Origin of the sequence: Herbidospora daliensis (genome assembly GCF_001570585.1) — a bacterium.
GTDB classification, from domain to species: Bacteria; Actinomycetota; Actinomycetes; order Streptosporangiales; family Streptosporangiaceae; genus Herbidospora; species Herbidospora daliensis.
Map to the genome: position 1 here is coordinate 147,901 of NZ_BBXF01000003.1, position 55,612 is coordinate 203,512.

Below are 55,612 nucleotides of genomic sequence, written 5' to 3' on the forward strand. Positions count from 1 at the left end.
GAAGCCGGTCCCCGTCGTGGTGGAGTAGACGTTGGTCCAGTTCGTGGCGTCGTTGGAGGTCTGGATGTTGAACGACCGCGCGAACGCCGGGTCCCACTGCAGGACCACCCTGCGGATCTGGGCCACCGCGCCGAGGTCGACGTAGATCCAGCCCGGGTCGACCCAGCCCGTGGTCGAGCTCGTCGCCCAGCGGCTGGCCGGGTCGAGGTCGAAGGCGCGGGCCGGCGTGCACTCGTAGCAGTTCCCGTCGCTCTGCGACGTCGAGGCGACGGCGGGCTTGTTGTACGACAGCAGCCGTTCCCCACCCGGGTCAGGTGACGGGGAGGGAGAGGGGCTGGGACTCGGCGACGGGGACGGGGACGGCGACGGGCTCGTCGTGGTGGTTCCGGTGCGCACCTGGATCTCGAAGAGGCTGACGCCGAACGGCAGCGCCCGGTTGCTCATCACGATCCGCAGGTAACGGCCCGACCCGGTGGCGGTGATGTTCTCGGTGCCGCCGGCGCCCGTGGTCGTCGCGTAGATCTGGGTGAACGTGGTGTTGTTCGGCGAGACCTGGACCTGGTACGTCCGCGCGAAGGCGGCCTCCCACACCAGCGTCAGGCCACAGATCGACGTGGTGGCACCGAGGTCGATCGTCACCGACTGGGGCTCGCCGTAGGCGCTGGCCCACCGCGTGCCGGCGACGCCGTCGACGGCGTTGGCCGCGACGAACGTCCCCTCGGTGGAGGTCGCGGTGATCGGCTTGCCGAGCGCGGCGTTGCCGCCGCACGTGCCGGTCGGGCCGGTCGATCCGTACACCTGGAACTCCCACAGGGAGTACCCCCAGGCGGTGCCCCGCTGGGTGCCGTACATGCGGACATAACGCCCGGTGCCGGTCACGTTGAGGGTCTGGACGCCGCCCGTTCCGGCGGTGGTGGTGTGGACGGTCGTCCAGGTGGAGCCGTTGGCGGAGGTCTGGATCTGGAACGCCCGCCCGTAGGCGGCCTCCCAGTTGAGCACGACCTGGCTGATGGTCGCCGAGGCGCCCAGGTCGACCTGGATCCACTGGGGATCGGCGAAGGCGCTGGCCCACCGGGTGCCGGTGCTGCCGTCGACGGCGGCGGACGCCGTGAAGGCCCCCTCGACCGAGGAGGCGGTGGCGGTCTTCCCCTGCGAGAGCAGGGCGTCGGCGGCCTGGGCCGGCTGGATGGCGACGTAGGAGGCGAGCAGCGCCAGCGCTGCCGCGATGAGCACGCCCAGGCGTAACCGGCCCGGACTGCGCGATGAACTCAACGTGTCTCCTCGGGAGGGCGGGGGGTGAAGTTCGGGGAGCGCTCCCTGGGCCCTGAGGTTCTCCTTTTGTTCCGATATCTGTCAAGTATCAAATTAACTCTGACGTAACGAAGGCGAAAGGGTTAACCGGATCGGAGAGCGCTCTCCTGAAGCGATCATGGGGCTGACGAGTGGCGTTTGAGCTTTGAATATCCGATGGAACGCTTCCCGCCGATGTCAGGGGGCGTTTTGCTGACAAGCCCCGGTGTGAGCCATTGACGAGCGCAGCCAGTGCGGGTCACCCTGATGAGGGAACGTTCTCTTCATGATCGTTTAAGTGATGGCCGTGAATCCGTGGACGAGCTCGTACGTCCACTAGACCTATAACGCTTCGATAACACACCGGGTTTCGCCGGTCGCGGTGCGTAATGTCGGAGGCATGCCGCCCACGACCGAGCACGAGATGTGGCTGGACCTGTTCGCCAACAACCCCCGCCTGGCCCCCGACCTTCTGATCGAGACCTTCGGCGTCCACGTGCCCTCCTACGAGGAAGCGCGCATCGAGACCCCGGTGACGAACGAGGCCAAACCCGTCGAACTGCGGGCCGACTCCGTGATCGTGCTCCGCAACAGGGGACGGCCGGTCCTCGCCTGCGTCGTCGAGATGCAGCGCGACCACGATCCGCACAAAGTGTGGACGTGGCCGAAGTACGTCACGGCCGTCCGGGCCCGCCACAAGTGCCAGACCATCCTGCTCGTGATGTGGCCCCGCGCCGACGGCGCGGAACGCGTGTCCGCGCCGATCGTCCTGGGGCCGTCGTCCATCGTGACGCCCTATGTGATCGGCTTGTCCGCCCTCCCCTTGGTGACCGACCCGGCGCAGGCCATCGCCAATCCCGAGCTGGCGACGCTCTCCGCCCTGGCACACGCCGAAGGTCCGCACCGTGAATCGGTGCTCGCGGCGACCAGCGCGGGCGTCCTGGCATTCGGGAAAAAGGACGCCAAAGAAGCCAGAACGTACACTGACTATCTCTCGGAGGCGTTGAGCGAAGCCGCCTCCCAGCTGTGGAGGACACTGATGGGTGTGGCATCCAGGGAGTACCGCAGCGAGTGGGCCCGCGGATTCGTCGCGGAGGGCAGGGCCGAGGGCAAGGCCGAAGCCGTGCTGGCGATCCTCCGCCACCGCCGGCTCCCCGTGACCGAGGAACTCCGCGACCGAATCCTGGCCTGCGTTGATCCCGAGGTGACGGAGACGTGGCTGGAACGCGTCTTCCACGTCGACAGCGCAGAAGAGCTCCTGTCGCACGATTAAGCGCAAAGGCCGCACGCACACCGCGTTCGCGGGTCAGCGGCGACGCCTTTGCCGAGGTATAACGGCCGCCATCGCGCCGACGACCGACAGTAGGCCGAGCGTGGTCGGTGGTGATGACGCGCTTGCTGCCGTTGGTCTTCTTGTTCGCGTCGTATCCGCGCGGATCGTGGCCGACAGTGTCATCACGCTCTTGGAATCGGTGATCCCCGCCGAGGGCCCGATTCCGATCCGCTTCCGCCGCCACAGCGCCGCGAGAATTTTCGGCGGGCGAAGCGTCAGCACGCGGTCTGGCAGGGCGGGAGTTGCCTTCGGGTGCAGACCGCCTACACGATCGCGCCCCCGACCCCGGCCGGCGCCCGCTGCGTGTTGGCGGGTCGGAGGGATTACGGCGTTCTCGGACCATGCCGCACGGCCCTTGTCGGCGAGATCGCCACTTCTTCAACAGGCACCACGCGGTCATCGCCGGCAATCCGACTGCCGATAAGGCGGCAACGACTCCTACGCCCGCCATGCCCCGATCGCCACAAGGCCCTGGGTGCCATTGCCATTCCACCTCGCAATTGGGATCGGGCACGTGCGGCATGGCTCAGGGCTGGCTGAGGGCTTTTGGCCTGCTCGATTGACGGGTCCGCCCTCCGCGCCAAGATGATCACTGTTCATCTGCTCCGGCGGTTTTGTGAAAATGCATTATTGCCGCGCGGGTGTGATCTCTGGCTTTAGCCAATCGATGCATGGCCCCTTGAATTTCTCTGATTCGCTTATCGGCCGGCCATTCCTGCCGAACGGCCGGGCGAGCAAGCACGCGTCTGCTGGTGGCCGGGCTCGTGCTCGACGTGCGGCAGGGGCCTGTCCTCCCTTGCGGCCGGCGGCGTAACCATTCGCCCGCGGATTCGACATTCTCGAATGAATCGTGGGAAGTCCGCGAATCCAAGCCCTTGACAAGGTGTGTCGCATTTATCAAGGCTGTGATAGGTAGAAAATCGAAGAGGATTCGAGTTATTCGAATGGTGATGACAGGAATGCCGAAGCGAGGTCGGCGTCCGTGAGAGGCCGGTGCCGGCTCGTCGACGTCACCATGACCGAGAAGCCCACGATCGATGACCCCGATCGGCCCATGGAGTCACCGCGCGCGGACGCGACGGGGCCGGACGGACGCCTTGCTCAACGGAAAAGGAAACAATGAGAGCAGCAACTCGCAATCGCAGACGTCGCTCGGCCGCGGCGGCCCTGAGCGTGGTCACCCTGGGGGCGTCCCTGCTTTACGCCCCCACGTCGGCCGCCGCTGACGGGGCCGTCGCCTCGATCACGTTGGGCGAGGTCAACCAGGAGAGCGGGCTCCGGCAGATCGAGCAGGGTGACGGCACGACCGCGCCCGTGACGGTCGGCGGGCGGAACGCGCGCAGGACCGTGCAGACCTCGGCGCCGGCGCAGCACATGTACTTCCAGGTCGACGACACGATCGCCTTCAACGGCGCCTACGTCGCGTGCCTGATGGTCGACTACTTCGACGAGGGCGGTGCCACCTTCCGCGTCCAGTACGACTCGACCACCAGCGCGTACGCCGGGACGGGTTCGGTGAACCGCACCGGGTCGAACACGTGGAAGACGGCGGGCTTCGAGCTGATGGACGCCCGGTTCTCCAACCGCGAGAACGGCGGCGCCGACTTCCGCGTCGAGGCGGGCACGACCGGGGTGACCTTCAGCAGCGTGAAGCTGACGATCGTCCAGGACGACGGCGTGACCCCGCCGTGCGCGGCGGCCGATCCCGATCCGGAGCCCACCCCGATCCGCTGGCGGCTCAAGTACGACGAGCCGTTCAACAAGAAGATCCGCACCGAGGCCAGCCCGTGGGTGCTCGACGACTACAGCGACCCGGTCGACGACTACAACGACGACAACGGCGACCTCTACCGTCTGCAGCTCGGCCCCGAGTTCGACGCGTCGATGGCGACCATGCGGACGTACCGGCAGGAGACCGAGTTCGGCAAGGACGGCTGGCTCACGGCGTCCCTCTCCACGCGTGAGAGCGGCGGGCGGGTCGACGACAGCTACACCGACACGGCCGAACGTCCGTCGATCTCGACGGAGAAGCTCGACACGGTGGGCGCCGTCGCCAACATCACGGTGCCTCACTACACGGGCGGCGCGATCATCCGCAACACCGAGCCGCTGCCGAAGTACTACCGCATCGAGTACGAGCTCAAGACGCTCGACTTCGGCGGCCTGCGCAACGGCTCGCTGTTCTACGACGGCAAGTACAACGGGTACAAGCTCGGGGAGTGCAAGACCTTCTACCCGTGGGTCAGCAACCCCAACGACATCGACCCGGCCGACCCCTGCGCCACCCGCTCGGTGCGTGAGGACAGCAACGAGGCGTACAACGCCTTCCACTTCATGTCGATCCTCGACTTCCCGGCGATGCCCCGGAACCTGGCGATGTACCACTGGCACCGCAAGGTGCTGATGGACCAGTTCAGCCCGGCCCCGTCGCGGAACACCAACGGCTACGACGTCTGCAACCCGCAGACCGGGGTGAAGTACCCCTGGGACCAGAGCAACAAGACCACGGTGAACATGCTCTACTTCACCGGTTCGCTCGGCCAGTCGCAGACGTTCGTGACGAGCTGCGACCGGCGGCCGGTCTCCGGCGTGCAGAAGTCGGCCGTGGAGCTGCAGCCCGAACTGATGCCCCACAAGGACTACGCGTTCGCCATCGAGCGCACCCCGGAGGGGTACACGCTCGAGGTCAGCGGCGTCTTCAAGAACGTCCCCGGCAAGCAGACCTACCGGTACACCCGGGGCTTCATCGACGACGACGCCGGCGTGATCGGCGCGAACGTGCCGATCTTCCACTACAACGTGGACGCCGAGGAGTACAACGGCCAGTTCAACACCTCGCACCGCGCGTCGGGCGCTTTCGGCTCGAAGACGTGGGACAACCAGTGGCCGGCCGGCTCGGCCTACCCCGACTACTTCGTCATCGGCGAGCCGTACACGAACGTCGGCGAGGGCCAGGCCCGCATCGACAACATCCGGCTCTACGTGCCGAAGGACTAGCAGATCCAGCCGCGCCCCCGGGACCTCAGACGGACCCGGGGGCGCGGTCCGCGTTCCTCCGGCATGGCCGATGGGCCCCTCACCGGTGGGCCGAGGTCACCGCCGGGTCGCCGGTCCTCAGGTAGCGTTCAGCGCCTGGCGGGCCAGTTCGGCCGCGCCGGTCACCCCCGACAGGTTGCCCAGCCCCGGCGCGAAGACCAGGGTGTCGAGCGGGTAGCCGCCGGCCAGGTCGGCCGCGCGGGCCCGCACCAGGTCGAGCAGGCCCGGCCGGCCGCCGACCCCGCCGCCGATGACCACGGCCTGGGGGGAGAGGGTCGAGGCCAGGTTGTGTACGGCCTTCGCCAGATAGTCGGCCTCCAGCTCCCACGGCTCCCCGTCGCCCAGTTCCTGCGCCGGGCGGCCCCAGCGGGCCCGCATCGACGTCCCGGACGCCAGCCCTTCGAGGCAGTCGCCGTGGAAGGGGCAGACCCCCGGGAACGGGTCGCGCGCGGTGTCGTGGGGGACCAGCATGTGGCCCGCCTCGGGGTGGGTGCGCCCGTGCAGGGGCCGGCCGTCGACGACGACGCCGACCCCGATGCCGGTCCCGACCGTCATGTACGCCAGCGTGTGCAGCCCCCGCCCCGCCCCGTAGCGCCACTCGCCGATCGCCGCGCCGTTGACGTCGGTGTCGAGCCCGACCGGCACGCCCAGCCCCTCACGGAACGGCGTCACCACGTCGGCCCCCGACCAGCCCGGCTTGGGCGTGGCGGTGATGTGCCCGGTCGACAGGTCGACCGGGCCGAACGTGGCGACGCCGACCGCCGCTGGGGCGGGATGACGCCGGAAGAAGTCGACGGCGGCCGGGATGGTCTCGTCGGGGGTCGTCGTCGGGACCACCTCGGTGGCCACGATCTTTCCGTCGGTGTCGGCGAGCGCGCACACCCATTTCGTACCGCCCGCTTCGACGGCTCCGTACCTGATCACCCGCACAGTCTGCCGTTACAGCTCCGGCTGCTGCCAGCCGGACTGGGGGATGTCGCCCCGATAGGGCGGCAGGACGATCGGCGGCACGAACGTTTCCTTGATCGTCCGGGCGTTGACCCAGCGGATCAGGTTGAGGATCGAGCCGGCCTTGTCGTTGGTGCCCGAGGCCCGCGCGCCGCCGAACGGCTGCTGGCCGACGACCGCGCCGGTCGGCTTGTCGTTCACGTAGAAGTTGCCGGCGGCGTACCGGAGCTTCTCCGAGGCCGCCGCGATGGCGTAGCGGTCGCGGGCGATCAGCGCGCCGGTCAGCGCGTACGGCGTGGCCGACTCCAGCTGGGTGAGCGTGGCGTCGAAGTCGTCGTAGACGTGGACGGCGAGGATCGGGCCGAAGTACTCGGTCGTGAAGATCTCGTCGGTCGGGTCGCCGCACTCCAGGATCGCCGGCTTCACGAAGTAGCCCGTGGAGTCGTCGTAGGAGCCCGTCAGGACCGCGATGTTGTCGGCGGCCCGCGCCCGGTCGATCGCGGTCTTGTGCTTGGCGAACGCGCGGGCGTCGATCACGGCGCCCATGAACGTCGACAGGTCGGCCGCCACGTCGCCCACGGTCAGCGACTCGGCCAGGGCGACGAAGTCGTCCTTCATCGTGTTCCACATCGCGCGCGGCACGTAGGCCCGCGACGCCGCCGAGCACTTCTGGCCCTGGTATTCGAACGCGCCCCTGATCAGCGCCGTGGTCAGCGCGGCCGGGTCGGCCGAGGGGTGGGCCAGCACGAAGTCCTTGCCGCCGGTCTCGCCGACCAGGCGCGGGTAGGCGTGGTAACGGCCGATGTTGGCCCCGACGGTCGCCCACAGGTGCTGGAAGGTCGACGTCGAGCCGGTGAAGTGCACGCCGGCCAGCGCCGGGTGGGTCATCGCCGCCTCCGACACCGCCGAGCCGTTGCCGGTCACCAGGTTGATCACACCCGGGGGCAGGCCGGCCTCCTCCAGCAGCGCCATCGTGAAGTGGGCGGCGAACTGCTGGGTGGGCGACGGCTTCCAGACGACGACGTTGCCCATCAGCGCGACCGCGGCGGGCAGGTTCGCGGCGATGGCGGTGAAGTTGAACGGTGTGATCGCCAGGACGAAGCCCTCAAGCGGGCGGTACTCCATCCGGTTCCACACGCCGGGGGAGGAGACCGGCTGCTCGGTGAGGAGCTGCCGGGCGAACGCCACGTTGAAGCGCAGGAAGTCGATCAGCTCGCAGGCGGCGTCGATCTCGGCCTGCTGGGCCGACTTCGACTGGCCGAGGATGGTCGCCGCGTTCAGGGTGGCCCGCCACGGCCCGGCGAGCAGCTCGGCGGCGCGCAGGAAGATCGCTGCCCGCTCGTCGAAGCTCAGCGCCCGCCACGCCGGGGCCGCCGCCAGCGCGGTCGAGATCGCCGCCTGGACGTCGGCGGGGGTGGCGTCGTTGGTGGTGCCGAGGACCGAGGCGTGGTTGTGCGGCTGCACCACCGGGATGGGGGCGCCGCCCGCCATGCGGCGTTCGCCGCCGATCGTCATCGGCAGCTCGATGCTGGTGGCGGCCAGCTCCTTCAGCCGCCCCTCCAGCATGGCGCGGTCGGCGCTGCCGGGGCCGTAGGACCGGACCGGCTCGTTGACCGGCACCGGGACCGTGGAGACGGCGTCCATCACTTACCCCCAAGGGAACGCAGGAAGAAGGCCACGTTGGCCGGTCGTTCGGCCAGGCGGCGCATGAAGTAGCCGTACCAGTCGTCGCCGTAGGGCACGTACACGCGGACCAGCGCGCCCGAGTTGGCGAGCGCCTGCTGCTTGTCGGTGCGGATGCCGTAGAGCATCTGGTACTCGTAGGTGTCGCGGGCCCGGTCGTGCCGGTCGGCGAGCAGTTCGGCGATCGAGATCAGCCGGTCGTCGTGGGTGGCGACCATGGGGTGCCCGGCGCCCGCCATCAGCACCTTCAGGCAGCGCACGTAGGCCAGGTCGACGTCGTTCTTCTTCTGGTACGCCACCGACGCCGGCTCGCGGTAGGCGCCCTTCACCAGCCTGACCCGCGAGTCGCGCAGGTCGTGGCAGTCGGCCTCGCTGCGCATCAGGTAGGCCTGGACGGCCACGCCCACGTCGGAGAAGTCGGTCCGCAGCTCGCGCAGGATGCCCAGGGTGGAGTCGACCGTGGTGTGGTCCTCCATGTCGAGGGTGACCGTCGCCCCCGCGCCGAGCGCCGCCTCGCAGATCTCCCGGGCGTGTTCGAGGGCCATCGCGTCGTCGAGCGCCTGCCCGACGGCCGACAACTTCACCGAGACCTCGGCCCGGTGGCCCAGCCCCAGCGGGGCGAGCGCGTCGAGCAGCTCCACGTACGCCTTCGTGGTGGTGACGGCGGCGTCGGTGTCGCGCACCTCCTCGCCCAGATGGTCGATGGTGACCATGAGCCCCGACCGGGTGAGCCGTTCGACCGTGGCCACGGCGTCGGCGGTGGCCTCTCCGGCGACGAACCGGTCGACGACGCGCCGGGTTGGCGGCAGGGCCGTGACGGCCTTGCGCGCGAGCGGATTCCTCGACACGGCGAGGAGCGTGGAACCGAGCATGCACACAGCGTAATTCGCCCGGAAAGTACCCTTCCACGGACATCCGGCCAAGTCTCTTCAGACAAATGCACAATAATGTTCGCATGCAAGACCTGGTGGACGAGATCGCCCGCCTGCTCGACGCCTCGGTCACCGTCGAAGACCGCGCCTTCGAGCTGGTGGCCTACGGCGTGCAGAGCGGCGTGGTCGACGAGGTCCGCCAGGAGTCCATCCTCCGCCGTCGCGCCACCGCCGCGACCAAGGCCCACTTCGAGGCGTACGGCATCGCCACCGCCGACCACCCGGTCCGCATCCCCGAGGCCCCCGGCTTCCTGGCCCGCGTCTGCGTGCCGTTGCGGCACCGGGGCGTCACCTACGGCTACCTGTGGCTGCTCGACAGCGGCCGCCTGTCCGACGCCCTGCTCGACCGGGCCGGCCCCCTGTTCGCCCGCCTGGCCGCCGCCCTCGCCCACGAGGCGCAGATCCGGCGGGCCCCCCTCGACGACCTGTTCTCCCCGAACCCGCAGGCCCGCGCCGAGGCCGCCCGGGGCGTCGAGGGCCCCCTGGTCGCCCTGGCGGTCGCGGCCGGCCCGGCCGAGGTGCCCATCTCCTGGTCGCTCCCGCGCGACGTGCTGACCGGCCAGGCGGGAGCCCATCCGGCGTTCCTGGCCCCACCGGTCCGCGCCCGCGAGGCGGCCGCCCGCCTGACCGAGATGTACGGCGTCCCGGTCGGCGCGGGCGACCCCCGCCAGGACCCGGAGGACGCGTGGGAGAGCTGGCGGGAGGCCCTGAACGCCCTGCGGGTGGCCGAGAAGACAGGGAGGCCCGTCGCCCACTGGTCGGAACTGGGCGTCTACCGCTACCTGGTCAGGCTGCCCCACCACGAACTCGCGGAACTGGCGGCCGAGACCGCCGCCCTCCCGGAGGAGCTCGCCACCACGCTGGAGACCTACCTCGACCGGGCAGGCCACGTGCAGAAGACGGCGGCGGCGCTGGGCATCCACCGCCAGACCCTCTACTACCGCCTGGGCCGCGCCGCGGAGTTCACCGGCAAGGACCTGTCGGACGGCCAGGACCGCCTGCTCCTGCACCTGTCGCTGAAGGCGCGAAGGTTGTAAGCCCGTCGAGGCGCCAATGGGGCGTTCGTCGCCAAGGCCGCCGAAGCGGCCGGTCGGCGCCGGTTGCGGTGCCCGCCGCCGACGGCGGGTGGCGCCGGCCAGGCGGAGCCGTAACGGAAAAGCGAAATAAACGGGCCGAGCGCCCGCGATGGCCGGAGCATCGCGGGCGCTCGGTTCTTTCCCTCAGGGGAGAGGTTCTCAGGCGCAGGCGCTTTCGTAGACGCGGAGGAGTTCCTGGCTGACGCGCTCCAGCGAGTAGCGGGAGCGGGCGCGGTCGGCGCCGGCGTAGCCGAGGGCCGAGCGCAGGGTGCGGTCGCCGAGGAGGTCGCGGATGCGGGCCGTCACCTCGGCGGGGCGGCGGACCAGGAAGCCGGTCACGCCGTCGACGACCGAGTCGAGGTGGGCGCCGGACGCGGAGGCGATGACCGGGACGCCGCAGGCCATGATCTCCAGGGCGGCGGTGCCGGCCGGCACGGTCGGCTGGAGCGACAGGGCGACGTCGACGCTGCGGATCAGCTTCGGCATGGCGTTGTGGGGGACCTGGCCGAGCAGGGTCAGCCGGTCTTCGACGCCGCGGGAGCGGGCCAGCATGCGCAGCCGCTCCAGGACCGGGTCGTCGCCGCCGGCCACGACCAGCTCGGCGTCGGGGATCGAGGTCAGCGAGTTGACCACGGCGCCCGCGCCGGTGGCGCCCACGTGGAGCAGGCGCGGACGGCCGTCGCGGGGGAAGGCCGGGCCCTGGCGCTTGAAGCGCTCGATGTCGACGCCGCCGGGCACGATCGAGATGTTCCGGCGCGGCACGCCCATCTGGATCAGCTGCGACTCCTCGCCGGCGCAGGTCGCGATGACCGCGCGGGCCCGGCGGCCGATCGCCCGCTCCAGGCGCAGCACCTGGGCGGAGGGCCGGTCGTCGTGGTGGAAGGTCTGGGTCACCGGGACGTCGAGCCCGTCGGAGCCGGCGATGGCGGCGAGGCCGCCGGTCCACGAGTGGGCGTGGATGACGTCGGGGCGCTCGGCGTGCCAGCGGCGCTTGAGGCCGTCGCTGAAGTCGGAGATGTAGGGGAGCAGGTCGCTCTCGGAGAGGTCCTTGTCGGGACCGGCGGGCACCCGCTCGACCCGGACGCCCTTGATCTGCGCGTCGTCCCGCGTGTAGACGGTGACTTCGTGGCCCCGGCCCAGTTCACGGGCGACGGCGGGGGCGGTGACGGAGAGGTTGTTCGTGGCGACGATGGCGATATGCATGGCACACCTCATGGCGATAAGCGCGATGAAAGGGGTGTGCCTGCGTCTTAGGCACGAACTGTGTTGTGGTCTTTACCGTACACCTAAGAGCTTTAAACGCAAGTTTTCAGATGAATCAGGCGTCGATGCGCAGACCCGGAGTGGTGTGCCAGCCGATCAGCCGGATGAGGTGGCCGACGTGGTCGGGCACCGGGCCCAGCACGAGTTCGCGCTGGTCACCGAGGTTCTTGGCGGTGTCGACGAGGGCCCGCAGCCCGGCCAGGTCGATGAAGGTGACCCCGTGGAGGTCGACGTGGAGATCTCCGGGAACCGCCCCGGTCACCGCGGAGAGCTGGCGGGCCAGATCGGAGGAGGAGGTCGCGTCGATCTCTCCCTCGACCTGGATGCCGTCGGGCCCGAAGGTGCGCCGGATGCGCAGCAGGGCCGTTTCGAGCAGCAGGTCGCCGCCGTCGGGCCGGTGCAGCCGGAGCAGGTCGGCCAGCACGCCGGGCGCGAACAGCCGCTTGTCGAACTGGCACACCCCGAGCGCCGCGCCGGTGTCGTAGACGCTCTGGATGCCGCTCTCGAACTCGGCCAGCCGGTCGGTGCCGACCCGCACGGCCCAGCTCATCTCGCCGGTCACCCGCAGCGCCCGATAGCCCTCTGACCTGGCCTGTTCTGCTTCGGCGGCGACTTCGGCGACCATCGTGCCCGGGTCGAACGCCTCCAGGCGGCGGATGTCGAGCCGCCCGGCGGCCACCGCGCCGTCGGTGTCGACGCCCCAGCCGCGCAGCAGCCCCGTCACGACGGCCGGATGGGTCACGTCGGTCAGGTACAGCACCTTGTCCGCGCCGGCCAGCCCTTCGGCGATGAAGGGGGCCAGCACGGGCTCCAACTCGGCCTCGTCGGAGTAGGCGACGGACCTGTGGTCACCGGGCTGCACCAGGCAAGGCTAGCGGGAACGACGGAGGGTGAGAACCGTGACCTCGTCGACGACCTCGTCGTCGCAGAAGGCGCGGTGGTCCTCCTCGATGGCCTTGACGACCGCCGCGGGGGGCTGGTTGACGCAGCGCGCGAGCACTTCGGTCAGCCGCGCCTCGCCGTAGTTCTCCCCGGCCGAGCTGCGGGTGCCGACCAGGCCGTCGGAGTAGAGCACCAGCGTCTCTCCCGAGGCCAGCGTCAGTTCCTCGGTGGCCGGCACGGCCCCTTCTTCGAAGCCGAGCGGCACCCCGCCGCCCTCGGTGAAACGCACCCCGCCGTCGGGCTGGAGCAGCGCCGCCGGGTGGTGCCCGGCGGAGGCCAGCCGGACCTTGCGGCCCCGGACGAACCCGGCGGCGGCCATCACGAACAGGCCGGTGTGCTGGGCCAGCAGGGCGTCGTTGACCTTGCGCAGGGCCTCTCCGGGGTCGCGTTCGAAGGCGCTGAGCACCCGGATGCCGTTGCGGACCAGCGAGGTCACCGAGGCGGCCTCCTCGCCGCGTCCGGCCGCGCCGCCGATGACGAAGCCCCAGCCGCCCTTCATCGGGAAGACGTCGTAGAACTCCCCGCCGATCGCCCGCATGGCCGAACCGGGGTGGTAGATCGCGGCCGTCTCGAACCCGGCCACCTCGGGCAGCGAGCGGGGGAGCACGCCGCTGCGCAGCGCGTCGGCGGCGTTGGAGCTGCGCTGGAAGCTGCGCTGGGCCCGCAGGGCCAGCCCCAGGTGCGACCCGATCTCCTCCAGCAGGCCCAGGTCGGCCAGGCTGAAGGGCGGGCGGTCGCGCAGCCGTACGAGGGTCAGCACGCCCGCGACCTCGTCGTCGGACTGGATGGGGACCGACAGCAGCGAGCCGGCCTTCATCTGGGTCAGCACGTCGGCGCCGAGCAGGCTGTCGTCGCTGAGCATCTCGTGCACGACCCCGCTGCGGGTGGCCAGCACCCGGGCGACCAGCGGCGCGCCGGCCGGGTCGAGGGACTCGATCGCGCGCTGGAGCTTGGCCACCGGCTGGGTCGAGGGGGCGATCACGGCGGCGCGGTGGAGGCCGCCGTCGCGGACCATGTCGGCGATCACCCAGTCGGCCGTCTCGGCGCCCAGCAGCCGGGCCGCGCGGATCAGCGCGACCGGCTCGCGGAGGCTCTCGTCGTCGAGCAGCAGCCGGGTGAGCTGGGCCGACAGCTCGTGGCGGCGGGCCGCTTCGAGGAACAGCGACTCGTCGGGGGTGTCCTTGCCGCTGTCGGGGCCGGTCAGCTGCACGTCGGTCGGCAGGGCGACGGCGGCGACCATCTCCTGCGGCTCGCCGGGCATGCGCAGGCGGCTCAGCACCAGCCGGACCGTGTGGGCCCGGCCCTGGTGGGCCAGCCGCGTCTCGAAGGTGGTGCTCTCCTCGCTGCGCAGCGCCTCGGCGAACCTGGCGCGGAAGGTCGCCCGCCGGGACGACTCGATGAGCAGCGGGAACGCGCGGCCGATCAGGTATCCGGCCGGGCTGCCGAGCAGCCGGGTGGTCTCGTTGTTGATCCGGCGGACGGTCCCGCCGGTGTCCATCACGACCACCGGGATCGGGAGGGTGCGGAAGATCTGCCGGAGCAGTTTCTGCTCGCGCTGGGGGCCGCCGTCGCGCCGTCGCTTCGCCTTGGACAGCTCGGCCAGGGCGTCGCGGACGAGCCCTTCGGCGGTCTCGAGCTCGTGGCTGCGGGGCAGGTCGGCGACGCGCGCCGCGAACTCGCCCAGCCGCTGCTCCAGGTCGGTCACCGGTGTGTGCTCCCTCTCGCATCCGTCATCGGATGATTAGACCCCAAACTAGGGGAATGGTCTTCCCTGTGATTCCCATTCTCGCCCGTGATCTCGCCGCCCTCGGACGGGTCACCGAGGGAACCTCCGCCGAGAGCGTGCTCCGCGGGGTTACCGAGGCCATCGCCCGGGGCGTGCCCGGCTGCGCGGGGGGCACCGCCGAGCTCTGGATGGACGACCGGGTCCTGCTGGCGTCCTCCCACAGCGAACTCATCGCCGTCAGCGACCGGGAGCGCGACCTGCGCGAAGGCCCCTCACGGGAGGCCCTGCGCAGCGGCCGGCCGATCGTGGTCGGCGACGTGATGCGCGACCAGCGCTGGCCCCGCTACGCCGCCGCGGCCGTGCGCCACGGCGTGCGCTCGATCCTCGTGCTGCCCGTCGAGGTCGACGGCGCGATCGTGGTGATCGGGCTCTACGGGGTGCGGCCGGGCGTGTTCGCCGACCACGTGCCGCTGACCGAGCTGCTGCGCGAGCAGGTCACGGTCGCCCTCGCCAACATCTGGGAGTTCGACGACGTGCTCACCGGCGCCGCCCAGATGCAGGAGGCGATGGCCGGCCGGGCCCTGATCGACCAGGCCAAGGGCATCATCATGCAGGCCAGCGGCTGCAGCCCCGAAGAGGCCTTCGACGAGCTGCGCCGGATCTCCCAGCACCACCAGGTGAAGGTCGCCGACCTGGCGAAACTGCTGGTCACCGAGCACCAGCAGAAGAACGCCAAGAACTAGACGGCGGCCACGGCCTCGTCGACGGTCTCGAACATGGGCAGCCGCTGCGCGAGGCCGGTCACCCACATCACCTTCGAGGCCGGGTATTGCACGTTCACCAGCGCGAAGTGCCCGCCGGCCGCGGTCGCCCGCTGCCAGTGATGGACGATCAACCCCAGCGCCCGCGAGTCCATGAACGTCACGCCGCCCAGATCGAGGATCATGTCGGGCCCGTGGTCGTCGGCCACCGCGTCGAGGTGGTCGGAGAACTGCTCGCGTGTGGTGGCGTCGAGGATCCCGTCGATGTGGATCACCACGAAATCCGCCACGGCACTCGATCGCATCGTCAGGGTTGCCACCGCCTCGCCTCCTTCGACGCAACCTTACTGTTCTCCAGGGAGTTGTGTAACGCCCCGATTCGGGGCATTATGGCGGAAGAGGTCCAGCAGAGGGCTTCGTCTCGTTTTCTTTGAGCGAGACGTCTGTCTGCGTGGGCCTTGCCGCGTTTTCAGGGGTCTCGCGTTTTCCCCTGAGGAGACAGCGACATGTCTGCCGACCTGATGTCCGCCGAAGTCACCGCCGAAGACCTGCTGGTCGAGCTGAACGAGCCCGGCACCACCGACGACCGCGCCGCCCGGCTGCGCGAGATCATCGTCGAGATGCACCGCCCGATGGCCCGCGACATCGCCCGGCGTTACCTCCACCGGGGCGAGCCGATGGAGGACCTCCTCCAGGCCGCCTACGTCGGGCTGATGAAGGCCATCAACGGCTTCGACCCCACCCTCGGCCACAGCTTCCGCGGCTACGCCATGGTCACCATGACCGGCGAGGTCAAGCGGCACTTCCGCGACCGCACCTGGGCCGTCCGGGTGCCCCGGATCTACCAGGAGCGCCGGTCGGAGCTGAACCGCCTGGTCGCCGACATGACCCAGGAGAACGGCCGGTTCCCGACGGTGGCCGAGCTGGCCGAGCGGATGGGGATCTCCGAGGAGGACATGCTCCTCACCCTGGACGCCTCGTCGGCGTACAGCACGCTCTCGCTCGACGCGCCGATGGGCGCCGACGACGACGCGGCCGCCCTGGGCGACGTGATCCCCGACAGCGACGACAGCCTCGCCACCCTGATCGACCGCGAGGCGGTCAAGCCGCTCATCGACGAACTGCCGGAGCGGGAGAAGAACATCCTGCTGCTACGGTTCTATGGCAACATGACGCAGGCGGAGATCGCCGCCGAGTTCGACATCTCCCAGATGCATGTGTCGCGGATTCTGCGGAAGGTTCTCGACCAGCTGCGTGCGGAGCTTGTCGCCTAATGGCGGTTTTCGACCCGATTCCCCGGGATATCGGGCAACCTGCCGTGATGACCCGGGGTATCTTTCTTCGGAGTGCCGCCACTACGGGAAGGCGTTAGCGGGTGAACGAGGACGGCGTCGCGCCGCCTCCCGCACCGGGTGCCGCGAAGGAGATCACGTTCTCCCTCGCCGATCTGCCCGACGTGCGGGAGTTCGCGGCTGCGCTGGCCCGACGCGGGGGGATGCCGGAAGACCGGGTGAACGACTTCCTGGTCGCCCTCAACGAGGTCACCACCAACGCCGTCACCCACGGCGCCACCAAGGCGCGGCTGAAGATCTCGTTCGAACCCGGTTTCCTCGTCGCCGACGTCCACGACGAGGGCCGCCACTGGCATCTGTCGTCGGAGTCGCCCCCGGGCTTCACCCCGCCGCGTGAGAACGCGACGAGCGGGATGGGCCTGTGGGTGGCCCGGCGGCTCAGCGCCGACATGCGCGTGGTGACCGGCGAGACCGGGTCGACCGTGGTGATGCGTTTCCCCCTCTGAGGCGGGGTACGGGTCTGGAATGACCCCTTCATCCAGAATTCTGGTGGTCGGCGGGGGGAACGTCGGCATGTACGTCGCCCTCCGGCTCCAGCGCAGGCTGCGCAAGGAGCTCAAGCAGGGCCGCGTCGGCATCACCATCGCCGACCTCGACTCGTACATGACCTATCAGCCGTTCCTCCCCGAGGCGGCGGCGGGCAACCTGGAGCCCCGGCATGTGGTGGTGTCGCTGCGCCGGGTGCTGCCCCGCTGCCGGATCCTCAGCGGCCGCATCTGCGACATCGACCTGGCCGGCAGGTCGGCCCGGTTCGCGCCCATGGAAGGGCCCGAGCAGGTGCTCGACTACGACTACCTGGTCTTCTGCCCCGGGTCGATCACCAAGACGCTGCCGATCCCCGGGCTGGCCGAGAACGGCATCGGCTTCAAGACCGTCGAAGAGGCCACCCACCTGCGCAACCACATCCTCGGCAAGCTCGACACGGCCGCCTCGACCGACGACCCGGACGTCCGGGCCCGCGCGCTGACCTTCGTCTTCGTCGGGGCCGGCTACGCCGGGGTGGAGGCGCTGGCCGAGCTGGAGGACATGACGGCCGACGCGTGCCGCTACTTCCACGGCATCAGCCGCGACTCGATGCGCTGGGTGCTGGTCGAGGCCAGCGACCACATCCTGCCCGAGGTGGGGCCGGAACTGGGCCTGTGGACCACCGACGAGCTGCGCAAACGCGGCATCGACGTGCGGCTGAACACCCGGGTCAAGTCGGTCGAGCACGACGTCGTCGTCCTCGACGATGGCGAGTCGATCCCGTGCGAGACGCTGGTGTGGACGGCCGGGGTGAAGGCCAACCCCTTGGTCGAGCACCTGCCGCAGGGCGACCGGGGCCGGGTGTCCGCCTCGGCCGAGCTGCTGATCGAGGGCACTGACTTCGCCTTCGCGGCCGGGGACTCCGCAGCGGTCCCCGACCTGACCCGGCCCGGCGAGTTCTGCCCGCCCAACGCCCAGCACGCCGTCAGGCAGAGCAAGCGGCTCGCCGACAACCTGATCGCCACCATGCGCGGCCGCAGGCGCACGCCCTACCGGCACAAGAACGCCGGGTCGGTCGCCTCGCTCGGGCTCCACAAGGGGGTCGCGAACGTCTACGGCGTGCAGGTGCGCGGCTTCCCGGCCTGGTTCATGCACCGGACCTACCACCTGACCCGGATGCCGACCCTCAACCGCAAGGCCCGCATCCTGATGGACTGGACGCTGGCGCTGTTCTTCAAGCGCGAGGTCGTCGCCCTGGGCGCGCTGGCCCGGCCGCGCGAGGAGTTCGAGTTCGCCACCCGCAGCCAGGAGGAGACCGCTAACGCGCGGCGGTGATCGCGTCGAAGTCGGGGATGCGCGCCGAGATCGTGTCGCCGGTGAAGTCGCCGACCCAGCCGTCGTCGTCGTGGAAGAACCGCACCGCGCAGAAGTCGGGGCGGGTGCCCATGTCGAACCAGTGGGTGGTCTTGGCCGGCACGCTCAGCAGGTCGCCCGCCTCGCAGAGCACGGCGTGCACCTTCCCGTTCAGGTGCAGGTAGAAGATCCCGGCGCCGCGGGCGAAGAAGCGCACCTCGTCGTCGTCGTGGGTGTGCTCGTTCAGGAACTTCGCCCGCGCCCCGGCCGCGACCTCGGGGTCGGCGTCGGGACCGAGCTGGACGACGTCGACGAACGTGTAGCTCTCGTCGGCGTTGACCTTGGCGATCTGCTCGGCGTACGCCGCCAGCACGTCGTCGGCCGACGGGCCGGTCGGCACGAGGTCCCAGTGGCGCAGGCGCACGCCGATCTCGGCCAGGACGGCGGCGATCTCGGCCGGGTTCTCGGTGCGCTGGAGGAGCTCGGCGTCTTCGCCGTAGACGGTGAGGTAGGTCATGCCTCCCAGGGAACCACCACGGCCCGGTGATCGCCATAGCATGATCACGTCATTTGCTACGCTCCGTGATCATGACGACACACTTCACCGACCTGGGAAGACGCATCCGATGATCGATCTGCACGGACGCGACGTACGACTCCGCAGCCTGCGGCCCGCCGACCTGAAGGTCTACACGCAGGTCTACACGAGCGCCGTCCTCACCCGCTACCTGGGCGTCGACCGCATGGACGAGGACCGGGCGCGGGCCACCTTCCTGGCCGGGCTGCGCTCCGACCGGCGCATCACCCTGGCCATCACCGAGCCCGACGGCGAGGCCGTCCACGGGCTGATCGGGCTGCTGCTGGAGGACTACGGCAGCAACGCCATGATCACCGGGCTGGTGCTGCTGCCCGGCTCGCCGATCCAGGGGCGCGGCGCGCAGGCGGGCCGCCTGCTCATCGACTACGCCTTCACCCACCTCGGCATCCACCGGGTCTGGGCCTGCCACCGCCACGACCAGCCGCTGATGGAGGGCATCATGCTCGACGCCGGGCTCCGCCGCGAGGCCACGGTACGGCAGCTGTTCCAGACCCAGGGCCGCTGGCACGACGTGACCACCTACGCCGCCCTGTCGCACGAGTGGGGCCTGGTTCACGCCCCGTAGAAGTACCGCCACAACAGGGCGGCGGCGTACGTCCGGTAAGGAGCCCACGGCAGCCCTCTGGCCTGCACCTCCGCGATGGAGGGCAGCCCCTCCAGCTGCCAGGCCCGCTCGACGGCCCGCCGGATGCCCTGGTCGCCGGCCGGCAGCACGTCGGGCCGGTGGAGCTGGGCGATGAGGAACGACTGCGCCGTCCACACGCCGACCCCCTTCACCTCGGTCAGCGCCGCGACCACCTCGGCGTCGGCGAGGCCGGCCAGGCCGTCGAGGTCGAGCAGGCCGCGGGCCTGCCGGTGGGCCAGGTCGAGCAGGTAGGCCGTCTTCGCGCCCGACAGACCGCACTCCCGCAGCCGCTCGGCGCCCATGGCCAGGATCGCCTCGGGGGTGGGGAAGCCGCCGGCCGCGGCCTTGATCCGGTCGAAGAACGTGAACGCCACGGCCGTGGAGATCTGCTGGCTGACGACGTGCAGGACCAGGCCGGAGAAGTGAGTCGGGCCGAACCGCCCGGGGCTGAACCACGCGAACGGGTCGGGTTCGCCCACCTCGCCGATCAGGCGCGCGAGCACGGGGTCGCCCGCGAGGTGGTCGTACGGCCTCATCAGGCCATTATGGTCGGGTGGAAACCGACATCCTCGCCAACCCCGTCTGGGCCGCGCTGACCGGGCCGCACGCCCGCTTCGCCGTCGTGAGCGGCCGGACCAGGCGTTATCCCCGCGACGTGTCGCCCTTCGCGGCGGTGCCCGACGCCTTCGGGCCGGACGACTGGGCCGCCTTCGACGGGCAGCTGCTGACGATCAACACCGGCGAGGTCCCCGGCGACTGGGAGACGCTCTTCGCGCTGCCGGGCGTCCAGATGGAGGGATCCGGGGTGGCGGGGGCCGCCGACCCCGCGCTGAGCGTGCTGGGGCCGGCCGACGTGCCCGAGATGCTCGACCTGGTGGCCCGCACCCAGCCGGGGCCGTTCGGGCCGCGGACCATCGAGATGGGCGCCTACCTGGGCCTTCGCGACGAGGGCCGGCTGATCGCGATGGCGGGGGAGCGGCTGCGGGTGCCCGGGTGGACGGAGATCAGCGCCGTGTGCACCGACCCCGCCCACCGGGGGCGGGGTCTGGCGTCACGGCTGGTGTCGGCGGTGGTGGCGGGCGTCCGCGACCGGGGCGACCGGCCGTTCCTGCACGCCGCCACCGCCAACGTCAACGCGGTCAGGCTCTACGAGTCACTCGGGTTCACCGTCTCCCGGAACGTGACGTTCCGGGTGCTGCGGCCTCAGGAGGCCCTGACCCGCGACACCGCCGAGGCGGTGTAGCCCGAACCCGCGCCGACGGCGCTGATCAGGACCTTCCCGGCGGGGGTGCCCGCCGGGATCGCGACGGTGAAGGCGACCGTGCCCGACGCGTCGGCGACCGCCCGGCCGAGGGCCACGCCGTCGAGGGTGAACTGCACGCTCTCCCCGGCCCGGTAGCCGCCCGCCGTGACGGGGTTCGAGCCGCCCGCGACCACCGCGTTCGTCACGATGAGGTTGCCCGGCTTGAGCGAGGCGAGGTACTCGGCGCACGCCTCCCCGGGGGTGCCGTAGGCGGGGGTGGTGACGTTGCCGTCGTCCTCGCGGACGGTGAGGGTGCCGAAGCCCCCGTCGCCCATGACCGCGCCGGCCGTGTTGGTGACCGAGACCTTGAACGACGTCGACGCCGTGCCGGTCGCGACCGTGTCGCCGAGGGTGCCCGCCTGGACCGTCACGCAGGTCTGGCCGGGGGCGAAGACCACCTTCTTCATCGAGATCCCGGCGCGGCCGGTGGCCGAGCCGAAGACGCTGACGTAGCCGGTGACCTCGTGGTCGGCGGGGGCCGAGAGCGCCACAGCGATCGACGCCGTGCCCGGGCCGGAACCTTCGTCGACCCGGGCCGGCGCGACGTCCACCGCGATCTGCCGCTGGGGGACCCGGGCGCCGACCGCCCGGTTCTCGGCCGACAGGTCGGACAGGTAGACGCCCGTACCGGTGAAGGAGACCTGGCGGACGTCCTTCAGGTTCAGGCCCGTCGTGCTGAGCGGGATGGTGACCTGCTGGAGGATGATCTTCTTCAGCCAGGCCGAGGTGGAGCCGGGCAGCCGGGTGACGGCCCGGGGGTTGAGCGCCGAGACCGGCGACGACCAGGTCGTGCCGGCGCCGTCGGTGACGGTGATCGTGACGTCGGTGGAGGTCGCCACGGTCTCGTCGGCGGCGACCTTGACCGAGAGCTGCTCGTACCCGGACAGATCGGCGCTCGTCGACACGGTGACGGTGCCCGACTTCAGGCGCATCATCGGCGACGACGGGATGTTGAACGCCCACGTCGCGGGTGACCAGTGGGGCAGCGCGGCCTGGTTGGTCGCGGTCGCGCAGAACGGCTGGTCCTGCGGGATCTGGAGACCGCCCGTGCCGCCCATGCTGGAGCAGAGCGCGGCCTCACCCGACACCGAGACGTTCGCCTCGGGCTTCTCGAAGGTCGCCAGGTCGGTCCGCGAGGCGGCGGGCTGGGTGGCGGCGCTGGTCACGTCGGCGAAGGCGATCGACGGGACCGAGACGGCCGAGCCGTCGAACAGCGGCAGGAAACGCTTCTCGCCGCCGAGCACGAGCCGGAAGAAGCCCGCCATGTAGACGGCGCCGACCTTCTCCTGCTGCGGCGCGGTCAGGCGCAGAGTCGTGGCCGCCGCCGGGTTGCAGACCGGGTCGTTGGCCCCGCTGCCGCCGACCGACCAGTCGTCGCCGGTGCTCGCCGGGAACAGGCCCGGCGTCCAGATCGTGTTGAAGAAGTTGTGGTTGGCGCCCTGCGCCAGCACGGCCGAGCGCAGCACGTCGTCGTCGAAGCCGTGCCGGGAGTCGTCCACGATGTGCTGGCCCATGAGGTTCTCCACGTCGCCGTCGCAGTACGGGAGGATCGTGGCCGTCACGGTGTTGGGCAGCGAGATGCGGTCGTAGTCGACCGGCGCCAGCGGCAGCACCGCCTTGATGCCGAACTGCCGGTGGAGCGGCAGCGCGTCGTTCAGCGTGGCCGCCGCGACCACGCCCTCGCCGCCGCGCGAGTGGCCCATGATGCCGACGTTCTGGAAGTCGAAGGCCCGCTTCAGGTCGGCCGGGGTGACCGCGCCCGTCAGCGCCTGGGCCAGCGTGACGTCGCGGCCGGTGAAGGCGTCGTGGTACTCGACCGGGTCGCCGTCGTCGGCGTTCTCCAGCATGGTCAGCGTGTCGAGGACCAGCTGGCCCCGGGCCTGCGCGCCGTAGTCGGCGGCGAGCTGGTTGTCGTTGGAGTTGATCGCGTTGGCCGAGATCGACACGACGGTGTACCCGTTGCTCGCCAGGGCGCGGGCGGGCAGGTCGTAGCCGATGTAGCTGGGGATCGTGGCGCGCTGCGAGGTGCTGTCGGGAGACGGCTTGCAGGGCCAGCGGTTGGGGTTGGTGGCCCCGGTGCCGTAGCAGGAGGTGTGCCGGCCGTGCAGGAAGACCACGAGCGGCTTCCGCTCGCGGGAGACCGGCAGGTAGATCTTGCCGGTGAGCTCGCCCCGGATGCCGCCGATGTTGAGCAGCGGGACCGCCTGGTCGCCGAAGTCGTACACCCCTTCCTTGACCTGGAACGTTCCCGGCGTCGAGGGGTCGTCCGGGAGGACGGTCTTCTGGACCTCGGCGAGGGCGGCCGCGGCGCGCGAGGTCGCGGCCGGGGCGGCGTCGAGCACGTCGGCGGTGATCTCGTCGGCCGAGGCGACGGCCGGGTCGGCGGTGACGAGGAAGAGGGACTTCCCGTCGGCAGACTCGGTGGCCGGGCCGAGCACCTTCCCGTCGGCGAGCAGCGAGGGGGCGCTCGAGTCGATCGGGAGCTTCTCGTCCAGGTTCAGGGTGACTCGGTAACCGCCCGCCACGCGGTCGACGCTCCAGTCGTCCTCGACGGAGGCGGAGGCGGGGGCGGCGGTGAACGTGGCGACGCAGGCGAGGGACAGTAATGCGGCCGTGCCGCGGAGGGAGATGCGCAAGGGGGAGCCTTACTCGTACGAGCCGGGTGTTGCGATTCGGACGGTATGGGCGGTTTGTTACCGCAGGCTCCTGATCATGTTTCGCCGGAATTTCCTATTGACTCTGTAGGAAATATGGGTAAATCTGGCTGCCATGTCCCCTGAGACCCGGATGCGGACCCTGACGCGGGAGCTGCGCCTCCTCGCCGCCGCCGACCCTGCGGAGGCGCGAAACCGCAGGTCGCGGCTGCTGGCGGAGTGGCGCGGCGCGTCAGCCGGGCTGCTCGCCCAGGTGCTGTCGGCGGCCATCGAGCTCGGCACGGCCGAAGGCCGCTTGGCCTCCCTCGGGCGGCAGAGCGGGGAACTGCGGGCCCGGTTGCGGGAGGCGGGGTTGTCGCTCTCGGAGGCCGCGGGCGCGGTCGACGGCGACGCCCCCGTCACCGCCGTGGCCGAGGCCCGCGCCCGCATCGTCGGCGTCGCCGCCGAGGTGGGGCGGCTGCCGATGGCGCCGCCCCGCCAGGAGTTCGTCTAGGACACCCGGGCGTACCGCTCGGTGAACCGGGCCCGCAGGTCGCCGGCCGGGTAGGCCGAGCGGAACGCGCCCCGGGCGCGCAGCGCCGGAACCACGTGGCGGGTGATCGCCCGCAGGTCGTGGGGGAGCACGCCCGGCCTCAGCCGGAAGCCGTCGAGCCCGGCCGCCTGCCAGTCGAGCAGCAGGTGGGCCAGGCCGGTCGCCGAACCCGAGTAGACGTGGGCGTCGCTCTCGAAGGCGGCGCCGTCGAGGTCGTCGAGGCGTTCCTTCAGGCCGGCGCCGTCGAGGAACACGACCAGGTCGGCCAGCACCGTCACGCCGGGGGCCGCGCGCCGGGCCCGGCCGGCCAGCGCGGCGGCCTCCCTGCGGTCGTGCGGGGTGACGAACACGACGTCGGCGGCGCGGGCCGCCGCCTCCACCGGCAGGCCGGGGCCGGCCAGAGTGGTCACGAGGGGGCGTCCGGGCAGCCGGGGGCGCAGCTGGCCGGAGGTGTGCCAGCCCGCCCGGCCGGGGCCGGCCCGGTCGAGGGCGGCCAGCCCGGCCGCCGCGTCGGCGCCCGCCGCCGCCGGGACCAGTCCGATCCTGGACGTCAGCGGCGCGGTCGCCGTCGCCAGGAGCATGGCGTCGAGCGGGCCGGTCACCTCGTCGCCCGGACAGGTGCGCAGCCGGATGACGTCCTCGAAGGTGACGAAGTCGAGCAGCCCTCGCTCGGCCTCCTGGACCAGGTAGGTCCAGTAGGCGGCGGTGAACAGGGCGTCGGGGCTCGCGCCCTCGGCACGCCAGGCGGCGGGGTGCCACCCGGCGCCGTCGAGGGCGGCGGCCAGCTGCAGAGTCATGTGGTCTCCTCGAACGGACTTTTCCTACATGAATAGTAGGGAATAATTACCTACTTAACAAGTAGGACTTGACGGAAATGCGGGCGACGTGCTGAGCTTCCGTCCATGACCACAACCGCGCCGGCCGTCCGGCACACCACCGGGCCGAAGGCGGCGCCTGCCCGGCATCCCCTCCGGTGGCCGGCCGCCGCCGGAGTGGTGCTGCTGCTCGCCATGGCCGCCAACTCGCTGGTCACCAATCCGGCCTGGGAGTGGGAGGTGGTCGGCCAGTACCTCTTCGCGCCCTCGGTGCTCCGCGCCGTCCTGCTCACGCTGGAGCTGACCGCCCTCGGCACCGTCTTCGGCTTCGCCCTCGGCGGGGTGCTCGCGGTGATGCGGCTGTCGCCCAACCCGCTGTTGTCGTCGGTCGCCTGGGGGTACGTCTGGGTGTTCCGGGCCGTGCCGCTGATCCTGCAGCTGCTGTTCTGGTACAACCTGGCGCTGCTCTATCCGCGCCTGTCGTTCGGCATCCCGTTCGGGCCCGCGTTCTTCTCCGTCGGCACGATGGACCTGATCGGGCCGGTCACCGCCGCCGCGCTCGGGCTGGCGCTGCACCAGGCCGCCTACGCCGCCGAGATCGTGCGCGGCGGGCTGCTCGCGGTCGACCCCGGTCAGCGCGAGGCCGCCGCCGCGCTGGGCATCCCCCGGGTGCGGCGGTTCTTCCGGATCATCCTGCCGCAGGCCATGCGGAGCATCGTGCCCAACGCCGGCAACGAGATCATCGGCCTGGTCAAGGGCACCTCGGTGGTCTACATCATGGCCCTGCCCGAGCTCTTCTACCAGGTCCAGGTCATCTACATGCGCAACGGCCGGGTAGTCGCGCTGCTGCTGGTCGCGGCCATCTGGTACCTCGCGCTGACCACGGTCATGTCGGTGGTCCAGCACTACGTCGAACGCCACTACGGACGGGGCCGGTCATGATCGAGATCGACGGGGTCCACAAGAGCTTCGGCGCCCTGCACGTGCTGCGCGGCGTCAGCCTGAAGGTCGCCACCGGGGAGGTCGCGGTCGTCCTGGGTCCGTCGGGCTCGGGCAAGTCGACGCTGCTGCGTACGATCAACCACCTGGAGAGACCCGACGCCGGCACCGTGCACGTCGACGGGCGGCTCATCGGCCACCGCGGCGAACGGGAGATCCTCCGGCAGCGTACGGAGATCGGCTTCGTCTTCCAGAACTTCAACCTGTTCCCCCACCTGACCGTACGGGAGAACATCGCCGAGGCCCCCCTGTCGGCCCAGCGCCGCCCGAAGGCCGAGGTCGCCTTGGCCGTCGACCGCCTGCTCCTGCGGGTGGGCCTGTCCGACAAGGCCGACGCCTATCCGGGCACGCTGTCGGGCGGCCAGCGGCAGCGGGTCGCCATCGCCCGCGCGCTGGCCCTCGACCCGAAGGTCGTGCTGTTCGACGAGCCCACCTCCGCCCTCGACCCCGAGCTGGTCGGAGAGGTCCTCGACGTCATGCGCGACCTGGCCCGGTCGGGCACCACCATGGTCGTCGTCACGCACGAGATCGGCTTCGCCCGCGAGGCCGCCGACACCGTCGTCTTCCTCGACGAGGGCCTCGTCGTCGAGCATGGACCGCCCGGCCAGGTCATCGACCACCCCCAGCACGAACGCACCCGCGCGTTCATCAGCCGCGTCCTCTGAAGGAGACCTCCCATGCGCCGATTCGCCGTGCCCGCGGCCCTGCTGATCCTCCTCGCCGCCTGCGGCGCGAACGAACCCCCGACCACGACGGCGGCGGGATCGACGGTGAACACCAGCCCCGACCAGCAGCGCATCCGGGCCCAGAAGGTCGACGCCATCGCCGCCCAGGTCCCGCCCGCCGTCGCCGCCGACGGCAAGCTGCTCGTCGGGCACAGCGGAGAGGGCGCGCCGCCCCTCGGCTTCCTGGCCGACGACGACACCACCTACATCGGCGTCGAGACCGACCTCGCCCAGCTGGTCGCCGACGTGCTCGGCCTGGAGTACGCCAGTGAGATCAGCTCCTGGGAGAACCTCTTCGTCGGCGCCAGGTCGGGCAAGCTGGAGGCGGTCTTCAACAACGTGACCGTCACGGAGGAACGCAAGGACGTCTACGACTTCGCGACCTACCGCGTCGACCAGCTCGCCTGGCAGGTGGCCGCGAACAGCCCGATCACCGCCATCGCCAAGCCCGCCGACATCGCCGGCCTGAAGGTCTCGGTCGGCTCCGGCACCAACCAGGAGAAGATCCTGCTCGACTGGGACGAGCAGAACAAGGACGCCGGCCTCAAGCCCGCCGAGATCTCCTACTACAACCTCTACGGCGACGCCCTGCTGGCCCTGAAGTCGGGCCGCATCCAGGCGTACTTCGGCCCGAACCCGAACATCGCCTACAACGTCGCCGTCGGCAGGGACACGAAGATCGTCGGCACCGCGTCCGGCGCCGGGCCCGACCTCCAGGGCCTCATCGCCGCCATGACCCTGAAGGACAACGGCCTGGTCAAGCCGCTCAACGAGGCGCTCAACACGGTCATCGAGGACGGCAGCTACCAGAAGGTGCTCGATCGCTGGGGCCTGGGCAACGAGGCCATCCCGCAGTCGCAGATCAACCCGCCCGGCCTTCCCCGGCAGGAGGGCTGATGGCCCACGTCCTCGACAACCCGGGCTGGGCGGCGCTGACCGGCCCGCACGCCCACCTCGCCGAGGTCCGGGGGAACGTGCGCCGCTACCGGCCCGACGTGTCGGTCTTCCTCGGGGTGGCCGGCGAGCCGGAACTCGACGACTGGGCGGCCATCGCCGCCTTCGCCGGCCCCGGCAGGACCGTCAGCCTGACCTTCGAGGCGCCCGTCCCCGACGGCTGGGAGATCGTGCATGACATCGAGGGGGTGCAGCTCGACGGCAGCGCGGTCTGGGGCGAGCCCTTCGCCGACGCCGTCGTGCTCACCCCGGACGACGTGCCCGACATGCTCGACCTGGTGGCCCGCACCGAACCCGGGCCGTTCCTGCCCCGGACCATCGAGATGGGCGTCTACCTGGGCGTACGCCACGAGGGCAAGCTCGTCGCGATGGCGGGGGAGCGGCTGCACCCACCCGGCTGGACCGAGATCAGCGCGGTCTGCACCGACGCCTCGTTCCGCGGGCAGGGGCTGGCCACCCGGCTGGTGCTCGCGGTCGCGGCCGGCATCCGGGCACGCGGCGAGACCCCGTTCATGCACGCCTCGGCGTCGAACGTGACCGCCATCCGCCTGTACGAGAAGCTCGGCTTCACCCTCCGGGCGCGGCGGCTGTTCCGCCAGGTCCGGGCGCCGGGCCGGTGAACAGGGCGTCGACCGCGCGCACCGCCGTCTCCAGCCGCTGTGCGGGCGGGCCGGACACCACCAGGTGCGGCATGCCGCGCGCCGTCAGCAGGTCGCGGAAGCGCGCGTCCATGGCGTGCCGGAGGTGCTCGCCGTCGCGCCAGCCGTCCTGTTCGAAGGGCACGCCCTCGACGCTGGTGTGGATCCACAGGTCGTGCCGGGAGTGGTCGGCGACGCGCCACACCTCCTCGGTGGTGGTCCCGGCGTACCGCTCCTGCCACAGGGCGGTCGCGAAGGGGTCGGTGTCGCAGAACAGCACCGGCGAGCCCACCCGCGCCGCGGCGTCCTCCCAGGCCAGCTGGCGTTCGGCGACGACGGTGAACTCCTCGGGCCGCCACGCGAGGTCGTCCATCCACGGCTCCGGCTCGCCGGCGAGCTTCGCCGCCCGGCGGGCCAGGGCCAGCTTCTCCTCGCAGTAGGTGCGGCCGTATTCGGGCACCCAGCGGGTCGCCGCCCACACCCCGCCGCGCGCGGCGTAGTGGGCGGTCAGCGCGCGGGTCAGGGTGGTCGTGCCGGTCGACTCCGCGCCGACGACGACCACCCGCCTCGCCAGGCGGGCCCGGACCGCCGGGCGCAACCACGGCCAGGCCGCGACCGGATTTTCCCTGGCCAGGGTGCCGCTGACCGGGTGCCGCTCGCGGGCCGGGTCGACCGGCACGTGGACGGCGTCGAAGCGGCGGGCCAGTTCGTCGCCGTAGTCCTCGGAGCTGAACACCGCGTCGACGGTCACGCCGGGGCCGTGGGCCAGGGCGAGGGCGAACCGGAAGACGTCCACGTGGGCGGTCCAGATCTCCGGGTCGTCGTAGTCGATCGGGGCGTCGTCCACGACCGGCGCGATCACCACGTTGGGCTGGGGGTGCGCCTCGCGCAGCCACGCCGCGCGGTCGGCGAGCGGGATCGTCTCCACCGCGTTGGCCGCCACGACCACCGTGACCAGGTCGCAGTGCTCCGCCGCGGTGTCGATGAGGTGGTGGTGGCCGGCGTGCGGGGGATAGAACTTCCCGATGACGAGTCCGTGCGCGTAGCTCATCGGGCCACCGCCGCCACCCGCCAGGCCCGCAGGCCCATGACGCACAGCGCCAGGAACACCACGTAGAGGGCGCTGGTCAGGAACAGGTTCTTGTACGCGTACAGCGGGATGTAGACCACGTCGGCGGCGATCCAGAGCCACCACGACTCCACCAGCTTGCGGGTCTGCCCGTAGGTCGCCATCAGCGACAACGACGTGGTCAGCGCGTCCCAGAACGGCACCGAGGAGTCGGTGTAGGCCGACAGCGCCGCCGTCAGCAGGGCCGTGAGCGCGACCCCGGCGAGCCCCAGCCACGCCCATTCGGCGGGGGCGGTCCGGGAGACACGCAGGGCGGTGCGGTCGACGCCGCCGTAGGCCCACTGCCACCAGCCGTAGACGCCGAGGACGACGTAGACGATCTGCAGGGCGGCGTCGGCGTAGAGCCCGACGGTGAGGAAGACCAGCCCGAGGAGGAGGACGTTGGCGATGCCGAGCGGCCAGTTCCAGATGTTCTGCCGGGCCACCATCCACACGGTCAGCAGGCCGGTGGCGAATCCGAGGAGTTCCGCCCAGCTCGTGGGCACGCCGCCCAGGGTGAAGGCGGGATCGAGTAACGGTCCGAGCAGATCGGTCATAGTGCCCAAACACTCCTAATCGTCGCCAGGACGATATCAATTCGGCCCGCCGAATCGGAGTGGGGGCCGCCACGGCCCGGAAAGGGCCGTGGCGGAGGGCGCCGGATCAGGCGTTCGCGCAGATGGCGAACACGCTGATGCCGACGGTGGCGTTGCCGGGCTGACGGCCGAGGCCGATCCAGCCGTTGCCGGCCGGGGTCGGGAACGAGCCGACGAGGATCGCCTCGTTGCCCTGGGCCTCGGCGCCGCCGCCGATGACCCGCTTGCCCGCGGGGCAGAGGGCGGTGCGCCGCTGGAAGTTCGGCACGTTGGCGTTGGGCAGCGTCACGATCTGGTAACCGTCGACGACCGCCGGGGCCGAGACCGGCGTGGTGGTGGCCCCGGCCGGGGTGGACATGGAAAGGCAGGCTCCCGCCGCGAGCACGGCGAAGGAGATGCTCAGGTAGCGCATCGTCACTCCTGTAGAGAGGGTTTCCAGGGGGGAGCGCGTCGAGTATTCAGCCCGTGACGGTCCGTGTCCAAGATCGACACGACGAAAACCGTTGGCCTCCCGTTCACCCGCTGCGAAACGATGGATGCGGTCAGCGATTGGGGGCGCATGTCAATGACGGAATCAGGTGACACACCGGATCCACCGAAATCAGCGGTGAAACTCGTACTCCGCTACTACTTAACGCAGATCCGCCTCAAGTGGCCCGTGGCCACCCCCGCCCTGTTCCTTCCGGCACTGGGCAACATCTGTCTCTTCTACGTGGCCCCGCTCCTGGTGGCCTCCCTGGTCGGCCGCCTTGCCGCCGGGGAAAGCGGCATCGGCACGCTCTTCCCGTACGTCCTCGGGTTCGGCGGGATGCTGCTGCTCGGCGAGATCATCTGGCGGGTCGGGCTCCACTTCATCAACCGCATCGACGCGCGGGGCATGGAGGACCTGGGCGTCATCGGCATGGACGAACTGCTCGCCAAGGACGCCGCGTTCTTCCACGACAACTTCGCGGGGTCGCTCACGAAGCGGGTGCTCGGGTTCTCCCGGTCGTTCGAGGGGTTCATCGACACCCTCATCTTCGGGATCATCTCGAAGGTGCTGCCGCTGGTGTTCGCCGCGGTCGTGCTCTGGCAGTACCACCCGGTGCTGGTGCTCGTGCTGGTCGGCCTGATCGTGCTGACCGGGTTCCTGGCGGCGCCGTTCATCGTGCGCCGGCAGCGGCTGGTCAACGTGCGCGAGGGGGCCCACGTCCGGGTGTCCGGGCACGTCGCCGACGTGCTGTCCAACATGGACACGGTCCGGGCCTTCGCGGCCGAAGACCGTGAGGCGGTCGAGACCCGGAAGAGGCTGGCCGAGCTGCGCCGGGCGCAGTTGCGGTCGTGGGACTACGGCAACCTGCGCGTCGACGTGGTCGTGGCGCCGATGTCGGTGCTCACCAGCACGATCGGCGTGCTGCTCGCGGTGGTCCTGCACGGCGGGCTCGGCGTCGAGGCGCTCATGGTGACCTTCACCTACTACGCCCACGCCACCGGCATCATGTTCGAGTTCAACCAGGTCTACCGCCGCCTGGAGAGCACGCTCACCGAGGCGGCGCAGTTCACCGAGCTGCTGCTCGAACCGCCGAAGGTCGTCGACCATCCGCAGGCGCAGGCCCTGGGCGCGGCCGACGCCGGAGTGCGGTTCGAACGGGTCGTCTTCGCCCACGAGGGCAACCCGCCCTTGTTCGACGGGCTCGACCTCGACGTGCCGAGCGGCACGAAGATCGGCCTGGTGGGCCGGTCGGGCGGCGGCAAGACCACGCTGACCCGGCTGCTGCTGCGGCTGATGGACATCCAGGGCGGCCGGATCCTCGTCGGCGGCCAGGACGTCAGCCGGATGCGGCAGGCCGACCTGCGCGGCCTGATCGCCTACGTGCCGCAGGACCCGGCGATGTTCCACCGCACGCTGCGGGAGAACATCGCCTTCGCCCGGCCGGGGGCCTCCGAGGCCGAGATCATGGAGGCGGCCCGCGCCGCCCACGTGACCGAGTTCGTCGAGGGCCTGCCGATGGGCTTCGACACCCTCGTCGGCGAACGCGGCGTGAAGTTGTCGGGCGGCCAGCGGCAGCGGGTCGCGCTCGCGCGGGCGATCCTGCGCGATGCCCCGATCCTGCTGCTCGACGAGGCCACCAGCGCGCTCGACTCCGAGAGTGAGCTGCTGGTGCAGGAGGCGCTCTGGCGGCTCATGCGCGACCGGACCGCGCTGGTGGTCGCCCACCGGCTCAGCACGGTCGTGCGGATGGACCGCCTGGTCGTGCTCGACCGGGGCCAGGTCGTCGAACAGGGTTCCCACGCCGAACTGCTGGCGGGCGAGGGTCCCTACTCGCGGCTCTGGCACCACCAGTCGGGCGGCTTCCTCGTCGAGGAGGAGGAGCAGACCGTCAGTTCGGGGCGTGGATCTGGATGAGGTTGCCACAGGTGTCGTCGAACACGGCGGTCGTCACCGGCCCCATGTCCGCCGGCTCCTGGGTGAACCGCACGCCGAGGCCCTTGAGCCGCTCGAACTCCTTGTGGACGTCGCCGACCTCGAAGACGACCACCGGGATGCCGTCGGCGACCAGGGCGGCCTTCCACGGCTTGGCGGCCGGATGGGCGTCGGGCTCGATCACGAGCTCGGTCCCGTCCGGCTGCTCGGGCGAGACGACCGTGAGCCAGCGGAACTCGCCCATCGGGATCTCGGTCTTCTTCACGAAGCCGAGGACGTCGGTGTAGAACGCCAGGCCCTTGTCCTGGTCGTCGACCATGACGCTCATCATGGTGATCTTCATGGTGGTCCCTCCGAAGGAATCCACCGCTCGGCGATCTGCCGCAGCGGCCCGGGGTCGATGAAATGGAACTTGTACCGGCCCTCCCGGCGGACCTCGACGAGCCCGGCCGCCTCCAGCACGTCGAGGTGCTGCGAGACCGCTTGGCGCGTCGAGGCGATCTGGTGCTTGGCGCCCAGCCGGGCGCAGATCTCGAACAACGTCTGACCGTTCCGGTCGGTCAGCTCGTCGAGGATCTTCCTGCGGGTGGGGTCGGCGAGGGCTTTGTAGATGTCACCCACCCGCAGGAGTATAGGCAAGTCGCTACTTGCCTATCAAGGCGACGACGATCCGCGGATGCCTCCCGGCCACGGTCAGCGGGTGTTCGGCGACGGTCGTCCACCGCCGGTCGAGCCGCTGCTCCGGCCCCAGGATCGCCACCAGCCTCCCGGCCTCCGGCCACCTCTCCGAAGGGACCACGTCGCCCGGCAGGCGCACCCCCCAGGGCGGATTGGCCAGCACCCGGTCGGGTTCTTCCGGTTCTGTACGCCACCCGATCGCCGGATCGTTGAGGCGCGCGGCCTCGATCGCGGCCGGGTCGACGTCCGTGCCGTGATAGCGGGCGCCGGGAACCTGTATCCGCGCCTCGACGAGCAGCGTCCCGGCCCCGCAACACGGGTCGAAGACCACGTGACCCGGCCGGATGCCGGCGAGGCGGGCCATCGCGGCGGCGACCGGCGGATGCAGGCTGCCGACCACCGTGGCCCTCCGCCAGGCCCGCCGGTGCAGCGGCACGGCGTGCGGACGCGCCCCCAGCCACATCGCCTTCCCGTCGAGGGTCACCCGCAGATCGGGGGTGCCCGGCGGCGGGGGAGTGCCGTGCCGGCGTGAGAAGTAGGGCCGGCCGAGGCGTGCGCCCACGGCGTCCTCGACGTCGAACCGGCTGAAGTTCCGGGTTCCGGTGAACGACGCGGTGACGCCGACGGGGCCGTCGGGCGCGAGGCCGGCGGTGAGACGGGCGGCGGCCCGCCGGAGGCCGTCACGGGTGCGGCCGGGATCGGGGACGACCGCTCGCACGGCGAACAGGTCGTCGGCCAGGCGGGTCGTGATCGGCCCGGCGGCCGCCACGACGAGCTGGCGTTTGGTGACGTCGACGACGCGGTGACCGGCTTCGGTGAGCTCGGCGGCGGTCAGGTCTTCCAGGCCGGTGACGGTACGGACGAGGAACTCTGTGGGCATGACGCAACTCCGGGTCGGCGCCCGGGAACGGCAGAATGGCCGGTTCCCGCTTCGCCAGCCGCGGGCTGGGCCTCAGAGTGGCTGGCGGAGCGCTAGCCGACTCGGTAGAACGTCGTGACCATGCCGAGGATGGTGCCACGGCCCGCCGGTCAGGGGCGACGGGTTTTCCCGGCCGCCAGCATGCGCTCGAACGACTCCGGCGTCACGATCGGGATGCCGTATTCGCGGGCCTTCCTGGCCTTGCCCGACAGGCTGTCGGGGTCGGCCGCGACCAGCAGGCGGACCTTCTTGGTGATGTTCCCGTGGGGCACCATCGACGCCTCCCTGGCCCGGTCCTCCCAGTACTCGCGGCCCCGGTCCATCTCGCCGGTGAAGACCACCAGGTCGCCGGGGCGGAGCCGGAAACGCTCCCGGACCTCCTCCGGGGCGGCAGTGCTCGCCAGCAGCACGTCGACGCGGGCCCGGGGCAGGTGCAGCAGATCGGCGACCAGGTCGAGTTCGTGGCGTTCCTCGTCGGTGACCACGCCGTCGGCGCGGGCGGCGGCCGCCAGGGCGGCCAGGTAGTCGTTGTGGAGCCGGTCGACGTCGGCCCGCGACAGGTCGAGGCGGGCGGCCAGGTCGACCAGGGAGTCGGCCTCGGAGGCGGAGATGCGGTGGTCGAGCAGGGCGCGGTCGAGCAGGGCCAGATAGGTGTCGGCCTCGGCCCTGGCGACCGGGCGGGGGAGCCGGTCGACCAGGCGGCCCAGGAAGTGCACGTTCCGCCGGGCCGCCACGCCCCGCAGCGCCGGCGCCGCTTCGGTGACGGGCAGGTCGGGCCAGGTCAGGGTGGGGTCGGCGGACCAGGGGCCGCCGCCCGCGCGTAAGAAGTGGCGGAGCAGGCCGGCGGCGGCGCGGGCGTCGGAGAGGGCCTCGTGGTGGTCGCCGAGCGCGATTCCCGCCATTTCGCAGCAGCCCGCCAGGGTGCGGGGCGGGCCGGGGAGATGATGCGCCGATTCGCGCATCGTGCAGACGCCGTCGGCGTAGGGGAGAAAGGCGCCCAGGCGCTCGAATTCCGACCGGAGGAAATCCCAGTCGAAACGCAGGTTGTGGGCCACCGGGACCCGGCCTTCGAGCAGGGTCACCACGGTGCCCGCGACGGCGGCGAAGGTGGGGGCGTGCCGGACGTCGGCCGAGGTGATGCCGTGGATGTGCTGGGGTCCCAGGTCGCGTTCGGGGTTGATTAATGTGGTCCATTCGGCGGTTATGTCGCCATTCGTGGTGAGGTGGACGACGCCTATTTCCACCACCCGGTCGTGCCAGGACGGGCGAAGTCCCGTGGTCTCCACATCGATGACGGCATATCCGCGCATATGGCAGAGCGTTTCATGGCCGCAGGGCAGGCGGAGCCGTAAAGAAAAAAGAAAGCCGCGCGGCCCTGAGCGGCCGCGCGGCGATTCTTCTGGACGGGTTTACCTGCGGACCCGGCCCCGGCGCCAGGAGCCGCCGTTGCCGACGCTCGCGGTGCCGATGCCGGCCTGGTGGAGCGCGAGCAGGCAGAGCCCGAGCGCGATGAGTGCGGTCAGCCCGATGCCGATGTCGGCGTTGAGCAGATCGAGCAGGAAGGCGATCCCGAAGACGACCGCCGCGGCGATGGCCAGCATGTGACTTATCCCTTCAGCCGGTCGAACAGGTCGCGGTACTCGCGCAGGGCGAGCCGGAGCTGCTCGGTGTCGTTGGTTCCGGAGTTCTTCCACTGGTCGACCAGCGACTGGCGCTTGTTCGCCAGGGCCGAGACGGCCTCGTCGATCAGCGCGTCGGCCTTCTCGACCGACTCGCGCGGGTCGTCGACGAACGCGGCCTTGATGTCCCGCCAGCGCTCGTCGAAGTCGATGTCGTCGACGGTGGTGGCCTCCGTGGTGTCCTGGGTGGGGGCCTCGGCGTCGGACAGGTCGCCCGCGGTGTCGCGGTGGGCCTCGTCGACGGCGTCGGGCGAGGTGACCGAGGCGCTGCCGGCCACGCCCACCGGGGCGCTCTCGGCGTTGCGGTCGTCGTCGGTCAGGTCGTCGGTGTGCCGGGGCTCCGGGACCAGGTCGGAGGCGACCAGCTTGTCGTCGTGGTGACGGTCGTCGGCGAGGACGTCGTCCTTGTCGGTCTCGGCCGTCTTGTCACGGTCGTAAGGGTTAAACGTGGTCATCAGTGATCGGCCTCCTTGCGGGGAGAGTGGGCGTGCACGTCGTCGAGAAGCTCGTCGAACAGGGCGCGGTAGTGGACCATGGCCTGGCGGAGATCCTCGGTGGTGGCCTCCTGCCGGGCGGCCCGGCCGCTGATCTGGTGGGCCTGGCGGTAGCGGTCGAGGGTCCCGGCGTGCCCGACGGAAAGGACGTTCACCCGCTCCTCGAACTCGTCCGTCGGGTAGCCGCGATCGGCCATGACGGCGGTGACCAGGGCGTCCGCCTCGGTGACGGCGAAACTCGGCGCGTCGACGAACCGCTCCTGCACCTCCCGCCACTTCTTCGCGTACGTGTCCCGGGCCTCGGCGTCGAGGGGACGGATGTCGAGGTCGGCGTAGCGGGCCTCACGGGCCAGCAACTCCTGCTCGGCGTCCCTGCGGTTGTCGGTCTCCTGGACGACGCGGTCGTATTCGGGGCCGAATCGGTCCTGCAGGTGGCGCCGCCGGCTCTGGCCCGCCACGACGTACCCGATGGCTCCCAGCGCCACGACGACGGCTACGACCACGACCACCCATGCGATGGCGCTCATGTCTGCCTCCGGCTGTCTGCTTCGTGTTCGACAGCCCGACTGCCCGTGAAATGAGGGCGTAACCCATGAATTGCCGGGTAGACGGCATCCTTATGGGATTTGGAGCCAGTTTGGCTTTCGTGGTGGTAGGGGCGGTGCTGGCGTTCGCCGTGAAGTGGGAGGCGCCCGGCTTCGACCTCCAGGCGATCGGCTGGATCATGATGTGCGTCGGCGTGATCAGCGGCGTGGTGACGGGCCTCCTGGCCCGGCGACGCCGCACGTCATCGGATCAGGTGGTCGAGGACGACCTGGTCAACGCGGTCGACATGCGGGACCGGACGCTCTAACCAAGCCTCTCCTGGGCCGACCGGAGGACCTTCTCGATGTGCGAGGCCCCATCGGCCTCGACCTCGTGGAAGCCCTTCTCCTGGTCGTAGGCGATGTCGAGACCGTTCTCGACGAGCCGGGTGGCCCAGCGGATCGCGGTGTTGATCTTCTCTTTCGCCACGGGCCTGCCCTGCGCGGCGGCCGAGAGGTTGCGCAGGTTGGTGGCCGGGCCGGACTGGGAATGGGGCCTGGCCAGCTTCCAGGGGAGGGCCGCGGAGTGGTCGGTCATGGGCTTCGACAGGCCGGCGGCGCGTTTGGCCTGGAGGATGCCCGACTCCGTTACGCCGAAGTGGGCTGCGAGGTCGGCGTTGGACCAGCCGTTGGCGGAGAGCCTGGCCAGTTCCTCGTGATCGACCTGTGGGCGCCTTCCCATGATCGCAACACTACGCGTCGGTGCACGCGGGGCGCGAATCTGCGCTAAGGTTGTTCCGTGCCTGAGGGGCACGAAGCAGGGAACGGGACGTAGCGCAGCTTGGTAGCGCACTTGACTGGGGGTCAAGGGGTCGCAGGTTCAAATCCTGTCGTCCCGACCAGTTTTGGCTGGTCGTAAGGGGTTTCGGAGATATCCGGAGCCCCTTTTCCGTTTTTCGGGAGCCAAACGGGGAGCCGGTGGGCTGTGCGGACGTCGTCCGCTTCTTGAAGATCTTGTCCCTGGCCTACCAGGCCGCTGATGTCCTCCAATCGAATGTCATGGGCGCTGAGGATGGAGACGAAGCTGTGCCGTGACTCTCCCAGTCCCGCACGCTTGGTGATCTTCTGGAACTCCCGCAGGACTGTCCAGCGGTCGAATGGTGTTCCGCTTTCGCGGCAGAAGACGAGGTTGCCAGGCCCTTGAAGCTTCTGGACGATGACGGCGTCTACGGGTTCCGGAAGGTCTGGCGGCAGTCGAATTGTGAAGGGATCGGGGTCGCCTCCAGGGTGCCCGGTGCGGCGGGAAGATCCGCACCACGAGCCGGTGACCTGCTACCAACCGCAACCGGCAGCGTCACCACCGCCAGATTCTGATGGTCCCGTCCGCGCCGCTGGAGGCGAGTGTGGTTCCGTCGGGGCTGAACCGGTAGTCCACTATCTCGCCGGTGTGGCCGGTCAGTACGGCCAGCCGCTTTCCCGTGGCCACCTCCCAGACCTCCATCGCACGATCGTCGGGTGTCAGGACCACAAGCAGGCTGCGGTCGGGGCTGAGATCGGCGGGGCCGCGGTGTGGCGGCAGGGAGACGCTCCTCCTCGTCTGAAGATTGAAGACGTCCAGCGTCATCACTTCGCTGTCCCGCTTCTCGCGGCGCTCCATGAGTACGGTCTGGGCGCCGAAGGACAGGTATGCGTCGCCCCAGTCGAGGTCGGCGATCCGGCGTCGACTCGGCAGGTCCCACAACGACAGGGTGCGGCCGTCGGCCGTGCTCAGCGCCAGGGTGCGGCCGTCGGGGTGCAGGGTAGGCGTCGGATCTGGACCCAGGCCGGGATCGAAGCGGGTGGTCTCCTGCCCGGTGAGTATGTCGTACACGCGGACCTCGCCCCGGTCGGTCACACCGGCCAGCGTCGTTCCGTTGAGGGAGTGGGCCCGCAGGTCGTGGAAATGCCGGATGCCGGGCTCGCCGCGCAGACGCCGGGTCCGGACGCCGTCGGACGCCTGGCTGACGAGGTGGTCGCCCCGCACGCGGTAGACACCGCGAAGCGGGGGTCCGGCGGGTTGTCCGGTGCGGAGGTTCCACAGCTGGGTGTCGCCCGTTGGCAGGTTCGCCACCAGCAGGTCGCCTCTGGGGTCGTGGTACGGGGTGTCGCCCCAGCCGTACCGGATCGGATCCCGGTCGAGCCGCTCGCCGGTGCGGGCGTTCCAGATCCGGAGCAGGTTGAGGCCGCTTTGCTCGTCGGAGCGGATGCCGGAGGTCAGCAGGGCGCTGTCGGCGGTGAAGGTGACACTTTGCGCGTTCTCGGCCAGCCGGCCGCCCAGTTGCCGGCCGGTGCGTACGTCCCACAGGTACAGGGTGTAGGTCGGCGTCCGCTGGACGGCCGCCAGAGTGCCGTCGGGGCTGAAGGTCACGAAGTGCGTGTCGACTCCGGACTCTGGAGGAGGCAGTGTCCAGGTGCTGATCTGCCGGCTCGTCGCGGCGTCCAGAATCGTCACCGACCGCCGCTCGTTGGAGATCAGTGCGAACAGTTTCCCGTCGGGGCTCACGGACAGTGCGAGGTCTTTCGCGTCCATGCCTCGGAGGGGGAGATCCAGCCAGCGGCCCTCGCCGATGTCCCAGACGCGCAGGTCCTTGCCGTCGGGGGAGGAGGTGACCAGGGCCCGCCCGTCGTCGGTGAAGTACCAGGGAGGGCGATCACCGACGTAGAGCGTCGCCGTCGAGGTGTCGGAGGGGAGCGAGGCCAAAAGGACGGCGCCGGTCAGGATCGGCGCGGCGAACAGGGCGGCCGCCGGCAGCCGCAGACGGGGCCTGCGGGTGCCGGGTTCGGTTCCTGTTCTGGTGGCCAGCCACTCCTGGAGGCGCAGGTGCCGGAACTGGTAGGTCCCTCCGGCGACGCGCAGCAGGCCCGCCTGGTTCGCCTCCTCCAGCGATCGCATCAGCCGCCACGGCAGGCGCCCGCGGACGGCCAGCACGCATCGCGCCCACAGGAATCGCGGCCAGGCGCGGGTCAGCAGGGTGAGCGCGGCGAGTACCAGGCCCGGCAGCACGACCACCGGAAGGCTCCAGCCGGTGCTGTTCTCGATCGCGGCGATCTCGGCCAGGCCGGGTTCTCCGCTCCAGCCGGTCACCACCGACTGGAGTCGTCTGACCGCCACCTGGCTCGCCACCAGTGCGGGGCCGAGCCCGACCCCCACCACAGCGCCGACGACCAGGGCGCCGGTCAGTGCGGAGCGCCGGTCGCCGGCCAGCGACGCGGCCGGGTCGGAGGCCTCTGCGCTGCTCGGCGGGGCGTTCGGCCAGCGGTACGCGGCCAGCGCCACGGCGACCACCGCCGTCAAGGCCATGCCCCTGGCGAGCCAGGACAGGTAGACGCCGGCGTTGTCGGGCGTCCAGCCGTAGGCGAACGTGATCACCCCGGCCAAGCCGATCAGGACGGGCACCGTCGGGATCGCCGCCAGGCCCAGACCGGTGACGGCTCCCTGCCGTAGCCGCCTGGCGGAGCCGGTCGTCTGAAAGACAAGCCTGCCGGGCACGCTGACGCCGCCCACGTACCAGGCGACCATCACGAGGACGGCGAAACCGGCGCCGATGGCGGCCCCGATCGCCAGGGTCTGGTTGAGGTCGCGTCCGCCGCCGAAGACCAGCATCCAGGCCGTGGCGAGCGTGGTCAGCAGGGCCCCGCCGCACAGCGCCAGCGCCGTGACCGCCCACGGCGAGACCAGGCGCGGCGCGAGCAGCCACCAGGCCAGGTCGCGTTCGCCGTGGGCCCGCAGGTGGCGGGCCAAGAAGATCAGCCACGCGTTCGCGCCGGGGGAGGAGGGCTCGGCGACCGCGGAGACCAGTGCGTCCTCCACCGCCGCCCGCGAGTCGCGGCCGGACAGGTCGATCGCCCGCCGCCGGCCGGCGGTCCGGGCCAGGCTCACCATCAGCGGGGTGGACAGCGCCTGAGCCGCCGGGCCCTCCGGATTGGCGTCCAGTTCCGCGAGGACGGCGGTGAGCCGGCCGGTGTCGACCTTGCGCAGGTAGGCCTGCGCGTCCTCGCGCCGCAGAGGATGGATGCGTACGACCGGAGCCCGGCTCAGGATCGGCGAGCCCGGAGTGATCAGTTGATCGTGCTCGGCGGCCCGGCAGGTGATCACGACCGGCCGCTCGTAGCCGATCGTCTCCCTGATGGCTTCGACGGCGTCGAGCCGCGCGGCCTCCGGGATCTCGTCCAGGCCGTCGATGACCGGCAGGAGGAGACCTCCGTCCAAGAGGGCCTGCGGGACCCGGCGGTCGCCGGAGTAGTGGGAGGTCGCCAGGGTGCCGACGATCCAGTCGTCCAGGTCCTGCTCGACCGGGTTCCAGGACGCCGCCGTGAGCAGGACCGGCACCGGGACGGGGGACTCGCGGTGCAGCAGGCCCATCGTGAGGAGGAGCGCGAGCACGCTCTTACCCGACCCCGGCTCGCCCAAGACGACGAGTCGGCCGCCGGAGACGCGCAGGTATTCGGCGGCGAGCAGTTCGCCGCTAGCCATGACCCCGCGGCGGAGCCGGTACGTCTGGGTCCCGTCGTCGCCGGTCCATGACAGGGGCAGCAGATGAGGATTGTTCAGCACCTTGACGTCAGAGCGGCCGACGATCTCCTCCCGCAGCCGTGCGGCCAGGTCCTGGGCCAGATCGCCGGCGAGTTCTCCGGCCGGCGCCTGCCGAGGCCGGTTGCTGCGGCGATCGGCCACGGTGAGGCCGAGGGTGACGCAGGTGGCGAAGAAGCTGAGCACGCTCGCGAGCATGTCGCCGGTGGGCAGGTCGACCACCACGAACAGGACGAAAAGAGCAGACATCGCGAGGGCGGTGAGGGGCCAGAGCATGGGGCGGCGTGACCGTTTGGAGGGCCTCTTCGTGGCCATGGCCGCATCTCCCTGGCGTCGGAGGACCGCATGGGCTCATCGAGCACCGCACGTGCGACGTTACTGTGCCCAGGCGGGGTGCCTCAGAGGGCGACGAGCGATCTGCAAGGAACGGCCGGCCCCGCTTGCCACGGATGCGGGAATGGTGTGCAGCAGGAAGGCGGCCTCGTTGAGTAGGGGGCTACTCATGCGCGCCGGGATCCCCGCGACCACGATGGCGAGCGCGGGTGATCCGCGCCGGGTCGAGGCTGGAGGCGCTCAATGTTCGCTTGGTCCGCTCTCGGTCGCAGGTGGTCACGGTCGCTTGCCGGGGTCGTCGTGGCTCTCCTGGCGGCCGGGCTGCTGGTCGCTCCGCCCGCCCATGCCGCGGTCAGCTATCCGCACCCCGCGCCGGACTTCTCCCACCCGGACCGGCCCCACGCACCCCTGTTCAAGGACCGAGGCGATCTCCCGATCCCGCTGCTGGTCGTCTACGCGACGTTCAACGACCTGGCCGGCACCACCGAACAGGGCATCGAGGACAGGTTCTTCCCGCACACCACGTTCGGGACGGTCACGAACTACTTCTTCGCCAACGTCCAGGCCACCGTCGTCCCGGTGGTGGAGACCTTCGGGAAGCAGAACAACGGCGTCGTGGTGGTCGATCTGGGCGCATCCGGGCCCGCCCTCGCGCAGGACCCGGCGGAGCGCCGTCGCCGGATGATGGACCTCGCCGACCCGTTCGTCGACTTCGCCCGGTACGACACCGACCGCGACGGCGCGGTCGAGGACTCCGAGCTGGCCGTCTCCACGATTTTCACCTCCCGCCCCGGCACCGACGGGTGCGGGCAGACCAAGGCTGTCGCGCCGGGCCGCGAGCTGGACGGCAAGAGGGTCGCGTTCGAAACCGCGGACTCGGGCACCGCGACCAACCGGCTGACCCTGGCCCACGAGCTCGCCCACCAGGCCTTCGACATGCACGACCTGTACGGGTTCGGCGTCGGCAGCCTGGACCTCGCCTCGTCCACCTGTGCTCAGGGCGAAGTGTGGTTCGAACCGAACATCTGGCACAAGATGCACCTGGGCGGCCAGAAGCCGATCGTGGCCGTCAAGGACGGCTACGTCGACCTGTCCGCCTCCTCCATCGGCCAGGCGTACCTGCTGTACGACCCGGAGAAGGGCACCGACGACTACTTCCTGGTGGAGGCGCGTGATCCCGCCCCGGGCACCTACGACACGAACGCCTCCGACAGCGGCGTCGTGGTCTGGCGCATCGACGAGCGCAACGCCCGGAGCGGCGACGAGTCCAAGCGCGGGGTCGAGCTGATCCGGCCGGACGGCGCGCGCACCCCCGGCTGCTACGACGAGGACCTGGACGGCCGATCAGGCGAGGAGGCCGCCAACGGCAGGGACGACGACGGCGACGGACGGATCGACGAGGACCTCATGGAGGTCGACGACGACCAGGACGGCCGATCGGGGGAGGACCCCGCCAACGGCGCGGACGACGACGGCGACGGGCGGACCGACGAGGACGCCCCGGAGGACGACGGGACCTGCTACGGCGGGAGCGACACCGACGCCTGGAACCCCACCGACACCCGGACCGTACTGCGCACGATGAACGCCGCCTGGGCCGACGGAAGCCCCGCCAAGGTCGCCGTCAGGGCGATCGGCCGCCCGTCCTACGCCGACACCTCCAATGAGAAACGTTTCCTGGCCTACCTGGACGTGCGCGGCCCCGGCATCCTCATCGACCCGGCGCGCAGCGACGGCAACGCGCCCCACCCGACGGTCGCACTCGGCAGCACCTTCGAGTTCACCTTCCCGGTGCGCAACACCGGTGAGGCCAGTGACACCTTCGAGTTCACCGTGTACGGGCCCGACGGCTGGTCGGCCACCACGGACACGATGACCCTCAGCCCGGACACGCCGTCCACCGCCGTGATCAACGTCACGGTCCCGACCGGCATCCTGTACGACCGCACCACCCTGCGGGCCTCCGGCCGCAGCACCACCGACCCCGACGTCCGGACCGACTACACGTTCCTGGCCGACGTCGTGAAACGTCCCCTGGTCCTCACCTACACCGGCGACACGTCGAGCGACTACTCCGACCCGGCGCAGCTCGCCGCCACGATCCGCGACGGCATCACCGCCCAGCCCCTGGCCGGCAAACCGGTGACCTTCAGCATCGGCGGCGAATCCCTAGAGGCCACGACGGACGCGGCCGGGATCGCCGGCGCCACCTGGGCCGGCGACCCCGGTACGGACTTCATGCGGGTCCACACCCGCGAGGACGCGCTCCACCGCGGCGGCACCGCCATCGTGCCGTTCACCGTGAACCCCGAAAAGGCGACGATCACGGTCACCGGCGCCGGCACCCAGGCCGCGTCCGGCGCGACCCTGACCCTCAAGGCGGTCCAGGAGGACGACGGCCACCCCGGCGACCTCACCAAGGCCGGCGTCACCGTCACCCTGACCCCCACGCTCGGCGGCGGCTCCCTCGTCCGGACGGCGACCTTCGACGCGGCGGGCGACGCCGCCATCCGGCTCGACGCCCCCGCCGACCTCTGGTCGGTGAACGTCACCATGGACGGCGGCTTCTTCACCGCCCCCGCGGTCGAGTCGACCCTCGCCCTCTACGACCCCGGTGCCACCCTCACCGGCTCCGCCCTGGGCAGATCCCGGGAGCCGAACGCCAGGAGCGCCACCCAGCCGGGCACCACCGTCCTGCTCGCCTCCTCCCTCTTCTACCTGGGCGACCGTCCTTTCGGCACGACCACCCTCACCTACGGCACCAAGGTCTTCATCGGCGGTAAGGCCAGCTGGATGATCGCCTCCGGGAAGAAGGCCGTCTTGGAGACCACCGGCACCTTCAACGGCACCCCCGCCACACTCCGGGCCACCGTGACGGACAACGGCCTGCTCTCCCGGGACGTCTTCACCGCCACCATCACCACGGCCGGCGCCACCTACACCGCCGACGTCCCGGCCGCCACCGGCACCCTCACGGTCAGAACGTCCACCTCTACTCCGTCGTCTTGATCCGCTCGGGCACCACTGCGGACAGGGGCGTCTCCGTCTCGTGGGGGACCTTCTTCACGCCCAGCACCGCGATCAGGCTGACCAGTCCCAGCCCAGCGATGAACAGCGCGACCGGGGTGGAGGAGCCGTTGGCGGCGTAGATGGCCGGGAAGGCGGGAGTGGCCGCGCCGGCCACGGTCGCGCCGATGGCGTAGGCGACCGAGATGCCGCTGTAGCGCACCTTCAGGTCGAACAGCTCGGTGAACAGGCCGCCCTGCGCGCCGGCCATGATGCCCTGGACGATTGCCGCGACCAGGAAGCTGACCAGCGCCAGGCCGGTCTCCCCGGTGTTGACGAGGGCGAACATCGGGACCGGCCAGATCACGGCGGTGATCGCGCCGATCACGTAGAGCGTCTTGGAGCCGAACCGGTCTGACAGGCGGGCCGACACGACGATCGCCAGGATCCACACCGACGTGGAGGCGAGCACCAGCGTCAGCAGCGTGCCGCGCTCGAAGCCGGCCACCTGCGTGCCGTACGTCAGCATGTAGACGGTGACGGCGTACCCGACGGCGGGCGGGGCGATGGCGGCCAGACCGGCCAGAACGAGGTTGCGCGGGTGGCGCCGCAGCAGTTCCCTGAACGGCACCCGCTCCACCGCCTTGGCCCGCTTGACCTTCGCGAACGCCTCCGGCTCCCGCAGCCGCATCCGGATCACGAAGCCGACCACGACCAGGACCGCCGAGAGCAGGAACGGGATACGCCAGCCGTAGGAGAAGAAGTCCTCGTCGGGCAGCCCGGCCACGGCCAGGAACGCCAGGTTCGACAGCAGCACCCCGACCGGCACGCCGAACTGCGCGAAGCTGCCGTAGAAGGCCCGGTTGCGCGGGCCGGCGTTCTCCGTGGAGATCAGCAGCGCGCCGCCCCACTCGCCGGCCACGCCGAAGCCCTGGATCATGCGCAGCGCCACCAGCAGCAGCGGCGCCCCGAGGCCGATCGCCGCGTACGTCGGCAGGGTGCCGATCAGGAACGTCGCGCCGCCCGTCAGGATCAGGGTGAGCACCAGCATCGACTTGCGGCCGATGCGGTCGCCGAAGTGGCCGACCACGGCCGCGCCGATCGGGCGTACCAGGAAACCGACCGCGAACGCCGACAGGGAGGCCAGCGTGGCCGCCTCGGGCGAGGAGTCGGTGAAGAACAAGCGGGGGAAGACCAGCGCGGCGGCGGTGCCGAAGATGAAGTAGTCGTACCACTCGATCGAGGTGCCGATGAAGCTGGCCGCGAAGACGCCCTTCATCGAGGTCGGTCTGGTCGTGCTGTGCTGGGCCATTGGCGTCGCTCCTCAGGGCAGGGGGGTGGATGGCGCCGCGACCGGCGTGGCGCCGGAAGGTCCGCCGTCGACGGTGAGGGTGTGTCCGGAGATCCACCGGGCGCGGTCGCTGAGCAGGAAGAGCGCGGCCTGGGCGACGTCCCACGCGGTGCCCTCGGTACGCAGCCCGGTGGCCTCGCGGCGCGGCTCGCGGTGTTCCTCGGGCAGGTTCGCCGCGGCGAACGACCCCCAGATCATGCCGACCCGGACGCAGTTGACCCGGATGCCGCGGGGGCCCAGCGTGGCGGCCGCCCCGTCGGTCAGGTTCTCCAGCCCGGCCTTGGCCACGGAGTAGACCATCCCGGGACCCCGGGCGGCCACGGTGACCGAGGAGATGTTCACGATCGCGCCCCCGCGCGGCAGGAGCGGCACGGTGTGCCGCATGACCTGCCACGCGGAGGTGAGGTTGACCGTCATCAACGCGGCGAACCGGTCGGGCGTCACGTCGAAGACCCCGTCCGGGTCACCGGCCGCGACGTTGTTGACGACCGCGTCGAGCCCGCCCAGCCGCTCCCTCACGGCCGAGACGGCGTCGGCGACCTGCCGGTCGTCGGTGACGTCCGCGAGCACGGCCATGGCCTCGCCGCCGTCGCGGTCGATCAGCTTCACGGTGCGCGCGGCGGCCTCCGGATCACGGTCCAGGACCGCGACGCGCGCGCCGTGCCCGGCGAGCACCCGGGCCACGGCGTACCCCACGCCCGGCAGCGCGCCCTGCTGGCCCGCTCCGGTGACCAGGGCGGCCCGGCCGTCCATCCACCGCGCCCCTGAGCCGGTGAAGGGATCGTTCAGCGGATCGGCGTACGTCAACGGAAGCTCCTTTCCGGGAGGGAGGGCCGGCCTCCCCGCTGAGCCTCAGACGTCCGGCTGAGAACCGACTATGACGATCGGGCGGAGGGCGGTCGAGCCGACTTCCGCTGCGTGGAAGTCCAGGTATTGCGAGCGGGTGTGTTTGGGTAGCCTCGGTCAACAGGCGCGTAACTTAGACGGACAGGTGAGGACATGACCGTCCTGACGTCGGCGCAGCGGGTGCTCGCCATCCTGGGGGTCTTCGACACCGAGAACCTGGCGTTGTCCCTCAGCGAGATCAGCCGCCGGACCGGTTTCACGCTCAGCACCACCCACCGGCTGGTGAACGAACTGCGCTGCTGGGGCGCGCTGTCCCGGCACGCCGACGGCAAGTACACCATCGGCCTGCGCATCCTCGAACTGGGCACCCTCGCGCCCCAGGGCGGCCAGCTCCGCGAGACCGCGCTGCCGTTCCTGCACGACCTCCAGCACGCCACCCACGCCAACATCCACCTCGGGGTGCCCGAGGGCCACGACGTCATCTACGTCGAGTCGCTGCGGGCGCGCGACACCGTGCCGGTGCCGAGCCGCCTGGGCGGACGCTGGCCCATGCACGCCACCGGGACCGGCCTGGTGCTGCTCGCACACTCCAGCCAGGAGTTCCAGGAGGAGGTGCTGGCGTCCGAACTGTGCGCGTACACCGTCAACACGCTCACCGATCCCGACGCGCTGCGGCACTTCCTCGCCGAGGTGCGCAAGTCGGGCGTGGCGATCGTGGAGAGCCAGCTCACCTACGACGTGATGGCGGTCGCGGTGCCGATCCGCGGGGCCCGTGACCGGGTCGTGGCCGCGGTCGGCATCACGCTGCCCAGCGGTTCGGCCTCGCCGCACTCCCTCGTGCCGGCGCTGACCACGACCGCCCGCGGCATCTCCCGGGCGCTGGGCGCGCCCTCGGCCGCGCACTTCGCGGCCCGCGAGGCCAGGCGCGCGCCGAACCGGTGAGCCTCAGCCGCCGATGCGGGTCAGGCGGGATTTCATCTCGGTACGCTCCAGCGAGCCCGGCGGCACCAGTTCGACCGAGGCCCGCACGCTCAGCCGCGCCCGGATCAGCTCCTCGATCTCCCGGCGCAGCACGTCGGGGTCGCCGGACGCCTCACCGAGCTCGGCCTCGACCCTGAGCGGCGGCTCCACCCTCGGCCCGGGACCGGGCAGCACGATCTGCACCACGCCGCTGGTGCGCGGATGCAACGTCTGCACGATGTCGCGGATCGCGGTCGGGAACACGTTCACGCCGAGCACGATCAGCATGTCGTCGGTCCGCCCCACGCACCGGATCAGCGGCGCGCCGTCGGCGGCCCGGCCGGTCACCAGCACCCGGTCGCGGGTGCGGAAACGCACCAGCGGGCAGCATTCACGGTCGACCGACGTGTAGACCAGCTCCCCGGACGCCCCCGGCTCGGGGTCGACGGGCTCGCCGCTGTCGGGGTCGATCAGCTCGACCACGACGTGCCGCCCGCCGGTGAAGCGCATGCCGCCCGCGCCGGGCGGCTCGGCGAACAGCACCGGCGCCATGTCGGCGTTGCCGAGCCCCTCGGTGACGCGCGCCCCCCACTCCCGCTCGATGTGCCGCTGGAACGCCGGCTCCCCGCCGCCCGGCTCGCCGCCCACGAACACCTTCCGCACGCCGAACCCGCGCGGGTCGCGCCCCTGCTCGCGCAGGTGCTCGCCCAGGTAGCGGATGTAGGACGGGGTCGCGTGCAGGGCGGTGACGCCGAGGGTCTCCAGGGCGAGCACGGCCCGCTGCGTGGCGCCGGTGCCGATGGGGACCAGCGTGCAGCCGATGCGTTCCAGCGCGTCGCGGATCGGCAGGCCGCCCACGAACAACGTCAGCCCCGCGCCGTGCAGCACGACGTCCTCGCGCCGGGCGCCCATCGTGACGAAGGCCCGCGCCGTCATCTCCGTCCACGCCTGGGAGTCACGCCTGGTCACGCCGACCCAGCTCGGGCGTCCGGTGGTGCCGGTGGAGGCGTGCACCCGGATCACCTCGACCATGTCGACACCCGCGTGGCGGCCCAGCGGCGGCGCCTCCGCCTGCGAGTCGCGCAGCGTCCGCTTGTCGGTGAACGGCAGTTTGCGCAGGTCGTCCAGGCTCACCAGCGTCGCGGGGTCGACTCCGTGCGCGGCGAACAGGTCGGCGTAGAACGGCGAGCGCCGGGGCAGCCCCGCCAGGTGCGCGCGGAGCGTCGCGGTGACGGCGTCCCGGTCCTCGTCCGCGACGAAGCCAGTTGTGGTCACGTGGGGGTCCTTCCAGGGAGGTGCACCCATGATGCCCAGCGGCCGCCGCGGCCCGCGATACGACTTTCGCGTCGTGGAAGCCGCGTCGACTTCCCTTCCGGGGCTGCTCAGGCTGGCGGGTATGGCAGACACAGTGCGCGCGGCCGTCCAGGCCGCCCCCGGCGTCATCGAGGTCCGCGAGTTCCCCCGGCCGGTCGTCGGGCCCGACGACGGCCTGCTGCGGGTGGAGGCCAACGGCGTCTGCGGCAGCGACGTCGAGATCTACCGGGGCCATCTGCGCCCGATGGGGCAGGAGGGCGGCGGGCCGGTGCCGTTCGTGGCCGGGCACGAGGCGATGGGCGTCGTCGAGGAGATCGGCGACCGCGCCGCCGGACGCTGGGGCGTCAGGGCCGGCGACCGGGTGGCCGTGGAGATCATCGTGCCGTGCCACGCCTGCCGGAGGTGCCTGGCCGGCCATTACCAGTCGTGCCCGAACCGCAGGTACAACCACGGCGCCACCGGGATCGACGTCGCGCCGTCGCTCTGGGGCGGCCTGGCCGAGTACATGTACCTGTCACCCGGCACGATCGTGCACCCGATCGACCCCGGGCTCCCGGCCGAGGTCGCCGCCCTGTTCAACCCGATGGGCGCGGGCGTGCGCTGGGCCTGCCACCTGGGCCGGGTGAGCCTGGGGGACACGGTCCTGGTCTTGGGCGCGGGCCAGCGCGGCCTGTGCTCGGTCATCGCCGCCCGCGCGGCCGGAGCGGGCCGCGTCATCGTCACCGGCCTGGCCGCCGACGCCCGCAAACTCGCCCTGGCCCGGGAGTTCGGCGCCGACCACACGATCGTCGCCGACGAGGAGGACACCGTCGCACGGGTGCGCGAGCTCACCGGCGGGGACCTGGCCGACGTCGTACTGGAACTGACCCCGATGGCGGCCGAGCCGGTCACCGACGCGCTGCTGTCGGCCCGGCACGGCGGCCGGGTGGTGCTGGCCGGCCTCAAGGGCGACCGCGAGATCCCGCTCCGCACCGACGTCATCGTCAACCGCGCGCTCACCGTGGTCGGCGCTTACGGCGTCGACCACCGCGCCTACCGCGAGGCCATCGCCCTCATCGAGTCCCGCCGGTTCGCACTGGAGAAGCTCCACACGCACTCGTTCGGGCTGGAGGAGACGGTGAAGGCCATCGAGACGCTGGCCGGCGGGACGGCGATCCACGTCTCGGTGCACCCGTGAACCTCAGCCCTGCCAGGCCCGCTCGGCGTAGAGCACCCTGGCGGCCTCCATCGGTTCGGCTCCCCGCAGGTCGTACCAGTCGCCGTCGCGCCGCAGCACGGTCACCAGGGCGGTGACGAAGATCCGTCGGTTGACCACGTCGTGGGCGAGGACCTGGCGGTAGGCCGCCATCGCGCCCAGCGGCCCGTCGCCGTCGGCGTCGACCCACTGCCACACCCGGCAGGTGGTGCCCGGTTCGGCGTCCAGAGCGGGGGTGAACAGGTGGTTCCGCGAGCCGGTGGTGTGGGCCCGCTCGGGATTGAGCTCTTCGGCGATCCGGTGCCCGTCGGGCGAGGCCGGAACCACCTGCGGCAGCGGGTGGGGCCGCATCGCCGGCCATTCGGCGGCCTCCGAGACCGGGACGGGGAACGGCACCGGACCGGGGCCGGGATCGTCGATGCCGCTGCCGTCGGAGGTGTACGGCGCGGGGCGCAGATGCCGTCGCGGATCGTAGGCGTCGCGCACGGGCCAGAAGCGCAGCAGCCACTTCTCGCGACCGGTCCGCGACAGCAGGAGGTGCGCGTCCTTGGTGTAGACCTCCACCCGGTACTCGAACAGCGGCGGACCGATCAGGAACAGCGCCTCCTCCGCGCCGACCGGGTCGGGGAGCCGCACGATTCCGGTCTCCGTCTCCAGCGTCGCCGTGCCCACCTGCTGCCAGGAGGGGTCGGCGGTGCCGGGTTCGGCGTTCCACGCCTCCAGCCGGACCGACGGCAGATGGTCGTCGTCGGAGCTGTGCACCCGCAGATGCCCGGCGCGCGCCTCGACCCGGCCGTGCCCCTCGCCGCCCGCCTCCCACTCCTCGCCGAAGACGAGCTCGAACCTCCGGTCGTAGACGTGCACCTCGGCGTCGAGGCTGCGCACCGCTCGCGCCACGTCGTCCCTCCAGCTGGTGAAGATCCAATGTGGCGCGAAGCTACCGTCCGGCTCCGACAGAATCGGGCTCCGGCAGTGAGCGGCGCCAGGCTTCGGTCTTCGCCAGTTCGTTGAACGTGAACAGGTGGAACCCGGCGATCAGGCCGCCGACGTGTGGTGCGAGCTGGGCGATCAGCCGGTTCGGGCGGTAGCCGGGCAGCAGGAGACGCCACGCCAGGTTCTGCTGTTTCCGCAGGAACCGGGCCGACCGGCCCAGGCCCAGCCCGGCCGAGATCCGGATCAGCTTCTGCCGCGTCACCGCCCCGGGCAGGCCCACGACGACCGGCAGGTGCACGTCCCGCGCCCACGCCAACGTCGTCCGGGCGTCGAAGCACATCTGGGTGATCACGTGTGTCGCGTGCGGGGTCTTCAGCGCCAAGGCGCGGTCGATCAGTTCCCGATCGATCGTCCCGTGGCCTTCCGGGTAGCCGCCTATCCCGACGCGACGGAAGTGGTGTCCCGTCTCCGCCAGCGCCTCCAGCAGGGAGAGCGCGTCAGGGAACCGGCCGGCGGGTTCGGGGGCGTCGCCGCCGATGACGAAGACGCCGTCGACGCCGCCGTCCTTCAGGCGGGCCACGATGTCGGTCAATTCCTGTTCGTCGCGGACCAGGCGGGCCGCCAGGTGCGGGGAGACGGTGTAGCCGCTGCCCGTCAGCCGCACCGCCAGGTCGAGCGTGGGGCCGAGTCCCTTGGCCTCGGTCGCGGTCACCGTCAACGGCACCGCCGGGGGGACGTGCGTGAGGACCGACTCCTCCGCGTCCCGGAACGGGAGGATCTCGTAGCTGATGGCGTACATGGGAACCTTCCTGACGGAACGGCGGTTCCCTGCCGACGTTAGGGAGCGTGGCCGCGCCGGGAACGGCGCGGATGACGGCACTCGCGTGCGACAAGTGACGTAGGCGCTCTACGCCTCCTGCGGGTGTGTGGCCAGCGGTTCCACCGTCACGTCCATCCACGGCCACTGCGGCAGCGAGGCCAGGGCGTCGTGCAGGGCGGTGGCGTCGGGGGCCTCCCACAGGCCGATCACGGCGCGTCGTCCGGGCACCCGCCACAGGCGTTTCAGGGCGCCCTCCTCGCGCAGTTCCAGGGCGCGGGCCCGTTCGGCCTGCTTCAGCCGGGTACGTTCGGCCTCGTCCATGCCGTCGGGGAGCCGGGTCTCGAAGCGCACCAGGAATTCCATGCGGTCGACGCTAGACCGGCGGCGGAGCCGGCGTATGGGACAAATGACGTAGTGCCTGCCCCGGCGAAGCGCGGCATCATTGGGCGGTGTGGACGGCAGACCGGTTTTCGACGCGACCACGCTGCTGGAGCGCGTCCCCGACGGCGTCGCGGTCATCGACGAGCGGGGCCGGTTCGTCCAGGCCAACCCGGCCGCCCGCACGCTCTGCGGCATCGCCGACCTGGTCGGGGCCGAGTCCCCCTTCCCCGCCGGGACGGACGACGGCGTGGTCGGATGGGGGGCGGGGCGCGAGTTCGCGTACCAGATGAGAGAACTGACCGGCCGGGAACGGCTGGTCGTCTTCCGCGACGTCACCGAGAGCCGCAGGCACCAGCGGCGGCTGGCGGCCATCGCCAGCGCCGCCGGACGGGTCGGCGGCGACCCCTCGCTGCGCAGCACCCTCGACGCGCTGGCCCGGGAGGTGCTGGAGGCCGACGCGCTGGCCAGCGTGCAGATCATGACGGTCAACGCGGCGGGCGCGCGGTTCCAGGTCATGGGCAGCGCCGGCTTCGCCTACGCCGCCAACTTCTTCGACCTGCTGCTCGACTGCGCCGAGGCCGGGGCCGAGTTACGCATGATCGACGCCTTCACCTCGCGGCTGCCGGTCGTGGTGCCCGGCAGGTACGCGGCCGTGATGGCCGACCCGGCCTGGGAGCCGCTGCGCGAGCACATGCGCCAGCCCGAATGGGACTGGTTCGCCAGCGTGCCGCTGCTGGTGCGCGGAGAACCGGTCGGCATCCTCAACGCCTTCTACGCCCCCGGCCAGGAGATCAACGGCACCGCCCTGGACTTCCTGCTGGCGATGGCCGACCAGGCGGCGATGGCGGTGCACTACGCCGCGATGCTGGAGCGCGAACGCGAGGTGGCCCGCCGGGAGGAACGCCAGCGGCTGGCCCGCGACCTGCACGACTCCGTGGTGCAGCACGTGTTCTCGATGGGCATGCAGGCCGAGTCGCTCGGCATGACGTCGGGGCGCGGGCCCACGGTCGACTCCGGCTACGTGGTGCGGGTGGCGGGGGAGCTCGGGCAGATCTCCAAGGCGGTGCTCACCGACCTGCGCGTCATGGTGACCGACCTGCATCCGACCCCGTCGGCCGACCAGGGGCTGGCGGCGGCGCTGTTCCTGCTGGCCGAGTCGACGATGGGGCGTACCGGGCTGGAGGTCGCCGTCACCGTCGACGACCCTCGCCACGACCTCGACGACCTGGCGGCCGAGCTGCGCGAGGACGCCTACCGGGTGATCGCCGAGGCGCTGCACAACAGCGTCAAGCACTCCCGGGGCGGCCGGGTGACGATCACCGTCGGCCTGTCTGGGCGCGGCACCCGCAGGCTGCTGGTCTGCGAGGTCGCCGACGACGGACGCGGCCTGGACGCCGCGGCCGAGGGGGAGGGCGGCTTCGGCATGACCACCATGCGCGAACGCGCCGCCCGCTGGTCGGGACGGCTCACCATCGGCTCGGAACCCGGCGGGGGCACCTCCGTCCGGCTCGAACTCCCCCTCCCGGCCTCGCTGCCGGCCGAGATACCAGCGCTGAGGATCACATGAGCGAGACCATCGGGGTGCTGGTGGTCGACGACCACGCGGTCGTGCGCCGGGGAGTGGTCGCCTACCTGGAGGCCCTCGACAACGTCGAGGTCGCGGGGGAGGCCGCCAACGGGCGCGAGGCCCTCGACCTCCTGGAGTCGCTGAAGGTGCGCGGCCGGCCGCTGCCCGGGGTCGCGCTGATGGACCTGATGATGCCGAAGATGGACGGCGCCGAGGCCACCGCCGAGATCGCCCGGCGCTTCCCCGAGGTGCGCGTCGTCATCCTCACCAGCTTCGGCGAGGTCGAACGCGTCCAGGCCGCCCTGGAGAACGGCGCGGCCGGCTACCTCCTCAAGGACGCCGGGCCCTCCGAGGTGGCCGCCGCCATCTACGCCGCCGCCAACGACGACGTCTTCCTCGACACCGCCGTGGCGCGGCGGCTGGCCCAGAAGATGCGCTCCCCGCAGTCGGGTGTGGCCGCGCTGACCAGCCGCGAACGCGACGTGCTCGTGCTGGTCGCCAAGGGGCGTTCCAACCGGGAGATCGCCGCCGAGCTGGTGATCAGCGAGCGCACCGCGCGCACCCACGTCAGCAACCTGCTGGGCAAACTCGGGCTGCGCTCGCGCACCCAGGCGGTCCTGGTGGCGATGCGCGAGGGACTGGTCGCCCCGCCGAGCTGAGCTACGTCATTGGACGTAGCCGGGCCCCGTCATTAGGGCGATCCCCGTCCGGCCCGGTCTGAGTAACGTCCGTGACATGAGCGAAACGCGGGCGTCGCGCTCCATCGTCGCCGTCACCGCCCACTCGGGCGACTTCGTCTGGAGGGCCGGCGGCGCGCTGGCGTTGTCGGCCGCGCGCGGCGACGCGGTGAAGGTGATCTGCCTCAGCTTCGGCGAACGCGGCGAGTCGCAGGGCCTGTGGGCGCGGCCCGGCATGGAGCTGGAGACGGTCAAGCGGGTGCGCCGCGAGGAGGCCGAGGCCGCCGCCGCGGCCCTCGGCGTCGCGGTCGACTTCTACGACCTGGGCGACTATCCGCTGGAGGTGCCGCGCGAGGCGCGCGAGCGCATCGTCGCCGACCTGCGGGCGGCCCGGCCCGACGTGCTGCTCACCCACGTCGCCGACGACCCGTACAACCGCGACCACAACGTCGCCCACGAGACCACGCTGACCACCCGGATGATCGCGCAGGCCATGGGGCACGATCCGGCGACCACGCCCATCGGCGCGAGCCAGGTGCTCATGTTCGAGCCGCACCAGCCGGAGATGTGCGGCTTCCAGCCCAATCTGCTGCTGGACGTCACCCCGGTCTTCGACCGCAAGCGCAAGGCGATGGAGGCCATGTCCGCCCAGGGGCACCTCGTCGACTACTACACCGAGCTGGGCAGACGGCGCGGCGTGCAGGCCCGCCGCAACGGCGCCGCCGCCGACGTCGTCCACGCCGAGGCCTACCAGCGCGTCTTCCCCGTGGTCGGCGGTGAGCTGGTGTGAACCGGCACGTCATCGTCCGCACGAAGGCGCGCCCGGACGCCGCGGCCGTCAAGGTGCTCGCCGGGGCCGGAGTGGCCACCGTGCACGAGGCCATGGGCCGCCGGGGGCTGCTCGACCCGGTGCTGCGCCCGGTCTATCCCGGTACGCGCATCGCCGGCCGGGCCGTCACCGTGCTCAGCCACCCGGGCGACAACCTGATGATCCACGCCGCGGTCGAGCAGTGCGGCGAGGGCGACGTCCTGGCCGTGGCCACCACCTCGCTCTCCCACGACGGCATGTTCGGCGAGCTGCTCGCCACGTCGCTCCAGGCCAGGGGGGTGGTCGGCCTGGTCATCGACGCGGGCGTGCGCGACGTCACCGAACTGACGGCGATGGCCTTCCCCGCCTGGGCGCGCGCCATCAGCGCGCAGGGCACCGTCAAGGCCACCGCCGGCTCGGTGAACGTGCCCGTCGTGCTCGGCGGC

53 protein-coding genes and 1 tRNA gene (2 of these 54 running past the window's edge) are annotated in these 55,612 nt (G+C 71.2%); 24 read left to right on the forward strand and 30 right to left on the reverse strand.

Going from position 1 to position 55,612, the window contains the following annotated elements:
* Nucleotides 1-1,272 carry the 5' portion of a discoidin domain-containing protein gene (locus AW274_RS16120; protein WP_232320140.1) on the reverse strand. The gene continues 900 nt to the left of window position 1, outside the view, so the window shows 1,272 of its 2,172 coding nt (coding positions 1-1,272); the start codon lies at nt 1,270-1,272; the stop codon falls past the left edge of the window.
* Between the two features lie 418 nt (nt 1,273-1,690).
* On the opposite strand from AW274_RS16120, the gene AW274_RS16125 reads away from it, so the two are divergent.
* Nucleotides 1,691-2,563, forward strand: coding sequence for a hypothetical protein (locus tag AW274_RS16125; protein WP_063813388.1), 873 nt, complete (start codon nt 1,691-1,693; stop codon nt 2,561-2,563).
* A 1,179-nt stretch (nt 2,564-3,742) separates the two neighbouring features.
* A complete protein-coding gene (locus AW274_RS16130; RefSeq protein WP_157520314.1) occupies nt 3,743-5,620 on the forward strand; it encodes a mucin-5B in 1,878 nt (625 codons plus the stop codon).
* A 117-nt stretch (nt 5,621-5,737) separates the two neighbouring features.
* Here AW274_RS16130 and AW274_RS16135 read toward each other — a convergent pair whose 3' ends face one another.
* The 3 genes from AW274_RS16135 to AW274_RS16145 are packed head-to-tail and all read right to left on the reverse strand — an operon-like array spanning nt 5,738 to nt 9,162.
* Nucleotides 5,738-6,583: an ROK family protein gene (locus AW274_RS16135; protein ID WP_198169247.1), complete on the reverse strand. Its 846-nt coding sequence runs from the start codon at nt 6,581-6,583 to the stop codon at nt 5,738-5,740.
* A 15-nt stretch (nt 6,584-6,598) separates the two neighbouring features.
* Entirely contained in the window at nt 6,599-8,251 is a 1,653-nt protein-coding gene (gene pruA / locus AW274_RS16140) for an L-glutamate gamma-semialdehyde dehydrogenase (RefSeq protein ID WP_062432395.1), read from the reverse strand.
* On the reverse strand, nt 8,251-9,162 hold the full coding sequence (locus tag AW274_RS16145) for a proline dehydrogenase family protein (protein ID WP_062432399.1): 912 nt from the start codon (nt 9,160-9,162) through the stop codon (nt 8,251-8,253). The genes pruA and AW274_RS16145 overlap by 1 nt, the downstream gene beginning before the upstream one ends.
* 83 nt (nt 9,163-9,245) lie before the next feature.
* On the opposite strand from AW274_RS16145, the gene AW274_RS16150 reads away from it, so the two are divergent.
* Nucleotides 9,246-10,259 (forward strand): PucR family transcriptional regulator, encoded by a 1,014-nt coding sequence (locus AW274_RS16150; protein ID WP_232320141.1) that lies wholly within the window; start codon nt 9,246-9,248, stop codon nt 10,257-10,259.
* A gap of 198 nt (nt 10,260-10,457) precedes the next feature.
* Here the strand turns inward: AW274_RS16150 and AW274_RS16155 are convergent, their stop codons facing one another.
* From AW274_RS16155 to AW274_RS16165, 3 genes are all read right to left on the reverse strand, one after another.
* Nucleotides 10,458-11,501 (reverse strand): glycosyltransferase, encoded by a 1,044-nt coding sequence (locus AW274_RS16155; RefSeq protein ID WP_062432405.1) that lies wholly within the window; start codon nt 11,499-11,501, stop codon nt 10,458-10,460.
* Nucleotides 11,502-11,616: 115 nt separating this feature from the next.
* On the reverse strand, nt 11,617-12,423 hold the full coding sequence (locus tag AW274_RS16160; RefSeq protein WP_062432408.1) for an MEDS domain-containing protein: 807 nt from the start codon (nt 12,421-12,423) through the stop codon (nt 11,617-11,619).
* A 9-nt stretch (nt 12,424-12,432) separates the two neighbouring features.
* Nucleotides 12,433-14,208: a SpoIIE family protein phosphatase gene (locus AW274_RS16165; protein ID WP_062432411.1), complete on the reverse strand. Its 1,776-nt coding sequence runs from the start codon at nt 14,206-14,208 to the stop codon at nt 12,433-12,435.
* A gap of 68 nt (nt 14,209-14,276) precedes the next feature.
* Between AW274_RS16165 and AW274_RS16170 the strand changes: the two genes are divergently transcribed.
* On the forward strand, nt 14,277-14,972 hold the full coding sequence (locus AW274_RS16170; RefSeq protein WP_232320142.1) for a GAF and ANTAR domain-containing protein: 696 nt from the start codon (nt 14,277-14,279) through the stop codon (nt 14,970-14,972).
* Here the strand turns inward: AW274_RS16170 and AW274_RS16175 are convergent.
* Nucleotides 14,969-15,310 (reverse strand): STAS domain-containing protein, encoded by a 342-nt coding sequence (locus AW274_RS16175; RefSeq protein WP_232320143.1) that lies wholly within the window; start codon nt 15,308-15,310, stop codon nt 14,969-14,971. The two genes, AW274_RS16170 and AW274_RS16175, sit on opposite strands and share 4 nt — an antisense overlap.
* Nucleotides 15,311-15,496: 186 nt before the next feature.
* Here AW274_RS16175 and AW274_RS16180 point away from each other — a divergent pair, with 186 nt between their 5' ends.
* The 3 genes from AW274_RS16180 (at nt 15,497) to AW274_RS16190 (ending at nt 18,142) form a co-directional block, all read left to right on the forward strand.
* Complete coding sequence (locus AW274_RS16180) at nt 15,497-16,264, forward strand: SigB/SigF/SigG family RNA polymerase sigma factor (protein ID WP_062432416.1); 768 nt, start codon at nt 15,497-15,499, stop codon at nt 16,262-16,264.
* Between the two features lie 101 nt (nt 16,265-16,365).
* Nucleotides 16,366-16,788 carry an ATP-binding protein gene (locus AW274_RS16185; RefSeq protein ID WP_062432419.1) on the forward strand — a complete coding sequence of 141 codons (423 nt, stop codon included), beginning with the start codon at nt 16,366-16,368 and terminating at the stop codon, nt 16,786-16,788.
* A gap of 19 nt (nt 16,789-16,807) precedes the next feature.
* Nucleotides 16,808-18,142 carry an NAD(P)/FAD-dependent oxidoreductase gene (locus AW274_RS16190; protein ID WP_062432422.1) on the forward strand — a complete coding sequence of 445 codons (1,335 nt, stop codon included), beginning with the start codon at nt 16,808-16,810 and terminating at the stop codon, nt 18,140-18,142.
* On the opposite strand, the gene AW274_RS16195 is transcribed toward AW274_RS16190, so the two are convergent.
* Nucleotides 18,126-18,677 (reverse strand): 1,2-dihydroxy-3-keto-5-methylthiopentene dioxygenase, encoded by a 552-nt coding sequence (locus tag AW274_RS16195; RefSeq protein WP_062432425.1) that lies wholly within the window; start codon nt 18,675-18,677, stop codon nt 18,126-18,128. The genes AW274_RS16190 and AW274_RS16195 overlap by 17 nt on opposite strands.
* A 109-nt stretch (nt 18,678-18,786) precedes the next feature.
* Here AW274_RS16195 and AW274_RS16200 point away from each other — a divergent pair, with 109 nt between their 5' ends.
* Nucleotides 18,787-19,323, forward strand: coding sequence for a GNAT family N-acetyltransferase (locus AW274_RS16200; protein ID WP_062432428.1), 537 nt, complete (start codon nt 18,787-18,789; stop codon nt 19,321-19,323).
* Here the strand turns inward: AW274_RS16200 and AW274_RS16205 are convergent.
* Nucleotides 19,311-19,919 carry a DNA-3-methyladenine glycosylase family protein gene (locus AW274_RS16205; RefSeq protein WP_062432431.1) on the reverse strand — a complete coding sequence of 203 codons (609 nt, stop codon included), beginning with the start codon at nt 19,917-19,919 and terminating at the stop codon, nt 19,311-19,313. The two genes, AW274_RS16200 and AW274_RS16205, sit on opposite strands and share 13 nt — an antisense overlap.
* 17 nt (nt 19,920-19,936) lie before the next feature.
* Between AW274_RS16205 and AW274_RS16210 the strand changes: the two genes are divergently transcribed.
* A complete protein-coding gene (locus AW274_RS16210) occupies nt 19,937-20,626 on the forward strand; it encodes a GNAT family N-acetyltransferase (RefSeq protein ID WP_063813390.1) in 690 nt (229 codons plus the stop codon).
* Here AW274_RS16210 and AW274_RS16215 read toward each other — a convergent pair.
* Nucleotides 20,587-23,322 (reverse strand): Ig-like domain repeat protein, encoded by a 2,736-nt coding sequence (locus tag AW274_RS16215; RefSeq protein ID WP_062432434.1) that lies wholly within the window; start codon nt 23,320-23,322, stop codon nt 20,587-20,589. The genes AW274_RS16210 and AW274_RS16215 overlap by 40 nt on opposite strands.
* Nucleotides 23,323-23,455: 133 nt before the next feature.
* Between AW274_RS16215 and AW274_RS16220 the strand changes: the two genes are divergently transcribed.
* Nucleotides 23,456-23,833 (forward strand): hypothetical protein, encoded by a 378-nt coding sequence (locus tag AW274_RS16220; RefSeq protein ID WP_157520317.1) that lies wholly within the window; start codon nt 23,456-23,458, stop codon nt 23,831-23,833.
* On the opposite strand, the gene AW274_RS16225 is transcribed toward AW274_RS16220, so the two are convergent.
* A complete protein-coding gene (locus AW274_RS16225) occupies nt 23,830-24,669 on the reverse strand; it encodes an LLM class oxidoreductase (RefSeq protein WP_062432439.1) in 840 nt (279 codons plus the stop codon). The genes AW274_RS16220 and AW274_RS16225 overlap by 4 nt on opposite strands.
* Nucleotides 24,670-24,774: 105 nt before the next feature.
* Here AW274_RS16225 and AW274_RS16230 point away from each other — a divergent pair, with 105 nt between their 5' ends.
* Genes AW274_RS16230 through AW274_RS16245 form a run of 4 tightly spaced genes read left to right on the forward strand, consistent with a single transcriptional unit; the run spans nt 24,775 to nt 27,985 of the window.
* Entirely contained in the window at nt 24,775-25,629 is an 855-nt protein-coding gene (locus AW274_RS16230) for an amino acid ABC transporter permease (protein ID WP_062432444.1), read from the forward strand.
* The gene (locus tag AW274_RS16235; RefSeq protein WP_062432446.1) at nt 25,626-26,351 is read left to right on the forward strand and encodes an amino acid ABC transporter ATP-binding protein; all 726 of its coding nucleotides are present in this window, start codon (nt 25,626-25,628) and stop codon (nt 26,349-26,351) included. Before AW274_RS16230 ends, AW274_RS16235 begins: the two co-directional genes overlap by 4 nt.
* Nucleotides 26,352-26,363: 12 nt before the next feature.
* Nucleotides 26,364-27,308, forward strand: coding sequence for an ABC transporter substrate-binding protein (locus AW274_RS16240; protein WP_062432448.1), 945 nt, complete (start codon nt 26,364-26,366; stop codon nt 27,306-27,308).
* Complete coding sequence (locus AW274_RS16245; RefSeq protein WP_062432451.1) at nt 27,308-27,985, forward strand: GNAT family N-acetyltransferase; 678 nt, start codon at nt 27,308-27,310, stop codon at nt 27,983-27,985. The genes AW274_RS16240 and AW274_RS16245 overlap by 1 nt, the downstream gene beginning before the upstream one ends.
* Here AW274_RS16245 and AW274_RS16250 read toward each other — a convergent pair.
* From AW274_RS16250 to AW274_RS16260, 3 genes are all read right to left on the reverse strand, one after another.
* Nucleotides 27,933-29,054: an AAA family ATPase gene (locus tag AW274_RS16250; protein ID WP_062432454.1), complete on the reverse strand. Its 1,122-nt coding sequence runs from the start codon at nt 29,052-29,054 to the stop codon at nt 27,933-27,935. The two genes, AW274_RS16245 and AW274_RS16250, sit on opposite strands and share 53 nt — an antisense overlap.
* Nucleotides 29,051-29,668 carry a nicotinamide riboside transporter PnuC gene (gene pnuC / locus AW274_RS16255; protein WP_062432457.1) on the reverse strand — a complete coding sequence of 206 codons (618 nt, stop codon included), beginning with the start codon at nt 29,666-29,668 and terminating at the stop codon, nt 29,051-29,053. The genes AW274_RS16250 and pnuC overlap by 4 nt, the downstream gene beginning before the upstream one ends.
* A gap of 106 nt (nt 29,669-29,774) precedes the next feature.
* Complete coding sequence (locus AW274_RS16260; protein ID WP_062432460.1) at nt 29,775-30,119, reverse strand: hypothetical protein; 345 nt, start codon at nt 30,117-30,119, stop codon at nt 29,775-29,777.
* 195 nt (nt 30,120-30,314) lie between these two features.
* Between AW274_RS16260 and AW274_RS16265 the strand changes: the two genes are divergently transcribed.
* Nucleotides 30,315-32,093, forward strand: a complete 1,779-nt coding sequence (locus tag AW274_RS16265; protein WP_232320144.1) for an ABC transporter ATP-binding protein — start codon at nt 30,315-30,317, stop codon at nt 32,091-32,093.
* Here the strand turns inward: AW274_RS16265 and AW274_RS16270 are convergent.
* The 7 genes from AW274_RS16270 to AW274_RS16300 form a co-directional block, all read right to left on the reverse strand.
* Nucleotides 32,068-32,454 carry a VOC family protein gene (locus tag AW274_RS16270; protein WP_062432466.1) on the reverse strand — a complete coding sequence of 129 codons (387 nt, stop codon included), beginning with the start codon at nt 32,452-32,454 and terminating at the stop codon, nt 32,068-32,070. The two genes, AW274_RS16265 and AW274_RS16270, sit on opposite strands and share 26 nt — an antisense overlap.
* Nucleotides 32,451-32,732 carry an ArsR/SmtB family transcription factor gene (locus AW274_RS16275; protein WP_062432470.1) on the reverse strand — a complete coding sequence of 94 codons (282 nt, stop codon included), beginning with the start codon at nt 32,730-32,732 and terminating at the stop codon, nt 32,451-32,453. The genes AW274_RS16270 and AW274_RS16275 overlap by 4 nt, the downstream gene beginning before the upstream one ends.
* Before the next feature lie 22 nt (nt 32,733-32,754).
* The gene (locus tag AW274_RS16280) at nt 32,755-33,669 is read right to left on the reverse strand and encodes a hypothetical protein (RefSeq protein WP_062432473.1); all 915 of its coding nucleotides are present in this window, start codon (nt 33,667-33,669) and stop codon (nt 32,755-32,757) included.
* Between the two features lie 149 nt (nt 33,670-33,818).
* Entirely contained in the window at nt 33,819-35,018 is a 1,200-nt protein-coding gene (locus AW274_RS16285; protein WP_062432477.1) for an exonuclease domain-containing protein, read from the reverse strand.
* 99 nt (nt 35,019-35,117) lie between these two features.
* Nucleotides 35,118-35,309 carry a hypothetical protein gene (locus AW274_RS16290; RefSeq protein WP_030450147.1) on the reverse strand — a complete coding sequence of 64 codons (192 nt, stop codon included), beginning with the start codon at nt 35,307-35,309 and terminating at the stop codon, nt 35,118-35,120.
* A 5-nt stretch (nt 35,310-35,314) separates the two neighbouring features.
* Entirely contained in the window at nt 35,315-35,842 is a 528-nt protein-coding gene (locus tag AW274_RS16295; protein ID WP_062432481.1) for a hypothetical protein, read from the reverse strand.
* Entirely contained in the window at nt 35,842-36,408 is a 567-nt protein-coding gene (locus AW274_RS16300) for a hypothetical protein (protein ID WP_062432484.1), read from the reverse strand. Before AW274_RS16300 ends, AW274_RS16295 begins: the two co-directional genes overlap by 1 nt.
* Nucleotides 36,409-36,500: 92 nt before the next feature.
* Here AW274_RS16300 and AW274_RS16305 point away from each other — a divergent pair, with 92 nt between their 5' ends.
* Entirely contained in the window at nt 36,501-36,734 is a 234-nt protein-coding gene (locus tag AW274_RS16305) for a DUF6458 family protein (protein WP_063813463.1), read from the forward strand.
* Here AW274_RS16305 and AW274_RS16310 read toward each other — a convergent pair.
* Nucleotides 36,731-37,147 carry a hypothetical protein gene (locus AW274_RS16310; protein WP_062432490.1) on the reverse strand — a complete coding sequence of 139 codons (417 nt, stop codon included), beginning with the start codon at nt 37,145-37,147 and terminating at the stop codon, nt 36,731-36,733. The genes AW274_RS16305 and AW274_RS16310 overlap by 4 nt on opposite strands.
* A gap of 83 nt (nt 37,148-37,230) precedes the next feature.
* Here AW274_RS16310 and AW274_RS16315 point away from each other — a divergent pair.
* A tRNA-Pro gene (locus AW274_RS16315) sits at nt 37,231-37,307 on the forward strand.
* Between the two features lie 452 nt (nt 37,308-37,759).
* On the opposite strand, the gene AW274_RS16320 is transcribed toward AW274_RS16315, so the two are convergent.
* On the reverse strand, nt 37,760-41,224 hold the full coding sequence (locus AW274_RS16320) for a WD40 repeat domain-containing protein (protein WP_157520323.1): 3,465 nt from the start codon (nt 41,222-41,224) through the stop codon (nt 37,760-37,762).
* 384 nt (nt 41,225-41,608) lie between these two features.
* Between AW274_RS16320 and AW274_RS16325 the strand changes: the two genes are divergently transcribed.
* Nucleotides 41,609-44,317: a COG1470 family protein gene (locus AW274_RS16325; RefSeq protein WP_062432496.1), complete on the forward strand. Its 2,709-nt coding sequence runs from the start codon at nt 41,609-41,611 to the stop codon at nt 44,315-44,317.
* On the opposite strand, the gene AW274_RS16330 is transcribed toward AW274_RS16325, so the two are convergent.
* Nucleotides 44,301-45,626 carry an MFS transporter gene (locus AW274_RS16330; RefSeq protein ID WP_062432499.1) on the reverse strand — a complete coding sequence of 442 codons (1,326 nt, stop codon included), beginning with the start codon at nt 45,624-45,626 and terminating at the stop codon, nt 44,301-44,303. The two genes, AW274_RS16325 and AW274_RS16330, sit on opposite strands and share 17 nt — an antisense overlap.
* 12 nt (nt 45,627-45,638) lie before the next feature.
* Nucleotides 45,639-46,472 (reverse strand): SDR family NAD(P)-dependent oxidoreductase, encoded by an 834-nt coding sequence (locus AW274_RS16335; RefSeq protein WP_198169248.1) that lies wholly within the window; start codon nt 46,470-46,472, stop codon nt 45,639-45,641.
* Nucleotides 46,473-46,664: 192 nt separating this feature from the next.
* Here AW274_RS16335 and AW274_RS16340 point away from each other — a divergent pair, with 192 nt between their 5' ends.
* On the forward strand, nt 46,665-47,453 hold the full coding sequence (locus tag AW274_RS16340; RefSeq protein WP_062432502.1) for an IclR family transcriptional regulator: 789 nt from the start codon (nt 46,665-46,667) through the stop codon (nt 47,451-47,453).
* 3 nt (nt 47,454-47,456) lie between these two features.
* Here AW274_RS16340 and AW274_RS16345 read toward each other — a convergent pair whose 3' ends face one another.
* Nucleotides 47,457-48,746 (reverse strand): phenylacetate--CoA ligase family protein, encoded by a 1,290-nt coding sequence (locus tag AW274_RS16345; RefSeq protein WP_062432504.1) that lies wholly within the window; start codon nt 48,744-48,746, stop codon nt 47,457-47,459.
* A 121-nt stretch (nt 48,747-48,867) separates the two neighbouring features.
* On the opposite strand from AW274_RS16345, the gene AW274_RS16350 reads away from it, so the two are divergent.
* Nucleotides 48,868-49,962 (forward strand): zinc-dependent alcohol dehydrogenase, encoded by a 1,095-nt coding sequence (locus AW274_RS16350; protein WP_062432507.1) that lies wholly within the window; start codon nt 48,868-48,870, stop codon nt 49,960-49,962.
* A 3-nt stretch (nt 49,963-49,965) separates the two neighbouring features.
* Here AW274_RS16350 and AW274_RS16355 read toward each other — a convergent pair whose 3' ends face one another.
* The 3 genes from AW274_RS16355 to AW274_RS16365 all read right to left on the reverse strand — a co-directional run bounded on the left by AW274_RS16355 (nt 49,966) and on the right by AW274_RS16365 (nt 52,096).
* The gene (locus tag AW274_RS16355; protein WP_157520325.1) at nt 49,966-50,877 is read right to left on the reverse strand and encodes a hypothetical protein; all 912 of its coding nucleotides are present in this window, start codon (nt 50,875-50,877) and stop codon (nt 49,966-49,968) included.
* A 40-nt stretch (nt 50,878-50,917) separates the two neighbouring features.
* Nucleotides 50,918-51,712 (reverse strand): methylenetetrahydrofolate reductase, encoded by a 795-nt coding sequence (locus AW274_RS16360; RefSeq protein WP_062432513.1) that lies wholly within the window; start codon nt 51,710-51,712, stop codon nt 50,918-50,920.
* Between the two features lie 108 nt (nt 51,713-51,820).
* A complete protein-coding gene (locus AW274_RS16365; RefSeq protein ID WP_062432516.1) occupies nt 51,821-52,096 on the reverse strand; it encodes a muconolactone Delta-isomerase in 276 nt (91 codons plus the stop codon).
* An 88-nt stretch (nt 52,097-52,184) separates the two neighbouring features.
* On the opposite strand from AW274_RS16365, the gene AW274_RS16370 reads away from it, so the two are divergent.
* The 4 genes from AW274_RS16370 to AW274_RS16385 form a co-directional block, all read left to right on the forward strand.
* A complete protein-coding gene (locus AW274_RS16370) occupies nt 52,185-53,681 on the forward strand; it encodes an ATP-binding protein (protein WP_063813392.1) in 1,497 nt (498 codons plus the stop codon).
* Nucleotides 53,678-54,340 carry a response regulator gene (locus AW274_RS16375; RefSeq protein WP_062432522.1) on the forward strand — a complete coding sequence of 221 codons (663 nt, stop codon included), beginning with the start codon at nt 53,678-53,680 and terminating at the stop codon, nt 54,338-54,340. Before AW274_RS16370 ends, AW274_RS16375 begins: the two co-directional genes overlap by 4 nt.
* 76 nt (nt 54,341-54,416) lie before the next feature.
* Complete coding sequence (locus AW274_RS16380; RefSeq protein ID WP_062432525.1) at nt 54,417-55,148, forward strand: PIG-L deacetylase family protein; 732 nt, start codon at nt 54,417-54,419, stop codon at nt 55,146-55,148.
* On the forward strand, nt 55,145-55,612 hold the 5' portion of the coding sequence (locus tag AW274_RS16385) for a 4-carboxy-4-hydroxy-2-oxoadipate aldolase/oxaloacetate decarboxylase (protein ID WP_083974362.1). The gene runs 231 nt beyond the window's last position; the window shows 468 of its 699 coding nt (coding positions 1-468); the start codon lies at nt 55,145-55,147; its stop codon lies off the right edge, out of view. Before AW274_RS16380 ends, AW274_RS16385 begins: the two co-directional genes overlap by 4 nt.

Coding starts and splice junctions, on each gene's coding strand:
- AW274_RS16240 (WP_062432448.1), top strand. CDS start 26,364: ATGCGCCGATTCGCCGTGCCCGCGGCCCTGCTGATCCTCCTCGCCGCC.
- AW274_RS16365 (WP_062432516.1), bottom strand. CDS start 52,096: ATGGAATTCCTGGTGCGCTTCGAGACCCGGCTCCCCGACGGCATGGAC.
- AW274_RS16270 (WP_062432466.1), bottom strand. CDS start 32,454: ATGAAGATCACCATGATGAGCGTCATGGTCGACGACCAGGACAAGGGC.
- AW274_RS16350 (WP_062432507.1), top strand. CDS start 48,868: ATGGCAGACACAGTGCGCGCGGCCGTCCAGGCCGCCCCCGGCGTCATC.
- AW274_RS16125 (WP_063813388.1), top strand. CDS start 1,691: ATGCCGCCCACGACCGAGCACGAGATGTGGCTGGACCTGTTCGCCAAC.
- AW274_RS16340 (WP_062432502.1), top strand. CDS start 46,665: ATGACCGTCCTGACGTCGGCGCAGCGGGTGCTCGCCATCCTGGGGGTC.
- AW274_RS16195 (WP_062432425.1), bottom strand. CDS start 18,677: ATGACCTACCTCACCGTCTACGGCGAAGACGCCGAGCTCCTCCAGCGC.
- AW274_RS16260 (WP_062432460.1), bottom strand. CDS start 30,119: ATGCGCTACCTGAGCATCTCCTTCGCCGTGCTCGCGGCGGGAGCCTGC.
- AW274_RS16130 (WP_157520314.1), top strand. CDS start 3,743: ATGAGAGCAGCAACTCGCAATCGCAGACGTCGCTCGGCCGCGGCGGCC.
- AW274_RS16155 (WP_062432405.1), bottom strand. CDS start 11,501: ATGCATATCGCCATCGTCGCCACGAACAACCTCTCCGTCACCGCCCCC.
- AW274_RS16220 (WP_157520317.1), top strand. CDS start 23,456: ATGTCCCCTGAGACCCGGATGCGGACCCTGACGCGGGAGCTGCGCCTC.
- AW274_RS16230 (WP_062432444.1), top strand. CDS start 24,775: ATGACCACAACCGCGCCGGCCGTCCGGCACACCACCGGGCCGAAGGCG.
- AW274_RS16320 (WP_157520323.1), bottom strand. CDS start 41,224: ATGTCTGCTCTTTTCGTCCTGTTCGTGGTGGTCGACCTGCCCACCGGC.
- AW274_RS16300 (WP_062432484.1), bottom strand. CDS start 36,408: ATGAGCGCCATCGCATGGGTGGTCGTGGTCGTAGCCGTCGTCGTGGCG.
- AW274_RS16145 (WP_062432399.1), bottom strand. CDS start 9,162: ATGCTCGGTTCCACGCTCCTCGCCGTGTCGAGGAATCCGCTCGCGCGC.
- AW274_RS16190 (WP_062432422.1), top strand. CDS start 16,808: ATGACCCCTTCATCCAGAATTCTGGTGGTCGGCGGGGGGAACGTCGGC.
- AW274_RS16205 (WP_062432431.1), bottom strand. CDS start 19,919: ATGAGGCCGTACGACCACCTCGCGGGCGACCCCGTGCTCGCGCGCCTG.
- AW274_RS16245 (WP_062432451.1), top strand. CDS start 27,308: ATGGCCCACGTCCTCGACAACCCGGGCTGGGCGGCGCTGACCGGCCCG.
- AW274_RS16225 (WP_062432439.1), bottom strand. CDS start 24,669: ATGACTCTGCAGCTGGCCGCCGCCCTCGACGGCGCCGGGTGGCACCCC.
- AW274_RS16250 (WP_062432454.1), bottom strand. CDS start 29,054: ATGAGCTACGCGCACGGACTCGTCATCGGGAAGTTCTATCCCCCGCAC.
- AW274_RS16375 (WP_062432522.1), top strand. CDS start 53,678: ATGAGCGAGACCATCGGGGTGCTGGTGGTCGACGACCACGCGGTCGTG.
- AW274_RS16280 (WP_062432473.1), bottom strand. CDS start 33,669: ATGCCCACAGAGTTCCTCGTCCGTACCGTCACCGGCCTGGAAGACCTG.
- AW274_RS16295 (WP_062432481.1), bottom strand. CDS start 35,842: ATGACCACGTTTAACCCTTACGACCGTGACAAGACGGCCGAGACCGAC.
- AW274_RS16360 (WP_062432513.1), bottom strand. CDS start 51,712: ATGTACGCCATCAGCTACGAGATCCTCCCGTTCCGGGACGCGGAGGAG.
- AW274_RS16330 (WP_062432499.1), bottom strand. CDS start 45,626: ATGGCCCAGCACAGCACGACCAGACCGACCTCGATGAAGGGCGTCTTC.
- pruA (WP_062432395.1), bottom strand. CDS start 8,251: ATGGACGCCGTCTCCACGGTCCCGGTGCCGGTCAACGAGCCGGTCCGG.
- AW274_RS16200 (WP_062432428.1), top strand. CDS start 18,787: ATGATCGATCTGCACGGACGCGACGTACGACTCCGCAGCCTGCGGCCC.
- AW274_RS16305 (WP_063813463.1), top strand. CDS start 36,501: ATGGGATTTGGAGCCAGTTTGGCTTTCGTGGTGGTAGGGGCGGTGCTG.
- AW274_RS16180 (WP_062432416.1), top strand. CDS start 15,497: ATGTCTGCCGACCTGATGTCCGCCGAAGTCACCGCCGAAGACCTGCTG.
- AW274_RS16380 (WP_062432525.1), top strand. CDS start 54,417: ATGAGCGAAACGCGGGCGTCGCGCTCCATCGTCGCCGTCACCGCCCAC.
- AW274_RS16290 (WP_030450147.1), bottom strand. CDS start 35,309: ATGCTGGCCATCGCCGCGGCGGTCGTCTTCGGGATCGCCTTCCTGCTC.
- AW274_RS16150 (WP_232320141.1), top strand. CDS start 9,246: ATGCAAGACCTGGTGGACGAGATCGCCCGCCTGCTCGACGCCTCGGTC.
- AW274_RS16310 (WP_062432490.1), bottom strand. CDS start 37,147: ATGGGAAGGCGCCCACAGGTCGATCACGAGGAACTGGCCAGGCTCTCC.
- pnuC (WP_062432457.1), bottom strand. CDS start 29,668: ATGACCGATCTGCTCGGACCGTTACTCGATCCCGCCTTCACCCTGGGC.
- AW274_RS16285 (WP_062432477.1), bottom strand. CDS start 35,018: ATGCGCGGATATGCCGTCATCGATGTGGAGACCACGGGACTTCGCCCG.
- AW274_RS16235 (WP_062432446.1), top strand. CDS start 25,626: ATGATCGAGATCGACGGGGTCCACAAGAGCTTCGGCGCCCTGCACGTG.